Raw genomic sequence first — 53,561 nt, 5'->3', positions numbered from 1 at the left:
CACCTCAACCAGGCAGAAAAACACTTAAAAGCCAACAACAGCCGCGAGTTTTACGATGCCGTTTCCAAAGCCATTTTGGGGTATTTGGGGGATAAACTGAGCATACCCAAGGCGGATTGGTCTAAGGAAAAAATCACCGCAGCGCTGGCGCAACTGAATGTGCAACCTGATTTGGTAGAACGCCTGAAAAAGTTGCTCCAAAACTGCGAAATGGCGCTTTTTGCAGGACAAGCGAATGCCACCGCTATGCAGGAAACCTACACCAATGCGGTGGAGATTTTGACCACCGTAGAAGACAATAATTAGTATATTGGTGTATATTGCAGCGAATATTCGCTAAGTCATTTAATCAAAACTGCCATGACACTCGACGAAATAACCGAACAATTCAAAGCACTGGCCAGCAAAGCGCCTTCTATTGGCAAAACACTCAAATTCACTTTTGATGAAGGCCATGTTTTCCTGGACATGAGTGGCGAGACTCCGCAGGTAAGCAATGAAGACAAAGAGGCCGACTGCAACATCATCACCAGCCTGGAAACCCTGATGGATTTGCGCAACGGCAAACTGAATCCAATGATGGCCGTAATGGGTGGCAAAGTAAAAATCAAAGGAGATATGGGTGTTGCCATGAAGTTGCAATCCTTGTTTAGCTAAAAAGGGCTGTATTAAGTCTAATAAAAAGCCAGTGCCTGCCCTGTGTAAGCACTGGCTTTTTATTTTTTGAAAAAAATTTTCCTCCTGGTGCAGGTACTTTCAACGAAGTTCGTCTAACCAAACTCACCCGTTAAATCAGCATACCATGAACCAAATCCGTGTAAAATTCATTCTGTTTTTCATTTGTTTTTTGGCGCTTTCCAATCTGGGAATCAGCCAAAACATGGATCATCCCGGGCCACCCCCTCCCCCAAGTCCCCAACAAATGGAAAAGATGGTCAACGAACTGGCCAAGGCATTGTCGCTTTCTACCGAGCAAAAGGAGGCCATCCTCAGCATTCAGCTCGACCACCTGAAGGCCATGAAAGAAAAAATGGACAAACAAGCCAAGCAAGGCCTTCCAGATCAGGCCACCATGGAAGCTGCCCGCAAGGAGCTGGATCAAAAAATAATGGCCTTGCTTAGCGCAGAGCAAAAGGCCAAATACACCAAATTTATGGAAAGCCACAAGCCACCCAAAAGAGGTGGCCCAGGTGGGCCTGGTGGACCAGGCGGGCCGCCAAAGCACTAATTTTTTTAAAAGGAGTCTTTCGCAGAAAAATTACTTGCCGCTCAAAAAATCGGAAAGTAATTTTTTGCGTCATACTTTGCCGCATTTTATCCTTATTTTGCATAGTTGTCGTTGCTTTGTAAGCATCCTAAAACCACACCTATGAAAAATCTGATCGCATCGCTCCTTTTGCTCTTTTCTGCTCTTGCCGTTGCACAAACGCCTACCGAAAACTACCCCGCTGATCCCGCTTCAGTTGAAAAAGCTGGTGTGCCCAAGGGTGAGATTTTCAGCTTCACCTTTGACAATTCCAAAATCTTTCCGGGCACTACCCGCGAAGTGTCGGTGTACGTTCCCGCCCAATACCGTGCCGACAAGCCCGCCTGCGTGTACGTCAACCAGGATGGCATCCAGTGGAAAGCACCCACGGTGTTCGATAACCTGATCCACCAAAAAGAAATGCCCATCACCATTGGGATTTTCATCACTCCCGGCAAAGTAAAAGCAGCCAATCCCGATGCAGCGCTTGATCGGTTCAACCGTAGTTTTGAATACGACGGCCTGGGCGACAATTACGCCCGCCTGGTGCTAGAGGAAATTTTACCGGAGGTAGAAAAGAAAAAAACCAGCGATGGTCGAGCCATCAAATTGTCGCAAAGCGGCAATGACCGCGCCATCGGAGGCTCCAGCAGTGGCGCAGTGTGCGCTTTTACGGCAGCCTGGGAACGTCCAGATGCTTTTTCGCGGGTATTCAGCGCCATTGGCACTTACGTCAATCTGCGCGGCGCGGATCGCTACCCTTCCTTGATTCGGAAGTACGAACCCAAGCCTATTCGCATCTTCTTGCAAGACGGTGCCAACGACCTCAACATCTACGCTGGAGATTGGTGGAAAGCCAACGAAACCATGGAACGCGCTCTAACTTTTGCAGGGTATGAAGTCAATCACGTTTGGGGCGAAGGTGCCCACAATGGGCAGCATGGCACGGCTGTTTTTCCACAAGCCATGCGCTGGTTGTGGAAAGATTACCCGAAACCTGTGGCCAAAGGCGTTTCCAAAAATGATTTCCTGAGCGCTATTTTGGTTGAAAATACCGAGTGGGAACTGGTTGGCGAAGGCTATACCTTCAACGAAGGCACCGCCACCAATGCTCAGGGAGAAGTCTTTTTTCAGGACATCCCCACTTCTAAAACCTACAAAGTAGACCTCACCGGAAAGCTTACCCAGTTGAATCTCGATGCCAAAAAATCCAGTGGAACCGCCTTTGGTGCGGATGGCAAGCGCTATACGGTAGCCGGTGGCACCAAACAAATCCTGAGTTATGATGCCAACGGAAAAGAGGCCATTGTGGCCGACAGCATCAGCGGAAACGACATCACCGTGGCCAAAAATGGCAATATTTACATCACTTCGCCGGATGGTCGGGAAAAGCCCAGCAAACTGTACCTGATTCGACCTACTGGCGAAAAGGTAGTGGTAGACGAAGGCTTGAAGTTTGCGAATGGACTTTGCCTATCTCCTGATCAGACCCAATTGTACGTTACCGAATCGGCTTCGCATTGGGTGTGGGTATACCAAATTCAGGCCGATGGCAAGTTGGCTTATAAGCAACGTTTCGGTTGGTTGCACGTACGCGACATCGACGAAAACGCCTGGTCGGATGGCCTGAAATGCGACCGCGATGGGCGCATTTATGTCAGTTCCCTCATGGGCATTCAGGTACTGGATCAATTGGGCCGCGTCAACGCCATATTGCCTGTACCCAAAACCAAAGGCCAGGTCTCCAACATGTGCTTTGGTGGCAAGGATTTTGACACCATGTACATCACTTGCCACGATAAGGTATACAAGCGGAAATTCAAAGTGCCGGGCGTAAATGCGTTTGAAGCACCGATTAAGCCGAAGGCGCCAAGGTTGTAAAAGGGGGCCTGCCAAAACAGATGTTAACTTACGTTGTGATTTATTAACTTTAGGAGATAAGGCTTGTAAATCCATATTTGAAGGTAAGCTTAACGTAAAATTTTGGCTGCGCCAAAACATAAATTCACCACGACGACACGACGAACACGACGTTAGCTCCGCACAACCCGACGCAAGCGTCGGGCAATTGGGGTGCAAAGCACGCCAATCGTCGTGTTCGTCGTGCCGTCGTGGTAAATTAAAATGCAGCGAAGCTGCGAGATTGACTAAACTTAGATCAAGGAATAGATCACAACTTGAGTTAGAAAAACGATAAAATGCCCGGAGAAAAAGACCTCAGCACCCTACTCAAAACCATGCGCCCAATCCTCAACAATGGGGATTACGTTTTTTGTGTCCTTCCCAAGCTAGGTACCATCCCTTTGGAAGCCGCACTAATGTTATTCAAAGAAGCAGAAGGCTACACCATTATTTTGACCCGAGAAAGTGCGGATCACTACCAGATGGCGTATTCCTTTGTTGCCTCCTGGATCACGCTGAGTGTCCACTCTGACCTGGAAGCCGTTGGCCTAACCGCAGCTTTTGCCAATGCCCTGGCCGACGGGGCCGTCAGTTGCAATGTAGTGGCCGCTTTTTACCACGACCATATTTTTGTGGACAAAAAAGACGCCGGGAAAGCAATGGAAATTCTCCAGCACTTGTCGCTGCAAGCGGGCTAATGGATTGATAGTGCATAACTTTGTAATTTGCATAAAAAAACATGAAAACTGTTTTGCTTATTTACCTCGCGCTAGTGATTTGTCAATTCATTTTGGCATTCATTTGCGGGCCATATTCCTGTGAGTGGGGCAATACGGTTTATGTTTGGTATGGTTTGATTGCCTTACTGCTGATTTTCTGTTTTCCCTATTTCAGATCAGAGCTCCCCATTTACCAACGCGTTGCCTACTCAATAGGCTTATCTGCATTGTGGGGAGTGTTTTGGGCTGCTGGTTTTATCGCCGGCGGTTTAAGAATCATATGCAAATTATTTTAGCTCGTGAGTTTGTAATGCTAAAAATTCGCCAATGAAAACCATCGGATTCATTCTCTTTCCAAAACTGACCCAACTCGATTTGACGGGGCCATATGAAGTATTTGCCCGCTTGCCGGACACCCAGGTATTGCTGTTGTCCAAAACCCTCGACCCGGTGGTTACGGAGAAAGGCATGGCCATTTTACCCAATTGCAGTTTTGCCGAAGCACCACAACTGGACGTAATCTGCGTCCCCGGAGGCCCGGGTATCAACGAGTGTTTGACAGATGAAGTCCTGCTCGATTTTTTGCGCCAGCAAAGTGAACAATCCGCTTATGTGACCTCGGTTTGCACCGGAGCCCTGATTTTGGCAGCAGCAGGGTTGCTCAAAGGCTACCGGGCCACCACGCATTGGCTGTCGCTGGATTTGTTGCGCCAATTTGAGGATATAGAAGTGCTGCCCGATCGGGTGGTTCAAGACCGCAACCGCATCACTGGCGGTGGGGTATCGGCAGGAATCGATTTTGGATTGACCCTGGCGGCAACCCTGTTTGATCAGGCTACCGCCGAAGCCATCCAGTTGATGATGGAATACCTTCCGCAGCCCCCTTTTGATAGCGGTCATCCAACGACGGCACCAGACGCGATTGTGGCGCAGGTAAAATTGACAGCGGCGCCGTATCAGGAGCAGCGCCGCAAAATTGTTGCAGCCATTACTAGTGCCCTGGCCACTCGTCCTTAATCATTCCTTCAAAAGTCGTTTCACTGGGCATCATCCAAGCGTCATCGATGTCGGTGCTTTTGGCCAAAAGTACGACCACTGAGCGAGAGGCGACCTGATACACCTCTGAAGACAGTGGCTCAGAAGGCATGGTACTGCTGATGTCATCTGGACTGGGCAGGGCAGTATCTACCAGCCGGTACCAGCCCTTGCCGTCTGGTCTGCTTGGAGCGGGGAGATTGAACTTGAGGCTGTCCCAATAGGCATTCATGACCACGTAAATTTCTTCGTTGTATTCTGGATTGTGCAGCGAAAAGGCCAGACTGTGGGAATCGTCGCTCCAGTCGGGTTCACCGGGTTTGATGCCGTGCCAGTGTACCGTAGTACTTTGGCTGTTGAGAAAATAAGATTCCTGAAAATGGGGCAAGGTCATATTGAGTTTGATCATCTCCTTCACAAAGTGGAGCAAGTCTTTTTCTTTGTCTACCTGTGTCCAATCGAACCAACTGAGCAAATTGTCTTGGCAATAGGCGTTGTTGTTGCCCTTTTGGGTACGGCGTACTTCGTCGCCCATCAGGATCATCGGGGTTCCCTGAGCGAGAAGTAGGATGGCGAAACAGTTTTTGATTTGCCGGAGGCGCAAGGAGTTGATTTCCGGATTTTTAGTTTCGCCTTCTTCCCCACAATTCCAACTTCGGTTGTCGTTGTGGCCGTCCCGGTTGCCTTCACCGTTGGCCAGGTTGTGTTTGTCGTTGTAGCTGACCAGGTCGTTCAGGGTAAACCCATCGTGACAAGTGGCAAAGTTGATGCTGCGATGGGGGTTGCGTTCAGCAGTACGGAAGAGGTCGGGACTGGCCAAGAGGCACTGCATCATTTTTTCCGCGTAGCCACTATCGCCCTTGACAAATGCCCGCATGCGGTCGCGGAATTTTCCGTTCCACTCCGCCCAGCGATCCCCCACAAAATTGCCCACCTGGTACATCTCTACGTCCCAGGCTTCTGCAATGAGTTTGCTGGATGCCAGTACCGGATCTGACTCAATTTCCCAAAGCAATGGCGGATTGGCCATGGGTCGGCCATCACTGTCACGGCTCAATACCGAAGCCAAATCGAAGCGAAAACCGTCCACGCGCATCACCCCGGCCCAATACCGCAAGCAGTGTCGCACCATACGGCGCACCACCGAGTGATTGGCATTCAGGGTATTGCCCGTGCCGCTGTAGTTTTTATAATGGCGTTTGTTTTCGGTGAGGATGTAGTAAGTTCGATTGGCCAAGCCTTTCCAGGAAAACGTTGGCCCGTTTTCGTCTCCTTCCGCAGTGTGGTTGAAGACCACGTCCAAAATCACTTCTATGCCCGCTTTATGCAGGGCTTTGACCATGTCCCGAAATTCGTCCAGGGCACCGAGTGAATCCTGGTTGATAGCGTATCCGTTATGGGGCGCGAAGAAAGAAATGGGGCTGTACCCCCAGTAATTGAGTCTTCCGGTGGGTGCATCAAAGGGATCAAACTGCTGGATGGGCAAAAGCTCCACAGCGGTGATGCCCAAAGATTTCAGGTAGGGTATTTTTTCGATCAAACCCCGATAAGTTCCGCGCATTTCTTGCGACAGCCCAGAAGAAGGATCTTTGGTAAACCCGCCTACGTGCAACTCGTAAATGACCGTACGCTCGAATGAATGATTGGGCGGGGTATCGTCTTCCCAATCGTACAGGTAAGGATCCACCACAATGCCTTTGAGGGCAGTAGCGCAATTGTCTCCGGGATGCCCTGCCTTGTTGCGATCCCAAGTGTCGCTTACTACAGCCAATGCATACGGATCGAGCAATACTTTTTGGGCATCAAAGCGCATGCCCGAATCGGGGTTGTAAGGCCCATGCACGCGGTAGCCATAAACCTGACCATGCTCCATGTCGGGAATGAAACAGTGCCAGTAATAAAAGGTCTGGTGGTGCTGAGGAGTGAGCTGGATGACATGGGTAGGCCGGTGGTGATCGTGCTGATCAAAAAGCAACAATTCCACCGCAGTAGCATTCTGGGCGTACAAGCTAAAGTTCACGCCTTCTGGGGTTACGGTAGCACCCAAGGGGTAACTTTTGCCAGGTAAAACTTGCATAATGGTTGTATTTGCTGGAGTAAATGTAAAGGGTTTTGATGGTTTGCCCCCTGATCGGTAGATTATTTTTGTGCCAACTGAAGATTAAGAACGTGTTTTCTCCTTAGTCTGAGCCTTGCCAAACCAACTAATAATTTTGCGCTACTGCTGGTGTAATGTCTCATCTGGGCAGGGTTGATTTATTTCCAAATAAAACTTAGATTTGTAAAAACAATTCAATGGTGATAGAATCAAAAAAGCTTAGCAATCTTCAACTTGAACTTTTAAAGGTTTTTTCTTACGAGTTAAGCGAAGAACAGCTTTCTGAAATTAGGAATTTATTGGCGAACTATTTTGCAGAAAAAGCTTCCGACCAAATGGATTTGCTTTGGGAACAAAACAATTGGTCTGAAGAAACGATGAACGAATGGGGTAAGGAGCACATGAGAGTAAGGCAAAATGGATAAAACCCTTCGCATTGTTTTGGACACCAATGCGTTGCTGATGAGTTTGCCCCGCAAATCTCCCTATCGGCCAATATTTGACGCATTCCTTTCTGGCAAAATACTATTGCTGATTGACAATGGAATTTTATCTGAATATTTAGAAATTCTTGAAGAACGTACTGACTCAATAGTTGCTCAAAACATTGCTGAGTTATTGATCAATTCCACCAACGTCATTCGTGTAAATGTTAACATTAAATGGTTACTCATCAACAATGATCCAGATGATGACAAATTTGTAGATTGTGCTGTAGCAGGTAGTGCCGATTATCTTGTTACGAACGACAAACATTTCAACGTGTTAAAAGCGCTCGATTTCCCTCCTGTACCTCTAATTTCAGTAGATGCTTTTTTGAAAGTTGTAACTTCGCTAGTCTAAGTCTTCCCAAACCAATCAAAAACATTGTACTATATCGTTGGAATAATTTCAGGCATTTTACCAACAGTCCCCTGCTGTGGAAGACTTACCCCAGCGGTAGGTAAATCTGCGTTTATGCTGCTTTAGCACTAATTTGCCCCAACAAATCTGTAGCCATTCCTGGAAGCCTTAAGAAGCAACGGGTAAATTCAGCTTTTAATAATTGCATTTCAGCAAAATGCAAGGTGTTGGCATCTCTCCAAAATCGATCATTGAGTACTTGACGCTCTTCAACCGTTTCTGCCATGAGATAGAGCGTAAAAAAAGTACGAAAGGTTTTGTTGTCCGTTAAACGGACTACTACGTCTTGTACATGCACATATTTTTTCATCTCTTGGGGTTTTTTATTTGTCGTATTCCCTTTTTTAATCTCCACTTTTGGATGCTACTGCAATTTCTTTGAACGGGCATAAAATTCCCATTGCAAATGTTTCTGGTTTAAACCCATGTTTAAGATAGAAAGCTCTAGCAGCCTCATCTTCTGCTATCAAAACTTGATTATGGAAGTCTTTGAAATGATCAAGCAAAGTATTCATTATTTTGCTTCCTAGTCCTTTGTTCTGCCATTCAGGTTTTACGAGTAGGTCAGGAAAATAAACCGTAAATACGCCATCGCTAATGGCTCGCCCTAAAGCGATGAGTTCTTTCTCTGCATAGGCACAAATTAAGAAGCTTGAGTTTTCAATTGCTCTTATCAGCATATTCGGATAGTCACTATGCCCCCAGCCAACTGAATTGTATAAGTTTACTAGTTGTTCCTTCGATGGAATTTCGTTTAAAACAAAACTTACAGTAAGCATTTGTTTGAGTTTTGCGGATAAATAATGTTAATTCTCGCTAGCCAAAGTCCTCCCAAAATAACCAAAAATATTGCACTACCGCTGGAATAAGTCTTCACCCTTTGAACCAGCAGTCCTCTGCAGCGCAAGACTTGCGCCAGCAGGGTACAGTGAAAATTAAGCCCGTGTTTCTCCCCGTTCCTAAAACCTAACCCCGCTTTCAACTGTTGGCTAAAAAACGAAAAACTACATGCCCGAGCTACCCGAAGTCAATACTTTTCAGCGCTATTTTGATGCCAGTGCCTTGCAGCAACGCATTGCCCGCGTAGACGTGCACGACGACAAAATCATCCGCAATATGGATGGCGCAAGTTTTGCAGACCGCTTGCAAGGCCTCAGCTTTACAGGCTCCTACCGCCGGGGAAAATACCTTTTTGCACACCTGGACAATGGGCATCATGTGCTTTTGCATTTTGGGATGACGGGCGACATTAAGTACTACGAAGACGCCCTGGATCGCCCCAGACACGAGCGGTTTGCTTTTGTGTTCGAAAATGGATTTCAATTGGGATTCGATGATCCGCGCAAATTTGCCCGCATCTTGTACCTGGAAGATTTGCAGGCGTACATCGATTCACTGCCTTTGGGTGAAGACGCGTTGCGCATCAGTGAGGCCGATTTTCTGGCCTTGTTGCAAACCAAAAAAGGCCAACTCAAAGCATTTTTGCTCAACCAGCAGCACCTGGCCGGAGTGGGCAATTTGTACGCCGATGAGATTTGCTACCAAACCAGGATTCACCCGGCTGCGCGGATCGAGGCGCTTTCTCTGGGTGAGCAAAAGTTGATTTTTGCCAGTATGCAGCAAATCCTCAATTACGCGGTAGAGAAAAGGGCGTATTATAAGGATTATCCCGAAGACTGGCTGTGGCAGTGGCGCGTGGAAGGGTTTGTACCCGCAGATGGCCGTGGCATAGTAAAAAAAGCAACCATTGCAGGTCGCACCACCTATTTTTTAGACGGTCTTTAGTTTTTCCCGCAGGGCAAACAGTTCATCGCGCAGTTGCGCGGCGGTCATGAAATCCAGCTCTTTGGCTGCCGCTTTCATTTTGCGCTCGGTTTCGGTTGCCATTTTTTCCAACTGGTCGCGGGTAAGGTAACCCACCAATGGATCGGCGGCAATCGTCGCCATTTCGGGTTCGATGTACGCCTGGGTATTTCTGCCCCTTACGTCCAGGATGGAACGCTGGTTCATGATTTCTTCCTTGGATTTGAAAACCGTTTTTGGCGTAATCCCCCTTTCCTCGTTGTAAGCCATCTGGATAACCCTGCGCCGAACCGTCTCATCGATGGTGCGCTGCATAGAGTCGGTGATCTTGTCGGCATAAAAAATAACCAGGCCATTGGAGTTACGGGCGGCGCGGCCAGCAGTTTGGGTCAGCGAGCGGTCGTTGCGCAGAAAGCCTTCCTTGTCGGCATCCAAAATGGCCACCAAAGATACTTCGGGCAAATCCAATCCTTCCCTCAACAAGTTGACCCCCACCAATACATCAAATCCGCCCAAGCGCAGGTCGCGTAGGATTTCTACCCGTTCCATGGTATCTACTTCCGAGTGGATGTACCTGATTTTGATGTCTAGCTTGGCGAGGTATTTGGTCAGCTCTTCAGCCATTCGCTTGGTAAGAGTGGTGACAAGTACCCGTTCTTCCCGCTGGATGCGCATTTGAATTTCTTCGAGCAAGTCGTCGATTTGATTGAGGCTGGGGCGCACTTCGATCGGTGGATCCAGCAGGCCGGTTGGACGAATCAACTGCTCCACTACTACTCCGCCGGTTTGTTCAAACTCGTAATCGCTGGGAGTCGCGCTCACAAAAATCACTTGATTGACCAGTCCTTCAAACTCCGTGAAGTTGAGCGGGCGGTTGTCCATGGCGGAGGGCAAACGAAATCCGTGCTCCACCAAACTGAGCTTGCGGGCGCGGTCGCCACCGTACATGCCCCGAATTTGGGGAATGGTGACGTGGCTTTCGTCTACGACCAATAAATAGTCATCTGGAAAATAATCCAGCAAGCAGAAAGGTCGGGTTCCAACAGAGCGGCCATCAAAAAAGCGCGAATAGTTTTCCACCCCGCTGCAATAGCCCAATTCTTTCATCATTTCCAGGTCAAAAAGGGTGCGCTCGTGGATGCGTTTGGCCTCCAGCAAACGGCTATCCCGTTCAAAGAATTTTTCCTGGTCATGCAATTCATCCTCGATTTGTCGGAGGATCAAATTGAGGCGATCCCTGGGGGCGATGTAGAGGTTGGCGGGAAAAATGGCTGCATTGCTCATGCGGTCGATGCGCTTGCCCGTTTCGATTTCGATCATTTCGATTTCATCGATTTCATCCCCAAAAAACTTGACGCGGTAGCCGTAATCTACGTAAGGCAAATTGATGTCGACGGTATCGCCGCGCACGCGGAAGGTGGCGCGTTTGAACTCAATTTCGGTGCGCGAGTAAAGACTCTCCACCAATTTATACAAAAATGCATTGCGCGAAACGACCTGCCCCTTTTGAATGCGGATGATCCCCGATTTGTAATCTTCGGGGTTGCCCATACCGTAAATGCAGGAAACGGAAGCCACGATGATGATGTCGCGCCGCCCGGAGAGCAAGTTGGAGGTAGCCCGCAAGCGCAGTTTATCCACCTGCTCGTTGATTTGCAAATCCTTTTCGATGTAGGTATCGCTGACCGAGAGGTAAGCTTCGGGCTGGTAATAGTCGTAGTAAGACACAAAGTACTCCACTGCATTGTCGGGAAAAAATTCCTGCAACTCCCCGTACAGCTGGGCGGTCAGGGTTTTGTTGTGGGTAAGCACCAGGGTAGGCCGATCTACATTGGCGATGACGTTGGCAATGGTAAAGGTTTTTCCCGATCCGGTTACCCCCAATAGCAATTGGGTACGCTCACCCGAGCGCAAGCCATTGGTCAGTTTTTCAATGGCGGTAGGCTGGTCTCCGGTGGGAGAATATTTTGAAACGAGTTGGAATGACGACATGCTGTACGTGTAAGATTGGTAGTCCAAATACACGCTAAAACTACAAAAAGTTTAGCAATGTTCAGAAAAAATGTACTCGGCTTGTACACTGCTGCTGATTTACATCAAGCCATTTCGACCTCACTCGATTTTTTATTCACAAAATACATGTCCACTTCGCCTTTGTTCTTGGCGGGCATTTTACCCCGGTAATCGCAATCGAAGCGGTAGCGGATGAGGTTGTAAGTATCCTGCGAAATGTTGACCTGTCCCGCTTCGCTGTTGGACTCGATGCGGGAAGCCAGGTTGACGGTATCGCCCCAGATGTCGTAAGCAAATTTGATGTCGCCTACTACCCCTGCTACTACCGGTCCGGTGTGCAAGCCAATCCTGGCTTCAAAAAATGGCTTGCCTTGCTTGATGCGGAGGTCTTTGTATTCCTTGAGGTAGGATTGCATGTCGAGCGCTGCCTGAATTAGGTTGTTCGGTAATCCTTTGCGTTCGGATAAACCAGACGCGCACATATAGGCATCGCCGATGGTTTTAATTTTTTCGATGTCGGAGTACTGCTTGATGATGTGGTCAAATGCTTTGAAGCATTTGTCCAGTTCTTCTACGAGTTCTTCCGGTGTCAGTTGCTCGGCGATTCTAGTGAAATTCACAAAATCAGAAAAAAGGACGGTTACCTGATCAAAGCGGCGGGCTTTGGCTTTGCCGTAGGTTTTGAGTTCTTCGACGATGCTTTTGGGCAGGATATTGAGCAAGAGCACTTCATTGCGCAAGCGCTCTTCTTCGATGGTTTTGTTTTTGCCGGCCAGGGTTTTTTCGCTGCGTTTTTTGGCTTGAAATCTGCCAAACATCAAGATGGAAAGCAAGAGGAAGAAAAGGGCAACCACGCCGCTCAGTTGAAGAAACTTGTTGCGGGCTTGTACCTCGTTCTTTTGTTTTTCTGCCTCGAGTTTGGCTTCGGTCAATTGGGTTTGGTTTCTTTCCAATAAAATTTCTTGCTTCAATTTTTCTTTGGAGAGCAAATCAAGTTCGGCCTCGGTTTCCTTTTTGGCCGCCTCGGCCTGTTCTTTTTCTTTGGAAATGCTGGTTACTTCTTTTTTTTGGAGGGTAATGATTTCTTCGTTGATGACGTTTTTTTCCTCCAGCTTTTGGGTAGTTTCTACCAGTTGGGTTTTTTCGGTACTCAATTGGTTTTTTTCTGCCGAAACATCAGCCAGACGCCCCTGCATCTGGCCGATTTGGGCTTCCAGATTGCGTTTTTCGCGATCGAGCGACATGCGTTGGGCGTTGTATTTGTTTTCCAGGTCACTCATGTTGTACCCTTTGGAATTCACAAAAGCGAAGGCATCCTTGGTGATGCGGAAGGCATCGTCGTATTCCCTTAGTTTGGCATAATAGGAACTCAGCCTATCCGAGCTGCGCACAAGCATGTCCAAATCATTGGCTTCTTTGGCATAATTGATGGCACTTTTCATGTACAAAATAAAATTCCCTTTGTCTTTTTTTCGATCGGCAATGGTAGCGATGAGGTAGCTGCTGGCAGCGGCTTGCACTTTGTTGCCACTGGCAATTGATTCCCGACTTGCCGCTTTGGCGAAATTCAGGGCCTTCTCAATATCTGAAGTTAAATATGCATTGGCCAACTGCTGATTCAGGGTGATTTTTTCTTGCGGATTGGTCGATTGTTGGAGCTGCTTTTCCAGTTCCTGAGCCGATTGAGCCTGGCCAAGATTCATGGATAAAAAGAAGAGCAGACCGATAGCGATATATTTCATGGTCAAGTGACTAGTTTTTTTAGGATTACAAAATAACTCTAAAATACACGATTTAGTATTTTTTTTATGCGTTTTTCGTCAGGGCGACGAAAAGTTGATTTGCGGAGCTATCAAATCAGTATTGCTAACAAAACCAAAAATAATCCATCCCTGCATGGAGTCCTAGTTCGTCCAGCAAAGTTTTGATCCCAACTTGATCCACGGGTGAAGCTACCGAAATGATGATCTGCATTGGTCCGAAATCCTTTAATCTGGACTCCTCCTCCATGATTACCCCATAAATTTGTTGTCCCCACTTGCGGGGATTGTCACATACCCAGCGAAACTTGACCTTGGCTTCGTTGAGCATGGTCGCAAAAGTTTTGCCTCTTGGCCCAGCGCCCCAGAGTACCAATTGTCGGGTGGGGTCGTGATCGAGGGCCAGAAACCAGGGTAATTTCATGCGGAAGTATTTCTGGATGTCGTATGCCTCATTCATGCGGGTAGTGCGGTCTGCGTGGTCGCGCCAGTAGAGCAGTACTTCGGGAACGGTGAGTGGTTGGAGACCAATTTGGCGGAAACGAAAAATCAAGTCGTAATCTTCGGGTTTGATGTTGGGTTCAAAAGCACCAGCACGCAGCAAGTCCTCGCGGTAAACCAACCAACATGGGGCTGGGATAGGGCAATCCCGGTAGATTTCTTCCCATTGCCGGCCTTCCAGGTTGACTTTGTTGATCCATGCGCCATAGCGGGCATAGCCTTGTCCCAATTCAGCATCAGCAAAATATTCCACCAGTCCAACACTCAAATGACCGGGGCCATGGGCAAGCAAAAGGGAGTGCATCCGCTCCAACTTTTGGGGTGCCATGATGTCATCGGCATCCATGCGGGTGATGAAATTCCCGCTGCTGTGCTGCAAAGCAAAGCGCAATGCAGGAATCACCCCTTTTTCCGGATTGCGGATAGGCCGAATCCGGGCATCGCGCTGCTGGTACTCCGCCAGGATCTGCGGAGTCGAATCGGTGGATTGATCATCGATGGCCAACAGTTCCCAATCGGAATAGGACTGGGCCAAAACGCTGTCGAGGCATTCGGCCAGGTAACGCTCTTCATTGAAAATGGGCAAAAGGATGCTGATGCGCATAAAAATGGTTTAATACCCGCAAAAGTAGGCAACACTTCTGAGAGTCTGTTTGGGTAAAAATTATATTCTGTATGGAGGTCAATTCTAAAATATATTCTTCGTCATTTTTGCTGACGCAAAAAAAAGATTGGAGCGGAGGCTGTTTGACCATTTGTGCAGGATTTAAATTGTATAACTATTAATTTTTCTTTTGATTCTCAGTTCTAAAGCCTAACTTTGCCGCGATTTTGAAGCATCTTAATCAATTAATCTTCAAACTGTTGATATAGTTATGGCAAATATCGGTCACGTCAAGCAGATCATTGGACCCGTAGTAGACGTATCCTTTGCCAATGAGACTCTTCCAGAGATCTTCAACGCATTGGAAATCAAACGCACAAATGGTGATGTACTCGTATTGGAAGTACAGCAGCACTTGGGCGAAGACAGTGTTCGCGCAATTGCAATGGATTCCACGGATGGTCTTACCCGTGGCACGCAGGTAGTAGACACTGGTCGCGCTATCTCGATGCCCGTAGGCGAAGGTATCCGCGGTCGGTTGTTCAACGTAGTAGGTCAAGCAATTGATGGCATTCCACAACCTGACTCTAGCCAGGTTTATCCCATCCACCGCAAACCACCACTATACGAAGAACTTTCCACTTCCAAAGAAATCCTGTATACGGGGATTAAAGTGATTGACCTGATCGAGCCATACATGAAAGGTGGTAAAATTGGTCTCTTTGGGGGTGCGGGTGTAGGCAAAACCGTATTGATCCAGGAACTGATCAACAATATCGCCAAGGGATACGATGGTATCTCGGTATTTGCTGGTGTGGGTGAACGTACCCGTGAAGGCAACGACTTGATGCGTGAAATGCTGGAAGCCGGTATCATCAAGTACGGCGAAAAGTTCATGCATTCTATGGAAGAAGGCGGCTGGGATCTCAGCGGTGTAAGCACTGAAGACCTGAAAGAATCCAAAGCAACCTTCGTATTTGGCCAGATGAATGAGCCTCCGGGTGCACGTGCTCGCGTGGCGCTTTCAGGTTTGACCATTGCCGAATACTACCGCGACGGTGATTTGAGCGACCCAAGTGGTGGACGCGATATCCTTTTCTTTATCGACAACATCTTCCGTTTTACTCAGGCTGGTTCTGAAGTATCTGCCCTTTTGGGTCGGATGCCTTCAGCGGTAGGTTACCAACCAACCCTGGCTACGGAAATGGGTTTGATGCAAGAACGCATTACCTCCACTCGCCGTGGTTCGATTACTTCGGTACAAGCGGTATATGTACCTGCGGATGACTTGACTGACCCCGCTCCGGCAACAACTTTTGCCCACTTGGACGCAACTACGGTATTGAGCCGTAAAATTGCTTCCCTGGGTATCTATCCAGCCGTAGACCCACTCGATTCTACTTCTCGTATCCTCGATCCTCGGATCATTGGAGACGTGCACTACAATACTGCACAGCGGGTGAAAAACCTGCTGCAGCGTTACAACGAATTGCAAGACATCATCGCCATCCTGGGTATGGAAGAATTGTCTGACGAAGATAAGCTGGTTGTATCGCGTGCCCGTAAGGTACAACGTTTCTTGTCTCAACCTTTCCACGTTGCGGAGCAATTCACCGGTTTGAAAGGTGTATTGGTTCCTATCGAAGAAACCATCCGTGGCTTCAACATGATCATGGACGGCGAGGTTGACCAGTATCCTGAAGCAGCTTTCAACCTCAAAGGTAGCATCGATGATGCTATTGAAACAGGTAAGAAGATGTTGGCAGAAGCCGCATAGTTTAGTTGAAAAGTTAACACTGGTCGCTTCGGCCACTCCCGGTCGCTGAGCGAAGTCGAAGCGCCGGGAGTGGCCGAAGCGACCAGTGTTAACTTTTCAACCCTTCAACTTTTCAACTTTTCAACTATGAATATTACCGTACTTACTCCTGATCGCGAAATTTTCGCGGGATCGATCAAATCGGTTAAAGTACCGGGTGTGAATGGGGAATTTCAGATCCTGCAAAACCACGCTCCGATTGTATCTGCTTTGTCTGCGGGCAAGGTAACCATCGTTACGGCAGCTGGCGATTACCATTTCTTCGATCTGGTCAAAAAAGAACAGGTAGAAGGGACGCAAGCGGATCAAAAAATTGTATTCCAGGCAGATTCTGGTTTTGTAGAAGTTTTGAACAATGACGTTTCTTTGCTCCTTACCGGAGTGAAAGCATAGTTAAGTGCTACATCTATTAGGGGAGGGTAGTTCTAGGATGGAGCTACCCTCTTTTGGTTTCGGACATATGAAGCAGTGATTATAGATGAAAATAATGCCCGAGTACGCAGATCAAAATAACGCACTCTTCTTTTGATAAATTCGTTTATTCCTATCGATTTTAACAATTGTGTATGTTTCTATAAACTAAGGCTTGGCATTTCTCGAACTAAATTGTAGTTTAGCCAGAAAAGTTTGTCGCTATGGGAATGGTTTATGCCTTTTTTTTATGTTTCTCCAGCCTTTTTTCAGCAAATGAAAAGCCCAATTTTGAAAAAGAACCTCGGTATTATGAGTTGCAAATTCATTATGCGGAACCAGGGCGGCTCAAGTATTTGCAAAACCGCTACCGTCGTATTGCAATGCCCTTGTACCGCAAGCACAACATCCAGGTAGAAGGATGTTGGTCGCCTACCGACCCCAAAGATGAACGGATCTTCAGCGTACTGTCTTATTACAACCAAGCGGCATGGTTGCGAGCCACCAAAGATTTTTTGCGCGATCCACGTTGGAAAAAAGGCATCATCGAGTCTGAAACCGTGGGCAAACTGGAAACCAGAACTGAAAAGCTTTTTCTCAGTTGTACAGATTTTTCAGGGCTAAAATTTCCCAAATTTGGTACCAAAGGCCGTGTTTTTGAATTGCGTACCTATACACCGACCCCTGGAAAACTGCCCAATCTCCTGGAGCGTTTTCGCAACCATACTGTCAAACTTTTTGAAAAATACGGCATGACCAATCTGTGGTACTGGACTGTAGTGGATGCTTACCCACCACAGGAAACCCTGGTGTACCTGCTGTCTCATCCCAGTCAGGAAGCTGGCCTCAAGGCATTTACCGATTTCCGCAACGACCCAGAATGGATCAAAGTGCGCAAAGACTCTGAAGACAAAGCGGGGGGGACACTGACGGTAAAGGTGGAATCTTTGTACATGAAACCACTGGATTTTTCTCCGATGAAATAAACCGTACGGGCATCCCTTCGTGGATGCCCTTGGACAACCACGAAGGGGTGTCCCTACGATAGATACTTTCCGACAATTGGCATCCGCCGGCCCATCCCAAATGCCTTGGCCGATACCCGCAATACTGGTGCGGTTTGGTGGCGTTTGAATTCATTGACGTTGACCATGCGCAGCACCCGTTTAACCAGGGCGTCATCAAATCCCATTTCGATCAATTCCTTTGGCCCTTGATGGCGCTCGATGTAGTTGTACAATACGGCATCCAGTATGTCGTAATCGGGTAGGCTGTCGCTGTCTTTTTGGTCGGGGCGCAATTCGGCAGAAGGTGGCTTGGAGATGGAGTTTTCGGGGATCACTTCACCATCCTTGTTGATATAGCCCGCCAGTTCGTATACTTCGGTTTTGTACACATCGCCGAGTACCGAAAGGCCGCCACACATATCCCCATAGAGGGTTCCATAACCAACTGCCATTTCACTTTTGTTGCTGGTATTCAAAAGGATATGACCAAATTTATTGGAAAAAGCCATCAACAACATGCCTCTTATCCGGGCTTGCAGGTTTTCTTCCGTGATGTTGAAGGGAAAACCCCAAAAGTGTGGCTTGAGCGTTTCCATGTAGGCTTGGTACATGGGTTCTACCGGAAGCAAATCGTATTGTACGCCCAGGTTTTGCGCCAGTTGTCGGGCATCATTGACGGAGTGATCAGAAGAATATTGAGAGGGCATCAGAAGTACCCGAACGTTGTCTGCGCCCAGGGCACGAGCCGCCAAAACAACGGTTACCGCTGAATCGATTCCTCCAGACAAGCCCAAAATCGCTTTTTTGAGTCCCAGTTTGCCAAAGTAATCTCGAATCCCCATCAGCAGTGCATCGTGCATGAGGTCGATCTTTTCCCGGGGTTGTTCCATTTGTTTTTGCCCGGCCATCACTTCATCCAGTTCGTACACCCGGATGCATTCCTCAAAGAAAGGCATCTCATCGTGTACGTTGCCATTGGGCGACATCACTACTGAGCCGCCGTCGAACAGCAGTTCGGTTTGACCGCCAACGTGGTTGACGTAAAAAATCGGCACATTGTAGCGCTCAACATTGGCGCGGATGACGTGGATGCGTTCAGGGGCATGATTGTGCGAAAACGGAGAGGCCGATACGTTGATCATCAATTCTGGCTGAAAAGGCATCATTTCGTCCATAGGGCAAATGGTATAAAGCGGGTTTTCGTTGCCCACATTCCAGATGTCTTCGCATACGGTAAGGGCGATGCGTTTGCCCATGTATTCCAGAATCTTGAATTCGGAAGCAGGCTGAAAATAGCGGTATTCATCAAAAACATCGTAGGTGGGCAACAAGGCTTTGTGCTGTACAAATTCAACCCGGCCGTAGGCCAGAAAGTATACAGAATTGTACAAATCTTTGCCCTCCGGGTTGGGATTGCGGGTGGGAGATCCTACTACGATGGCAATGCCACGAGCAGCTTGAGCCAGGGTTTGGATACTGGCATCGGCTTGACGGATAAAATCATCGAATTCTAAAAAATCGCGGGCGGGATAACCGCAAGTAGCCAATTCAGGAAAACAGATGATGTCAGCTCCTTCCTGTCTGGCAGATTCCGTCATTCGCAACATTTTGGCCAAATTGCCTTCAAAATTGCCAATGTGGGCGTTGAATTGGGCGATAGCAATACGCATGGTTATCTATTGATTTCGTTTTTACATTTGAAGATCAACCTCTGGTCGCTCTTGGCAATTGCGCGAGGAGCTTTTGATCGAGTTGTTCGATATAACTGTATCCAAAAGGGCCATTTTCCAATTGTACAAACATCCATTTCGGCAGATCCTGTTCAATTTCGGAACACACGCTTCCCAAAGCCATGACCAATGAAGCGACCGTATCGGTATCTCCCCCTAAATTTACCGCGTCGATCAGCATCTTGCTCATGCTTTCTCCTTGGGTCACCAGACTCAACACCGCTTCTACTGTTTCTTTGCCCTTCATGGGTACTTCACCTTGCCAATTGCTTGCCCATTGCAGGTGCTGCCAATCGGCCAAGTACTGAATCAGTTGCGCCTTGCGGCCTTTTTCGTACATAAAAAAATGGGCAATCAAGGCAACTGCTTGGGCGGAACGAATCCCCCAATCCGTATCATGGGTGATGGCTGCCTGCATGGTCGCTTTTTCGAGTACAGCCTTTTCTGTACTCAACACCCCGATGGGGTAAGCGCGCATGGCCGAACCATTGTGCTCGCTTTTGGATTTAATTTTGTCCAATAGCTCTTGTCCAGAGTTTACTTCTTTGAGCAATCCAAAAAAACGGAAGGCATATCCTTGGCGTACATCGCGTTTAAACACTTCTACAAATTTATTGGCTATGTTGAGGCGGGTCAATTCCAAGCCTTCCACAATCAGCTCAGCCAATGCCAAGGCCATTTGGGTGTCATCCGTGTAATGACCACAGATGGTTCGATAAAATGGATGGCGTTTGTATCTTTTCAATTTGTTGCGCCGCCGAATAATCAGGCGGTATACAAACTCAAAACCTGCTCCATATGCGTCTCCGATAGCACCCTCCAATAGCATAAGCCTGGTTTTATGGTTCAAAAATACGATAACTTAGTTTAAAAGTCAAACTAAGTGGCGAAGAATTTTTTTGTCCCTCCTCCCTTTAACAGTTCTAATTTTGTAAATTTGCAAACTGTGCTGGCTTACCAATGTTTCAGCACCTCAAAATCGGTTCAATGAGTAATTTTGTCGTTTCGGCTCGCAAATACCGCCCAATCACTTTCGAAGATGTGGTTGGTCAAGAACACGTGACCAACACCCTCAAAAATGCGTTGCGCAGCGATCATTTGGCGCATGCTTTTTTGTTTTGCGGACCACGTGGTGTTGGCAAAACGACCTGTGCCCGTATCTTGGCCAAGGTAATCAACTGTCAAAATCCTGGCACTGACCTGGAGCCTTGCAATACCTGCTCGTCTTGTACTTCCTTCAACGACAATGCTTCTTTCAACATTACCGAGCTGGATGCGGCTTCCAACAACAGTGTAGAACACATCCGCGCCCTGATCGAACAAGTACGCTTTCAACCCCAGCAAGGTAAATATAAGGTGTTTATCATTGATGAGGTACACATGCTTTCTCAACAGGCATTTAATGCTTTTTTGAAAACCCTGGAAGAACCGCCCAGCTACGCCATATTTATCTTGGCCACTACCGAAAAGCACAAGATCATTCCCACTATTCTGTCGCGGTGTCAGATTTTTGATTTCAAACGCATTCAGGCGCCATCGATGGTGCGGCATTTGCAGGGCATCAGTGCAAAAGAAAACATTGTAGCGGATGAAGAGGCATTGCACGTCATTGCGCAGAAGGCCGATGGAGCCCTTCGGGATGCCTTGTCAATTTTTGACCGGATCGTAGCGTATTCCGGTCAGCATGTCAAATATGAAGATGTAATCCTCAACCTCAATGTCTTGGATTACGATTTTTACTTCAAAATTGTTGACGCGTTGCTAGTGGAAGACATGTCGCAAGTGATGCTGATTTTTGATGAAATCCTCAACAAGGGTTTTGAATCGGATATTTTCATCAATGGTCTGGCCGAGCACCTGCGCAATTTGCTGATGTGCAAAGACGCCCAAACCATCAACTTACTGGAGCTCACGGATAGCCTCAAAGAGCGCTACCGCACCCAGGCACACATTTCCCCCAGTTCATTTTTGCTCACGGCCATGAACCTGTGCAACGATTGCGACATCAATTTTCGGATGGCCCGCAACAAGCGCTTGCATGTAGAAATGGCACTCATCAAAATGACCTACATCAACCGGGCGGTTGAGATTGCTGCACATGCGGCTGAAAAAAAAAATCCTGAACCTGACGTAAAAATTGCTCAGTCGGTCAACATTCCGGTTTCCAGTGAAAAAAACAATGGGAGCAGTGCACCTTCTGAAAGCAATGGAATACAGCCAGAGCAAGGTGCTGGTGCGGTACCAACCAAATCTATCGGAAATAATGCTCCTGCTCACTTGGTTTCCACCCCACGTATTGGAAGACTGGACGACTTGATGGCCGAAGTACACGCAGAGTCGGCACAATCCGCATCCAAGCCAGTACGCAACATCGATCAGGAAAACGTACAACAAGCCTGGATTGAATACATATCCAGCGTTGAGCAGGAAACTACCCGCAATATTTTACGCGATATTCCGCTTATCTGGAAAGACCCTGTACTGACCGCTAAGGTAACTTCCAATCTGGTAGAGAGTACCTTGCGTCAGGAACGCAACTTGATGGAGCACCTTCGGCAAGTATTTGGTCGAACTGATTTGATCTTACAAATTGATCTGGAAAAAACCCCTTCTTCCGATAAACCCAAACCCATCCGACCACTCAACAACAAAGAAAGACTATTGGCCATGTATGAAAAAAATCCCCAGGTGAAAGAATTGGCAGAAAAACTTGGCCTGCGTTTCGATGGGGATTAAAATTTAACAGACCCTTAGTAACGCAGAAAAATTAACTTCCCGAAATGATTAGCCCAGCATGAAAAAGTTTTACCTTCTCCTGACTCTGTCCTGTTTTATTGCAACCCTGGCCCTTCCCCAAGTCGTAGAACTTCAATTTCGAGAAGCCTTACCAATTGGAGGCAGTAAAGTGGTGTTGATTCGCCAGAACGACCTGAAATTTCCAGGGATCATCGACCTGCAAGTTTTGGGCAAAGGCGGAAAAGAACTGGCTCACGCAGATCTGAACCTTCAAATTGAAGGTGCCCGAACTAAAGTTGAATCCGTGTTTAAATGGGGCAATCGCATCAATCTGTTGCTGGCCCATTACTACCCCACCCAGCGCAGTACCGCTTATGAATTGGTACAATTGACCTGTGACAGCCTCAAAAAAGTGCTGACCAAGTCTTTTGGTAAAGTGCGTACCCCTCCGATTACTGTTTATGCTTTTTGTGGTTTTAGCATTTCTCCCGACAGCACCAAAATGATGTTTTACAGCTGGCCCATTGGCCCGCCGCAGGATTCTGTAAACTTATTGGTACAGGTTTTTGACCAAAAAATGGAATCTCTGTGGAACAGAAAATACGTTATAGGCTACACCAATAGCAATTTCTTGGTCAATGGTTGTTTGATGCGCAACGATGGCAGCGCTTTCATTTTTGGAGAAAATTATTCTGCAAAATTTACTGCAAGTACCCTGGTACAAGAAAAAAACATCGAGCGCATCATTTTGCTCATGTCTGGAAAAACCGCCAAAGTTGACCTGATTCGACTGGAATTGGGCGATTACAGCCTGGCCAATTTGACTTATTCCATGAACCGTGCTGGTGATATGGTAGCCAGTGGTTTTTTCCGTAAGTCGGAAACTTCGGAATACAAGGGACTTTTCACCATCAAGATTACTGCTGCCGCCAACCAAACCATTCAGCGCTTGAACATCATCGACAAGAAACTATTTGCTTCAGCGTTGAACATTGCTGCCGAAGACCGATTTTTGAGTCGGGGGCAAATGGACCGCACCTTATTTGGATATGACCTGGGCAAGCTCCACGCTGACGAGGATGGCAGCTATGCCCTAGTGGCCTCCCGCCGCGACAATACCCTGGTGGTTGACATCCGACCCGATATGGTATTGCAACGCATCCGGGTAGTGCCCACACCTTTTTCTTTTGCAACGCCCCGTCCTGGTGATTTTGCGCAGGGTTACTTGTCTGGGTTTTACTTTCGGCAGGTCGACAAGTATTACTTCATTTTCGTGGATCCCAATAATGGAGCGACCGACGACCGTGGAAAAAAATTGCGCACCGACACTCCGGCCCGCGCTTTTTTGGTGGAGATGAAAGAAATTGGCCGTCTGGAAACGCGCCCTTTTCAATCTAAGTTTGCACTACGCCCCAATGCCGTTCTTGCACCCCAACACTGCCGTCAAATCAACGATGAATACGTTTTTTTGATGGGTACAGAACAAGGGAAGAATGGCGATTTGTCGTTGGTGTACGTCATCGAGCAGATTGCGGAAGTAGTAAAATAAGAATTTGAAAAAAACTTCCCCAAACAAGGAACATTACCTTCCATCCAAGACACCTCCTTTTGCAACCAGGTATTCTTGGTTCACTATTGGATGAAGTAAGATGAGGTAAAACGGCTTAGTAGCCCGCCAGAAGAATTGTTCTGGCGGGCCTTTTTTTTTGCAATCCCTACCTTCCTTTCAAGAAATTATTGAACTTTACATTAAGTACAGAAATCTGTTTTCCATTTTCAAAAGCCAAGTATTATGCCCAAAATGCCCTCCTTCCAGTACCTCTGGATTAGCCTGAGTATGTTGTTGAGTAGCCAACTGTTTGCTCAACCCGTTTCGAACCACGGCAATAAGTTTGAGCAAATTACCGATCTCTTACCCGATCCCAACAATTACCGCAATATAGATGGTGCTCCGGGGCCTCAATATTGGCAGCAGCGCTGCGATTATGACATCGATTGCACCCTGGATGTAAACAACCAGCAATTGAGCGGCAGCGAATTGGTCACTTACTACAACCAGTCTCCTCAAACGCTGCGCTACCTTTGGTTGCAGCTCGATGAAAACCAGCACGCCGCCAACAATCCCAATCAGGTTTTTGACCCCACCAAAATCCGGGCCAACATGAGCGAATCCCAGATGCAAGGACTGGATCCGGCCAATGGCAAAGACAAATTTGGTTGCAAAATCCAGGAAGTGGCCGACGCCAATGGCAAAACCCTCCAATACACCATCAACCAAACCATGATGCGCATCGAATTGCCCGAGCCCCTCAAGCCAGGCAGCTCCTTTTCTTTTCGCATCAAGTGGAGCTATTTCCTTGTTGACCGGATTAAAATATCCGATATTGCCAGCAACAGCGCTACCAACCTGGCCCGTGGCGGCTACGAATACTTCCCTGAAGACGACAATTACCTGTTTACCATCACCCAATGGTATCCTCGCCTGTGTGCGTACAGCGATTTTGCGGGTTGGCAAAACAAGCAATTCACCGGTCGTGCCGAATTTGCACTCACTTTTGGCAATTTCCTGGTCAAAATGAATCTTCCTACTGATTATGTGGTAGCGTCTACCGGCCAATGCCTCAATTACGCCACTTTGCTCACTCCTGCCCAGTATGCCCGCTGGCAACAAGCCCAGCAATCCAAAGAACCCATCGAAATCGTGACCCTGGAAGAGGCCAGGAAGAATGAAAAAGCAAAACGAGCTACCGATCTCAAGACCTGGATTTACAAAGCCGAAAACGTACGCGATTTCGCGTGGGGCGCCAGCCGTAAATTTGTTTGGGATGCCCTGGCCAATACAACCGAAGAAGGCAAAAAAGTAATGTGCATGAGTTATTATGGCAAGGAGGCTTACCCCATTTATCGGCGGTTTTCCACCAAAGCCATTCAACACACCATCAATACCTACTCCAAATACACCATCCCATTTCCGTATCCGACCGCCATTTCGGTAGAAGCGGCCAATGGCATGGAATACCCCATGATTTGCTTTAATCCCGGACGTGCCGAAGCAGATGGTACCTATGATGAAGAGACCAAAATCGACGCTGTTTCCACCATCATCCACGAAGTAGGACACAATTATTTCCCAATGATCATCAACAGCGATGAGCGGCAGTGGAGCTGGTTTGATGAGGGTTTCAACAGCTTTGTGCAGTTTGTGGCCGAAAGGGAAATGGACAACAACTATCAGCCCTGGTTTGGGCCTGCCCATCAGATCGTGGACTACATGAAGTTGCCCAAGGATCAGTTGGAGCCCATCATGACCAACAGCGACAACATCGTCGATTTTTTTGCCAATGCTTACCGCAAACCCGCTACCGCACTCAATATCTTGCGAGAAACGGTGATGGGCCGCGAGCTGTTCGATTACGCGTTTAAGGAGTATTGCCGCCGCTGGGCATTCAAGCACCCTACCCCCGGCGATTTTTTCCGCACCATGGAAGATGCCAGCGGCGTAGACCTGGATTGGTTTTGGCGGGGCTGGTTTTACACCACCGATGCTGTAGACATTTCGCTGGACAGCATCAACTATTACCGAGTGGATTTGGACAACAACCCCCAACGACAGGAGATTTCGGAATCCATCAAAGCAGAAAAACCTTTTATCGACATCAACAAAATACACAACAAACAGGCCGGCAAAGTGCCTTTGATCGAACGCGATACCACCCTGAAGGATTTCTATACCACTTATCGCCCCTGGGAAACCGCAGACTCGGTACAGGAAATCAAAACTTACCTGTATGATCAAACCTACAGCAAAGAAGAAAAGGCCAATCGTTTTGGCAACAAACATTACTATGAGCTCCAGTTTAGCAACAAAGGAGGACTGGTGATGCCCATTATCTTGGAATGGACTTTTGCAGATGGCACAACCCAGGTTGACCGCATCCCTGCGGAAATTTGGCGCAAAAATGAAAACCAGTTCAAGAAGGTATTTGTGAAAGACAAGATGGTCAAAGCCGTACGCCTAGATCCTTACCGCGAAACCGCCGACATCGACGAAAGCAACAACAATTGGCCAGTGAAACAGGTGCCCACCCGTTTTCAGGTGTTTAAAGCCAATAGGGTGGAGGTAGGGCTCAATCCAATGCAGAAGTCGAAGAAAAAGGTAAGACCTTAATGGGCAAAAAAAAGGAGGCAGCGCTACCACAGCACTACCTCAGCCCTAACCAAATAAAACCAAATTATATTCTTTGAAAACTTCTTCAAATCGTGAAAAACAAAGGAAGTTATTGTAAAAAGTACAATTACAAATTTTTCAATAACTTGTTGTTCTTTTTAATTGATAGCGCTAAAATATGCGCATTTTTTGAAAAAATCAAATCTTTTTAGAAAAAAGGCACTTTGTTTCATTTACAAACAAAGTTCTTTTTGAGCAAATAAATTTTATGCTAAGTAAGCAGCCCTTTTTGGCAATGATTATTTGCTTTTTCGCCGAAATAGAAAATTTATTTCCAAAATGGAGATACCAACTTTTTTTGGCCAATTTTGAACTTTTTTTCAATTTACGTAACATACCGCTAATACGTTCACTTATGAAGCTGACATGGATTGCTTTAATTTTGGTTTTTGGATACCAATTGAATGATTTAAGCGCCCAATCAACCAACAAAACGGATGCAGATGCCTTTTTTGTCCGTGAAATTTACAATGTAGCCCTGACCAAAGGCAAATCTTATCCTTGGCTAGAATACCTCTGCAACCGCATTGGTGCCCGCTTGAGTGGCACGCCTCAAGCCGCCGCCGCAGTAGAATATACCCGTCAAATGCTGGACACGATGGGACTGGACTCTGTATGGATGCAGCCATGTATGGTGCCGCACTGGTCGCGGGGCGAAAAAGAAGTTGTACGAATTGTGCATTCCAAAATGGGCAGTTTCGACCTCAAAGCCCTCTCCCTGGGCAATACCGAAGGTACGGGGCCCAATGGCATGGCTGCAGAGGTCATTGAAGTGAAACGCCTGGATGACCTGGAAAGCCTGGGTCGGGAAAAATTGGCCGGTAAAATTGTCTTTTTCAACCGTGCCATGGATCCAACTCAACTCAATACGTTTGCGGCTTACGGCGGAGCGGTAGATCAGCGTGGTTTAGGCGCTTCCCGGGCTTCCAAATATGGCGCACTTGCCGTATTGGTGCGTTCGATGACCACCCGGCTCGATGATGTGCCGCATACTGGCAGTTCTTCATACGAACCTGGCGTAACGCCTATCCCCGCTTTGGGCATCAGTACCAATGACGCCGAGTTGCTGAGTCGTTTGCTCAAAGACGAACCCGTTCGGGTGTTTATCCGCAATACCAGTCACATGATCGGCATGAAGCCATCGCACAACGTAATTGGCGAAATCCGGGGCAGCGAAAAGCCCAACGAAATCATCCTGATTGGAGGCCACCTCGATTCCTGGGATGTGGGTACGGGAGCACATGATGATGGCGCAGGCTGTGTACAGGCTATGGATGTGTTGCAATTGCTGAAGCGGCTCAATTATCGCCCCAAACGCACCATCCGCTGTGTATTGTTTATGAATGAAGAAAACGGACTCAAGGGCGGACAGGCTTATGCCGAAATTTCCAACCGCAAAAAAGAGTTTCACTTGGCGGCCATCGAATCCGACCGGGGAGGGTTTACCCCACGGGGCTTCACTTGTGAATCGGAGAGCAAAGCTTTTGACAAAAAGTACAAGCAGGTTATGGCATGGTCTAGCCTGCTGGAGCCTTATGGCCTCAACTTCAAGAGGGGTGGCTCCGGCGCTGACATTGGCCCATTGCGTTCCCAACAAGGACTCTTGTTTGGCTTTGAGCCCGACTCACAGCGCTACTTTGATTACCACCACACCGCCATCGATACGTTTGATGCGGTCAACAAACGGGAGCTTGAACTGGGCACAGCGGCCATGACTGCATTGGTGTTTCTGCTCGACAAGTTTGGCATTGAATAACCTCTGTTAGCATACCGTTAACAGCGCAATCTTTGCGCTTGCGCTACCTTTGTAAAAATCTAATAACCTCCGCAGGCATGCGGAAAAAATCAATTGTCATGAAATATCTTATTGTTGCGTTGTTGTTTCTGGGTGGATTAGGCACCCTTTCTGCACAAACCACTACAGCAGAAACTGCCATCAAAAAAAATGAGCCTTCTGCTAAAAAGAGCAAAAAAGGTCTAAGCATCATTTGGGATAAAATTGAGCATGATTTTGGCGCTATTCCTCAGGGAAAACCGGTCACTGCCGTTTTTAAGATCAAAAACAAGAGCAAAACGCCATTGGTATTTACTTCTGTTAACGCATCTTGCGGCTGTACAACGCCAACCTACACCAAAGAACCCATCCTGCCTGGCAAATCCGGCGAAATCACTGCTACTTATAATGCTATGGCACCTGGTGATTTCAACAAACAAGTGACGGTGATCACCAATTTGAGCGATGAGCAAGTCGTACTTCGTCTGAAAGGGAAGGTGGAACAACCTGCCAATTAAGTCGATTTGTACTTCATTTTCATCCGGAATGAGTCAAAAGAGTGATTTTTTTTGACTCATTCCGTTTTATATACACATCATTCACAAATGCTTACTACCTTTGCAGCCGAAAAAAGGTTGGAAACTTGAAGCAGGTCATTGTATTTTCATTTTTTTATTTTACGGTTTTCCTATTTGTGCAGAATAATCTTTGGGCACAAAGCAGCAATAACCCATTTGAGCTTTTGCATCGCATGGGCATCAAGCCCAGTGTACAACCTGTAGATCCTGCCGTTTTGAATAATCCATTTGATTTGTTGGCTCGTCCTTCCGCTTCAGCCATACTCGCACCTACAGCGCAACCCCAATCTGTCAAAAAAAAGCGAGAATGGAAAATGCCTAAAATAGAATTCCAGCTCAGCTCAAATCCTTCAGCCGTTTTGCAACGGGTAGATTTTGGGGTTACCACCTTTGTTTTGCTTTGTTTTGCTTTCTTCATGACCCTTTTGCAGGGGCCAATTGCCAAGATCTTCCAGGCTTTTGCCAATGAGAATGCGTTCAATCAAATTTACCGCGAGCGAGAAGGCCGCGGATTTGGGGTATACAATATTCTCTACTTTGCGTTTCTCGTCAATCTTGGTGTTTTCTTGTTTTATCTCTTGTATCATTTTCAGATCAAATTTGGTTCTGATCTGGTGGTGCAATTGGGCATATGCGTGGCCGGAGTTCTTGTTGCTTTCAGCCTCAAACATCTGGTGTTGTGGCTCATTGGACTCATTTTTCCAGTGCGTCGCGAAATATCCCGCTACAATTTCATCATGCTCATCTTTGGTTCCAGTTTGGGACTATTGCTTGGCCCAATAAACATTTTACTTGCCTACGGGCCCCAAAATTTACACGAAGTGTTAATTTGGGGAACTATAAGTACAATAGGATTGGTTTATGCATTCAGATCCGTCCGCAGCCTTTGGCTGGCTGGGCGCATTTTTGCATCACACCAATTTCACTTTTTGTTGTATATTTGCACTGTCGAAATCGCTCCTGTACTTACTGTTGTAAAATTAATTTTGAACCAGCAGTAACCTGGAAAACGAAAGTAGGTTACCAAAAAAAACGTGAATGGCAGCAAATGGACAAGCCAAGGAGGAAACTTTCAAAAAAGTAAAGACCATCCTTGTTTCGCAGCCCAAACCTGAACGCTCTCCTTACTACGAATTGGAGAAAAGGTACAACCTACAAATTGACTGGAGACCTTTTAGCCATGTAGAAGGACTGGAAGCAAAGGATTTTCGAAAGCAGCGCATTCGCCCCGATGAATTCACTGCCGTCATCCTTTCCAGCAAAAATTCAGTAGACCATTTCTTTCGCCTTTGTGAAGAAATGCGGGTCAAGATGTCACCAGAAACCAAATATTTCTGCCTGACGGAAAACATTGCGAATTACCTGCAAAAATTTATCCTTTACCGCAAGCGTAAGGTATTTGTAGGCACCCGATCTATCGAAGATTTGGGATCGTACTTGAAAAAACACAAAACAGAAAAGTTTCTGCTTCCTTGCTCCAATCTTGGCGCAAAGGAAATTACGAAGTATCTGGACGAAATGAACCTCGATTGGAAAGACGCGATCATGTACCACACCGTAAGCTCAGACTTGTCTGATCTTAGCGACGTAACATACGATGTATTGGTTTTCTTCAGCCCGCTGTGTATTCAATCTTTATACGACAACTTTCCGGATTTTGAGCAAAATGATACCCGGATCGCCGTATTTGGCAACCAAACGCGCAGCGCTGTCGAAAGTCGTGGATTGGACGTGAACATCAACGCTCCAGCTCCCGAAGTACCTTCGATGACCAAAGCTTTGGAGAATTACTTGCAGAAGTCCAATAAGGATCTGTAGGGAATTTCAAAGAATGAAATACGAATGACGAAGTACGAATTCAGCCAGGGTTTGGCGGTTTGTGCTTCGTCATTTTTTTTGGGATGAATTTAATCCTTATTTTGAGTTCAAACCGGACGAAAGTACGGAAAAAGCTGGCACAAATCCGCAAGAAAGAATATTACCAAGCATTTTGGAATAAAGAAAAGCCCGTGATTGGAATTGGCGTGAATTTTTTGAGCAAGACGCGGAATATTCAGGAGTGGAAAGAGGAGACGTTTTGAGGATGAGACTTGGAATTTACGGTGGATTGGGAGAAGTGGAAGAAATTGCCGAAAAATTGAATTCATCCATTTGCCTGGCCCTGACGGCTTTTCAATTGTTTAAGTTGTTCGATCAACCAGAAACTTTCGGAGGTAGGCGTATTTTGTATTTCTGCTACGAGCTTATCGATGCGTTTGTCATTGCGTTTGAGATCGGGATTGGTCATTTTGCGCAGTACGAGTGCAAAATTATGAAATCCATTGCGGCGAATTTCAGGCAAACCAACGGTGTTGCGAACCAGTTTACGGAACGATTCGATTTTGTACTCCAAGAGTGATGATTGTTTTTGATACAGCACCATGAGTTCTAGGCATCGTGCATCCACCTTGTAGATGGAGTCTTCAAAATCCAGTGGCAAGTTGTACTCTGCCTCATCCAATGACCCTTTGGACAGCAGAAAATAAGCATAATACAAACGGTATAAATCTTCGGGGTTACTGATGCCACTTAGTTGGTCTGCTCGGTAAGCTTTCAAAAACTGTTCTACCCAGTCTAGTTCCCCGCACCTACATCCGTAGCGAACAATGTTGGAAAAAGAAGTGGAAGATAATTTTCCATCGATTTGGATTAAGCCTTTTTCAATATGACGTTTGTACAAAATGAAAACTTTTTCAAGCAAATGCGTTTCCCCGTCCCGAAACTTGGTCAATAGTATTTGCCGCTCTAGGCTACTGAGCGAATAATAATCATATTCACTCAATGAGCCCTGATGCTTTTCCAGTAAACGTTGGAAGTGATCAAAATCAGCTCCTTCTCGGTTGAGCAACAGTTGTATTGCCTCATAATACAAACTGAGCAGTTCATCGATACTTGATTGATTGGATTGTAAAAAATATTGTATATAGTCTATAAAGGAAATATAATCAATGGATTGAAAGGAGTTGTTTTGGTTTTTCAAGATCAAATTGTAAACGATCTGAGCTTTTTGAAGTATATAGTGACAATCTAGATAATGCATGGTTTGCAAAAGGTTAACATCCATCGAGGGTTGATTTTCCTGCATCCATTCCGATTTTTTTGCATTCAGTAAAAACTGTTGGAACAAACTTTCTGTATTCGTTTTGTCCATAGCCGCATCAAGCTGACCCTGAACTTTGTCTACCAAGGATTTGAATTTAAGGGGCAGCTCTTTTTTGCGGTAAAACTGTAGTAGGCCCAACTGTTCATAAAACTCATGTGATAATTCCGTTTGGTAAGTCCATCCTAAAAAACGCCTAACAACTGCATGTAAACCAGAAGTAACTTTGGAAACGTACTGTTCAGACTGCCCGAGCGCTGCTGCAATTTGCTTTTTAGATAAAGCCTCCTTATGGTCAAAACCTGGTGCATACCGCTTAATTAACTCAAACAGTGCGATTACTCCCGAGGCGTTATCGGGATGTGCAAAGAACCGAGAATGTACAAAACGATCCAATTGTTGCCACTCTTTGTCTTCCAACAAACGCAGCGTCTCTAGCAATGGTGAATTAAACATATTTCTTAAGTAAGGGGCTAAACACCAATTTCTACTTGGGGCTCCTAAAAATAGTAAACTTGTAGTTGTACTCGGAATTTGGACACTTTTTTTTCCCAATTTTGTCGAGTTCTCGAATTTAACTTTGCTACATAATTCTAAACCAAAACAATGAAACCATGGACTTACAAATTAGAACCCTTTTATCTCATTTATTAGGTGCGATTTTCCTGCTCTTAGTTGGGACTACGCTCAGCGGGCAGAACAAATGCCAAGTGCGCATAGAAGACATTAATGGGATGGTTAAAGAATGGAAAGATTCTACCTATCAGATTGAGGAAGAATACTTTGAATTGACGATTTCCGCCACCAAGTCTTATTTTAAATTTGCAAAAGTTGAAATAAGAGAAGATCGTGGAGACCTGACTGATGAGTCGCCAATACTCCGAACTGTCAATGTAAAACTTATGGCCAATCGGGTGGTCACTACCGATCTTTATGTTGGCGATTTAGCTTTTGATAAATTGTATGAACTACGGGTGATTTACATGAAATCCAATGAACCAGTTATAACGCGAAGAAATAAGTTCATTCGAAGGGCGGTTAGGTAAACAGCTCATCTAAATCCGGCCATTCTGGGCTGCATCCTGGTGCAGCCCAGAAGCTTCATCGGATTACTGAAGTGATGAATCTACAAAGGAGATAAAAAGCGGTACAAAACTTTACACGGCGAAATCTAATTCCACGCCAACCATCCATATGATGTTGGCCTGGATGTGGTATGCCTCTAGCTCAGCTTCTCCTGGAACGCTGCTCAAAAAATCAGGACGCGGATGCCGAAAAGCGAATAGAGTAGGCAAAATTAATTTTTTACTAAGCCTCTTTATGAGAACGAACAATCTTTTTTCTTTCCGACATTTGCTACTGACCCTTTTGGTGGTGGCGCAGTACGGACTTCAAGCCCAAGCGGTTATCTCCTGTATTGGTGGTACCGGCAATGTCAGTACCGGCATCAGCAACAGCCCCGGCAACCCCTATCTGGGCATTAGTACCCCCGATCCAAACTGGAAGATTACCAGCAGCCCTTCCGGTGCCCTTCCGGCCATCGTTTGTCCCAGCTTTTTACCATTTTGGTGTCCTACGCCGATCGCGCTCACCAATGCAGGCTGGATCAACGCTACCAGCAGCTTCAGTGGGCACAGGCCGGGCAATTACGTGTTTGAGCGCCAATTTATTGTCCCGACTGGCACCGGCATCTTAGATCTCAACTTCGGAATTGCCTTTGATGATACTTTGGTATCGCTTTCGCTTGTTCCGCCCACCGGCTCGCCCATTCCGCTAACCGTGGTGAGCAACCCTCCGCCAAACAACTACTGCATCGGCTCATTCCCCACCCCGCGCAACATCCAGTGCCCGGTTGCCGGAACCTGGAAAATAAGGGCTGAAATAACCTACATCGATAACGTAGGCGGCTTTATGCTTTCCGGCAACATTAGGTGTCAGGATGCCGCGTGCCCCCCTGTACCCTGCAAAGCCGAAATAACCAATATCGTATGCGGACCAATCGTCAATGGGCAACAAACGTATCTCGTCAGTGGCACCATCAATAACAGCAGCACCTCGGCGGCTACACTCGGTATTACGGTCGCTCCTGGTGGTGGGACGGTCAGCAGTATTTCGCCAGCAACCATACCTGCCACCCCGACAGGCAATTCGTTCACTTTCACGTACACCCCTCCATTTGGGCCCCCCGTTAGCCCTTGTTTCAACATAACGCTTTCGAGCGGAGTGTCGCCAAAAGTAGTAGTGTTGTGTGAATCCAGGATTTGCCGGGAGTTGCCCATTTGCTGCAAAGCCGAAATAACCAAAGTCGAATGCGGACCACTCGTCAATGGGCAACAAACGTATATCGTCAGTGGCACCATCAATAATAGCAGCACCTCAGCGGCTACGCTCGACATTACGGTAGGTGGCGGGTCGGTCAGCAGTATTTCGCCTGCGACCGTACCTGCCAGCTCGACAGGCAATTCGTTCTCTTTTACGTACACCGCTCCATCTGGGCCCCCCGTTAGCCCTTGTTTCAACATAACGCTTTCGAGCGGAGTGCGGCCAAGAATAGTGTTGTGTGAATCCAGGATTTGCCGGGATTTGCCCATTTGCTGCAAAGCCGAAATAACCAAAGTCGAATGCGGCCCGCTGCTCCCCACCGGGCAACAAACGTATCTCATCAGTGGCACCATCACTAATGGCAGCACCTCAGCGGCTACGCTCGGCATTACGGTCGCTTCTGGTGGTGGGGTGGTCAGCAGTGTTTCGCCAGCAACCATACCTGCCAGCTCGACAGCCACGTTCTCTTTTACGTACACTGCGGGTACCCTAGCCCCTTGTTTCGATATTACCCTGTCTGGCGGAACACCGTCAAGAATTTTGTGCCAATCCAGGATTTGTCGGGAGTTACCCATTTGCCCCTGCAAAGCCGAAATAACCAAAGTCGAATGCGGCCCGCTGCTCCCCACCGGGCAACAAACGTATCTCATCAGTGGCACCATCACTAATGGCAGCACCTCAGCGGCTACGCTCGGCATTACGGTCGCTTCTGGTGGTGGGGTGGTCAGCAGTGTTTCGCCAGCAACCATACCTGCCAGCTCGACAGCCACGTTCTCTTTTACGTACACTGCGGGTACCCTAGCCCCTTGTTTCGATATTACCCTGTCTGGCGGAACACCGTCAAGAATTTTGTGCCAATCCAGGATTTGTCGGGAGTTGCCCATTTGCCCCGACAACTGTTGCCCGGTAGTCAAAGTTGTCTACTCCACCTGCCATCCGCTGCCCATCAAGCACGGCACCTTCACAGTATCGGGGCCTAAATGCCTGTCCAGCATGACCATCACTTGGACGGCTCCCGCCCTGAGTCCTACTGGAGTCATTACGTACAACGATCCTACGCTCGTCAGTGCCCCCTGGAGTGGTCCCGGCACGTTTACGTACAGTAGTTTTGGCAGTACAAATGTCACCAACCTGCAATTTGGATTGTCATCAGCATTGGCTGCCACGGGTACTGTGACGGTCAGTTTTGTACTGTGCGACGGTACCAAATGTACCCAGACTTTCCCATGGACTAGTAAATCCACTGGAAACCCTATTGAATTGGCGCAAACTAAAGCCGAGACGGGCAAAATTTTCTTAGCGAGTTTCAACCTCAAAAGCGGGGCTGTAGATGGCAAAAGGCCAAAATTCGTAGCGTTTGGTTTTAGCAATCGCGATGAAATTGCGACTTTCAAACCGGTTATTCTGGCCGTCACCGGAGCCAGGCACCCTGCTGATCCGTACGACCAAAAGATCATGTCGCTCGAAAAAGCCTCCAACAGTGCCCTCAATGCGGTGTTTGAGTTGGATGAAACCACGCCGTACACCGACCGCCTGCTGAATGTGGTGTACCGGGCCGACAAACCCGATCTGCAGCTGGCTTACGTGATTTATGATGCCGAGGGCAATCCACTTGGGACCAGCGGTATCAAATTGGCCGCCGCATTGGTGACTACGGACACTAAAGAGGTGCGCGTCGCGCCAAACGAACAGATGATGCTATTCCCCAATCCGGCCGACCACTACCTTCAGGTGAACTATATCACCGATGCATCACATCCGGTGTTACTCGAAGTTTTTGACCTGTTGGGACGCTCTGCTGGTATCGTTCAGCGCAGCCAGGCTGGCAAAGGTGAGAACCAATACACGTTGGACACCGCCAATCTTCCCGGTGGCTCGTACGTGCTAAAGATCAGTAGCAACAACGGTGTACTGACCCAAGCGTTTCAGATAGTGCGCTAAAAGCAGCGCTTAGACCTGTAGCCTACCGCCCCTGCTGCCATACTGATGTGCAGCAGGGGTTTTTTCCGTGTTTTGTCGTGTTTCGAAAAATGACTTATTTTGTGCAGGGCAAACGGAATTTTTCATCCAGCGCCTCACTATGACCTGCTGGCGTAAGTCTTTCACCGCAACGTACTGATGGTTCAATTTCTCCAACTTGAACCCACTATTTCCGTGCCTTTGACACACAAGGATGCATGGTTTAAAATCAAGGCTTGTTTCAAATACTTGATCAGAAAATGCCGAAAATGCCCGGTTGAAAGATTCATCTTTTGATTCGCCTTCAGGCAGCGGACTGCTGGTTCAAATTCTCATCGATAGGAAATGGTTAATCGTTTCCGGACAACCCCGCAAAGCCAACGCTCGCCGCAACGTAGCCCATGCCTACGTTTCAACGAAATTCAAATCCCAACACAAAAAATTTCCACTTTCATTCCCTTTAGACTTTGGACACAAGCATCGCTCGGCCACACCTCATCACGAGTAAAAAAGTGGAGAAAAGCGGGATGGCCGACCTATTCGTCACTCGCCATTCGAAAAATTCGTCATTCAACTTATCCGTTATTCTCCAAAAAACAAAAAAGCGGGAACAACCTTTCAGTCGTTCCCGCTTCCCATTTCATGCAAAATTAATGCTTATGGATTCGGCACTATGTCTCCGTGGTCACCAATTGGTGCAGTAGGTTCGGCAGTGTGACCGTTCATCTTGATTCTTTCTTCATTCGCATAAGGGCGTGGACCAATCAAGCGTTCAACGTCTGATTTGTGCAGCACTTCTTTTTCAAGCAAGGCTTTCGCGATGATTTCTAGTTCATTATGGCGCTCGCGCAATAATTCTTTGGCCCTTTCGTATTGAGAATTCACCATGCGGCGTACTTCTTCATCGATCAACATCGCGGTATGGTCTGAATAAGGTTTTTGGTATGACTCATTGGACATGCCGTAGAAAGAAACCTGACCTACTTTATCGTTCATCCCAAAAATGCTGATCATGCTATAAGCCATTTTGGTGACTTGATCCAGGTCATTTTGGGCGCCGGTAGAAATTTTGGCAAAGACGTTGTTTTCAGCAGCGCGTCCGCCGAAGGTCATACACATGCGATCCAGCAATTGCTCGGTGCGGGTGATGTTTTCTTCTTTTGGCAAATACTGTGCATAACCCAGGGTGCCAATACCGCGTGGTACGATCGTCACTTTGACCAGAGGAGAAGCATGCTCCAGGTACCAGCCGCACACTGCGTGACCGGCTTCGTGGTAAGCGATGATGTTCTTTTCTTCGGGTGAAATGAGTTTGTTTTTCTTTTCAAGACCACCAATTACGCGATCCAGTGCGTAGTTGAAGTCGTCCATGTCTACCCACTTCTTGTTGCGGCGGGCAGCAATCAGGGCAGCTTCATTGCAAATGTTGGCAATATCGGCGCCAGCAAAACCAGGTGTCATCTCGGAAAGTGCCCAGGCACTGATGTCGTCGTTGGTTTTGATGGTTTTGAGGTGCACCTTGAAGATGGCTTCCCGGCCTTTCAGATCCGGGCGATCAATGCTGATCTGGCGGTCAAAACGACCTGGGCGCATCAAGGCAGAATCCAAAATATCCGGGCGGTTGGTGGCGCCCATCAAGATTACGCCTTTATCGGTACTGAAACCATCCATTTCTACCAGCAACTGGTTGAGGGTATTTTCGCGTTCGTCGTTGCCACCCTGGAAATTGTTGCGACCACGGGCGCGGCCAATGGCATCAATCTCGTCGATGAAGACGATACAAGGCGCTTTTTCGCGGGCTTGTTTGAAGAGGTCGCGCACCCGAGAGGCACCAACACCTACAAACATCTCCACGAAATCAGAGCCAGAGATAGAGAAGAAAGGTACGCCCGCTTCTCCAGCTACCGCTTTAGCCAACAAGGTTTTACCCGTTCCCGGAGGGCCTACCAGCAAAACACCTTTGGGGATTTTGCCGCCCAGCGCGGTATACTTCTTAGGATTCTTCAGAAAGTCAACGACTTCTACAACTTCTTCTTTGGCTTCGTCCAGACCAGCAACGTCGGCAAAAGTGATGTTCACCTTACTGTTTTGATCAAACAGTGCTGCTTTGGATTTGCCAATGTTGAAAATCTGCCCACCAGGGCCACCAGCACCACCGCCAACGCGGCGCATGATGAAAACCCAAACCAGAATAATGAGCAAGAAAGGCAACAGCCATCCCAATGCCTGCAACAAGTAATTGTTCTTGGTGAGGTAAATCAGGTAACCCATCCCTTTGTCGTTTTCTTTGGATTTCTCTTGCAGAAACTTCTCAAAGGTTTCGACGCTGCCGATCTCAGTGTGGTAATGGTAGCGGTCTCCACCAAAAGTTGTTTTGGCAGCATCTTTATATTGAGGATTAGTGAGTGCCTCCTTTTTAAGGTAGATATGCGCCACTTCTTTGTTGATCACCTCGATTTTTTCAATGTCTCCATTCTGGAGCATTTGACCAAGGCGATTGCGGGAAAGGGGATCTTGCGTGCCTTCCATTGCCACTAGGTTCAAACCCAGAAAGATCACAGCAATAATGCCATAGATCCAGAAGGAGCTGAACCTGGAGCCTCCACCGTTATCCCGCTTATTGTTATTTTCGTTATTCTCCATAAAACTTTGTCCTTACGGTTTGAGCGAATTTTAGCAAGATCAAGAACTTGCCATACAAATGAATACTAAACGCGACAGTTTAAGAAATCGTTGCTTTTGTTCGACCAAATGCAACTACTATTCTATAAACTACCGTACTCAGTTATGGTTGCGTCTCCCCACAAATCCTCCAATTCGTAAAATTGGCGAGTTTCGGGATAAAAAACATGTACTACAGCATTGAAATAATCCAGACAAATCCAAAGCGCGCTGCGTTCACCTTCCACATGACTGGCGAACAGCCCGGTTTCTTTTAAACGTCGCTGAATGTTGTCAGAAATACCCTTGACCTGAGTTGTAGAGGTACCCTCGCAAACAATAAAAAAATCGGTAGGTGCATCTTCCAAAAGGCGGAGATCAAGTTTTACAATGTTTTTGCCTTTAATTTCCTGGATGCTGTCAATAATCAGATCCGTAAGCTCTTCGGCAACGAGCCTTTTCTTTCTTTTGACTTTTACTTGCGTACTCAAATCCAGATTTTATTAGTTTTGCAAATATAAAAAACGCTTGGATGCAGCAATGAATGCCTTGTTGGCACACGATTGATGAATCTAGCATTAAGTTACAAAAAATACCACGATTGCAACAGCGAAACACGCTTTTTATCGGAAAAGTTCAGCTTCACCATGAAGAATTGCCATCGACCAATACTTATGCTCAAGAATTACTAGCAAAAAGCAAGCCAATTGAAGGAACTGTCATTTCGACCTTTCGCCAACCGCAAGGACGAGGTCAGGTTGGCAGTAAATGGGAAAGTGAGCCCGATAAAAATCTTACGCTTAGCGTAATCCTATATCCCGACTTTTTACCTCCCCGCCAAAATTTTGCCCTGAACAAAGCGATCGCTTTAGCTGTTCGCCATTTCATCGCCGCTTTAATCCCCGATCAACCCGTTTGGGTAAAATGGCCCAACGACATTTACGTTGGAACACGGAAAATCTGCGGTATTTTGATTCAAAACAGCCTGAGTCGCAACACCATCACCTCTTCAATAATCGGCGTTGGTATCAATGTCAATCAGACAATTTTTTCCAAAGATATTCCTAATCCCAGCTCTTTGCAACTGGAAAATGGAAAAGAATATGATTTATCTTCACTTATTCCTTTGCTTTGTCAACACTTAGAGGCAATGTACCTTCGCCTCAAGGCAGGGCAGTTTGCCAATCTGGATGCTGAATACCTGCATTATTTATACCGTTTCCAGGAATCAACGCTGTTTCAACGCAGAAATGGAGACGTATTTTGGGGCAAAATTAGCGGCGTTTCAGCGTCAGGACAACTGCTCATCAGGCATGAAGAAGGCGGAGAAGAGGCATTTGATTTGAAAGAAGTGAGTATAGTAGGGTTTTAGGGTTTTAAAACCCTAAAACTTTTAAAAAAAACCACCATGAAAATTTCCATTTTAACCGTCGGTGACGAAATCCTGATCGGTCAAATTGTAGATACCAACTCGGCCTGGATGGGCCAACAACTCAATCTTGCTGGCGCCCGAGTGGAAACGGTCATCTCGGTAGGAGATACCATGGCCGCCATTCATACGGGTTTGCGCGAAGCGATGGAACAGGCCGATGTAATTTTGATGACCGGAGGTTTGGGACCCACCAAAGACGACATCACCAAAAAAGCCCTGGCAGAATACATGGGCGTGGACATGGTTTTTCACGACCCTACTTTCGAGCGCATCAAAAAAATGTTCGAAGTATGGGCTCGCCCCATGAATGAAGCCCATAGACTGCAATGCTACATGCCCGCCAATGCCGAGATTTTGACCAACAAAATGGGAACTGCTCCGGGAATGTGGATGGAATACGAAGGCAAAGTTATCGTCTCCATGCCCGGCGTACCCTACGAGATGCAGTACCTGATGGAACATGAAGTACTGCCCAAATTGAAACAACGCTTCCCTGGACAACCCATTGCGCACCGCACCATTCTGACCGTAGGAGAAGGCGAAAGCCATATTGCCGAAAAATTGGAAGATTTTGAAGAGGGCTTGCCAGAAGGGTTCAAACTGGCTTATTTGCCTCACATTGCTCAGGTTCGCCTGCGCATTACCGGCACCGGGATGGATGAAGCAGCCTTGCACCAGATCCTGGATGAAAAAGCAGAAATCCTCAAAGAGCGCTTTGCCGACATCATTTATGGATACGACAAAGATACCCTGGAAGGTGCGATCGGTAATATGCTCAAAGAGCGCGGCTTGACGCTGGCGACTGCCGAAAGTTGTACGGGTGGCTATTTGGCACACCGCATAACCTCGGTTGCTGGCGCTTCGGAATACTTTTTGGGCAGTGTGATTTCTTATTCCAACGCGGTTAAGATGAACGTATTGGGTGTAAAACCAGAAACCCTGGATACTCACGGCGCAGTAAGCAAGCAAACGGTAATTGAAATGGCCGAAGGGGCATTAAAAGTGCTATCTGCCGATGTAGCCATTGCCATTTCTGGCATTGCTGGCCCAGGCGGCGGTTCCGATACCAAGCCCGTAGGGTTGGCCTGGATGGCGGTGAGCAATGGTACAAATACCCGAACTTTCAGCATCCGGGCAGGCAAAGATCGGGAGAAAAACATCCAGTATTTCACGATCCATGCTTTGAATCAGATCCGCCAATTCTTAAAGCTGCTTTAAATAAGCGCTTATTGGATAAATATGGATAAATTTGTGGCACCAAATAATCCAAATTAAACGCAATCGTTGCCACTATGCAGTTGTACTGGCTTCATCAGCTTGTTATTGACTGGTGGTAAAAGAAACAGAAAGACATGGCGCAGTTCGAATTGATCATGCCCAAGATGGGGGAAAGCATCATGGAAGCCACCATCCTGAAGTGGGTGAAAAATGTAGGCGACCAGATAGAATTGGACGAAACCATCGTGGAGATCGCTACGGACAAAGTGGACTCTGAAGTGCCCTCACCCGTAGCTGGTAAAGTGGTGCAAGTACTGTATGCCGAAAACGACACCGTTCCAATTGGCAAAGTCATCGCTTTGATTGAAACCGAAAGTAGCGCCGCAGAACCGAAAGCTTCTCCTGCCCTGGCCGAACCTGCTCCGCAGGCCAATGGTCAAATACCCACCGCAGCAATTGGCAAAGAGGCAGTAATTGTAGAAAGCCCTAGTCTCCAACCAATTGGAAAAGGAGAAGGCAGCCGTTTTTACTCTCCACTGGTGCGCAACATCGCCCAACAGGAAAACATTACCCTAACCGAATTGGAAAACATTGCCGGTTCAGGTATGCAAGGCCGCGTAACCAAAAAGGACATTCTGTCATATTTGGAAGACCGCAAAGAAAGCCTGGAAACCAGCCCTGCGGCAAAACCAGTCAAAAGCACTCCAACCTATACTGCACCTGCCGTGAGCCTGGACGGCAATGTGGAGATCATCGAAATGGATCGCATGCGCAAGCTCATCGCCGAGCACATGGTGATGTCAAAGCAGGTTTCGCCACACGTGACCTCTTTTGTGGAAGTGGACGTGACCAACATCGTGAAGTGGCGCGAAAAGGTCAAGGATGTTTTTCAGAAAAAATACAACGAAAAAATAACCTATACGCCTGTTTTTATTGAGGCAGTAGCCCGCGCCATTCGTGACTTTCCAATGGTCAATATCTCGGTGGATGGCACCAGTATCGTGGTGCGCAAGGATGTCAACATCGGCATGGCCGCAGCGTTGCCCAGCGGCAACCTGATTGTTCCGGTAATCAAAGGAGCAGACCAACTCAATTTGGCTGGACTCACCAAGTCGGTCAACGACCTGGCCAATCGCGCGCGAGCCAACCAACTCAAACCCGAAGAAATTCAGGGTGGCACTTTCACCATCACCAACGTGGGTACATTTGGCAACGTAATGGGCACCCCCATTATCAATCAGCCACAAGTAGCCATTTTGGCAGTTGGAGCCATTCGCAAAAAACCAGCGGTGCTGGAAACGGAGTATGGTGACATCATCGCCGTACGCCACATGATGTTTCTTTCCATGTCTTATGACCACCGGGTAGTAGATGGCTTCCTCGGGGGGTCATTCCTGAAGCGGGTGGCGGATTATCTGGAAGGATTTGAACCCGATCGGGCAGTATAACTTTGTTAAAGTAAAAGTGGCCATCAAGCTGATCTTGAAGGCCACTTTGCTTTTTCAACCAAAGTTATAAATAAAAAAAAGTATATAACTATTGTTACTCTTGTCACAAGTCTGTAAATTTGGCTTACCAACCACATAGTCACATCCAGAATCATTTCCGCTTCATTGTTTTTCTGTTTTCTAATCGATTCAATCAATGCATTTCAACCCGCAATTGATGGCGATTGTTATCCAAAAGTCCTAAGCGTCCCATATTGAAATAAAGCTTATCCATTAACGTTTTAAAGTCAAAACCGATTGACCATGCAGCACCGCTACCTCGCATGTACCCTTTTGTTCTTTTTTTGCACGCTGGGACTCTTCGCACAAGAAACGCTCGCTGACAAAAAAAAGAAGGCTACCGATTTTTATTACCTCAACAAATACCAGGCAGCGCAAAGTGTTTTGATCAGCATCAAGAAAAACCGCCAGGAAGACAAAGAGACCAAACTCTTGCTGGCGTTGTGCAGCTATCAACTCAACCAGCTCAAGGAAGCAGAGACCATGCTGCGAACTATTCTGGAATCAGAAAAATCGCCTTTCCCTGAAACCTGGCTTTACCTCGGCAAAGTGTACCATGATCAGCATGAATTTACCCGCGCCATCGATCATTACAAATTGTACTTGAAAGCCATTCCGGCCAATCACCCCAACCGGACTACGATTCGTGAAGACATTCAGCGTTGCGCCAGGGGGCTTGCCTTGCAATTCAAAGCCCCTCGTGCCATAGTCGAAAACCTGGGCAATACCGTCAATACCCCTTATGATGAGTTTGCCCCCATCATGAGTCCCAATTTTACTAACCGCATCTATTTTTCTTCCGTACGCCCGGGTAATGTAGGGGGCTCGCGCAACAATTTTGGGCAGCCCGACGAAGTAATGGGCCGTTTCTACAGCGACATTTTTACTTCTCAGGTCAACAATGGCATCTGGACCTCCCCTCAGGCCATGCACTACTTACTCAATAGCCCCAAACATGAAGTACTACTCGACTTCAATGCCAATGGCAAGTCACTGTTTTATTTCAAGGGCAATTCGTACACCCAGGGCGAAATCCTGATCGATACCTTTCGGGTGGGCAGTCGTACGCTTTCTTCCGATCCCTTCATTGGGCCTGTAGAGGCTACTGCCGGGTTGAGTTCGGCTCAATTCATTGGCGATACAATGGTTATTTTTGCCAGCCAAAGGCCTGGTGGCTATGGCGGTCTGGACTTATATAAAACCGTGTCGGTACGTGGCCGTTGGAGCGCTCCAATCAACCTGGGTCCCGACATCAATTCTGCTTTTGATGAAACCACTCCTTTCTTGGCTCGGACGGGGAATATTTTGTATTTTAGTTCCAATCGACCTGATCAAAGTATTGGCGGTTTTGATGTTTTTCGCACCTTGCTGATTCCCCAAATCAATCGCTGGACCAACCCCGACAACCTCGGGCTACCCATCAATTCCGCAGCCGACGATACCCACTTCAGACTTTCTCGCGACGGTTACACGGCTTATTTTGCTTCCTCCCGCAAAGATGGGTATGGCGAACGCGACATTTACACTGCCTACTTTTTTGACTACCTTCGCGAGATGTCGGCACCTGTTGTGCCGCCACCACCTGTAAGCACTCAAACGGTCCAGCCTCGGCGCAGCAATCCAGATGGGAGTCCAGTGGTTCCTGAAAGAGTAGAGATCGCTTCGCGAGGCACTACAATTGACCTAAAACCTTTTTACTTCAACCAAGACGGCCAGTGGGGCCAGGGTGTAGAACTAAAGCAGTTGGAAGATTTAATTGAGGTGCTGAAAAAAAATCCTCAATTGACCTTGATCATCACTGCTGCCTCACGTCAGGAATTGGCGGTAAGTTCCCGTTTGTATGGGGGAATGAAAAGCGCTGAAAATCTTGCAAACTATTTGATCGGAAACGGGGTATCTCCTGTCGCATTGCAATTGCGCAGCATCCCTCCACCAGCAGATTTTACCACTACGTTCAAAACGGTCAGTTTTCAGTTGAGTAGCCTGGGTGAGATCCCTGTCAAAAGCGCCGTGTCACCTTGGCTGATGGGATACACCGAAGAGAAAGGGCTGGTTTTCCGCATTCAGATTGGCAAGAGCAACAGTGTTTTACAAAGCCCTCTGTTGAGTCAGGACAAAAATACTTTATCTGAAAAATCGCTGTCGAACAACACCTATTTGTATACCATTGGCCGATATAATAGTTACGCTGAGGCAAAAACTGCCCTGGGAAGACTAAGCAACCAAATGGGTTTTGCTACCTTTGAGCTTGTACCTTACCTCAATGGCATCCGGCTCAGCCGCGAAACCGCCGGAGGACTAAGTCAAAACTATCCAGATGTAATGAGCTGGCTGGAAGTAAGGTGATTTTTTGCGTCATATTTAGCGAAAAGGGAACAACAACCATGGAAAACAATCAAAACAACACCGCCAAACGGTCTTTGATCATTTTGGCTATCCTCCTCGGTTTGGGCACAATTGGTGTAGGCATTTGGGGCTTTTCACAAAAAAAGGCAGCCACCGAGTTGCAATCCACAAACCAGGCCATGAAAGCAGAGCTAGGCGGACTCGCTGACCTCAAAACCGAACTTGCTCGTCAAGTAGACAGCCTGGAAAATGACTATCAAACGCTTGCTGGAGAAAACCAAAACCTGCAAGGATCTTTGGCTGATGCACAAAGCGCCTTGTCGCGCAAAGACGCAGAAATCAAAGCCACCAAAACCAACCGCCTCAGTGAAGTCAATGGCTTGAAAGGTGAAATCCAGCAATTACTGGCTGAAAAAGCGAACCTGGAAACCGTCATCAATGACTTGCAGGAAGAAAACCAGGTCTTGAAAGAACGTACCGGCCAGTTGGAGCGCGACCTGACGGTGGTGCGCACCGAAAATACCTCCTTGGGCAACCTCAACAAAACCATGCAAAGCGAACTGAAGCGGCTGACTTTGGCCAACTTCAAAGCTTCTGGTTTTCAGGTAGAAGTAGAAGCCCGCAAACCAAAAGCAACTGCATCTTCGGGCAAAGCCAGAAGGGTGAAAGTATCCTTTGATTTGATCGAAGTACCTCAGGAATACCAGGGCCTGCGCCCACTTTACCTGGTCATCACCAACGACAAAGGGGTGCCGATTCAGGGTTCTGGCATCCAGGCCAAAGCAGTAGTGAACGGCTCGACCATGGACTTGCTGGCCGTAAAAGCCAAAGATGTCAACATTACGGCAACCCAACGCTTGAGCTTCAGCCACGAACTCGAAGAAAAGCTGCGCGATGGCGTTTATCTGGTATCTGTATTTACGGATATCGGGATGCTTGGCGCTTCCAGTTTCCGCTTACAATAGACCCTGTTGAATGAGGACACTTCGGCTACGCTCAGCGCCCGGTCACTTCGGCTACGCTCAGTGACCGGGCGCTGAGCGTAGCCGAAGTGTCCTCATTCCTTCAACTACTCAAGTCAATGCAATACATTTACTTCTGCTCGGCGCTCTTGATGCTGGGCTTCCTTTCCAGTTGTGGCGTCTCCAATAAAAAAGTGTTGGCTATGCAGCAATCTTTCAAAACGGAGATTGGCACGCTGAATGAGCAATTGCACAACAGTCGGGATGAAATCACCCGCATGCAATTGCAAATTGCGGAACGCAAAGGCGAAAACAATGCCTTGCTGGCCACCCAGGACAAGTATCTCCAGCGCCTGGATGAATTGGAAGAAGAACTGGATAAGGCACAAAACCAGGCGCTCAGCAACCAGACTTCTTTGGGCGATGCCTTGAAATCCAAAAATGACCAGATCAGTACCCTGGAAAATCAACTGGCAGCCATCCGGGACGCGATGAAGCAACAGCAGGAAGAAATTCAGCAAATTGCCAAAGTATTTCAAGATTCTTTGGCCAAATTTCCGGTTGCTCAATATTCCGTAGAGGTTAAAAATGGCCAAATTGTAGTAGCCTTGGTTGAATCCCTATTGTTCAAATCAGGCGTCGTGAATCGGATTGAACCTACCGGACAGGCGGTATTGAAAATTATTGGCGGCTTGTTGAATGTACAACCGCGTTTATTGGTTCAAGTACTGGGGCATACCGACAACCAGGCTGTTTCGCGCAAAAACCAGGACAGTTGGGATTTTACTTCCCTTAGAGCGGCAACAGTTGTGCGTACCCTGGTGGATGCCCACGAGCTGAGTCCCAATCGAGTACTGGCCGCTGGAAGAGGCGAGTTTGATCCAGCGTCGTCCAATGAAACTTCAGTAGGGCAATCGCGCAACCGCCGGGTGGAATTGATCTTGTTTTTTCCTCCGGAAGTTTTGCAGCGCAAAATTGCCCAATTGGCTGAGCGAAAGTAATCTAAATCATGCGACATTAATTTTGATTACCGCTGAGATGTGTTTATCTTTGATTTTTAATTCATTTTTACAAGTGAATTGAACGTTCTACATTCTAGAGCCCTATCTATCAAACCATTCCATCATCAGTTTCTTGACAACTCAATGAATAAAGTCACTTTTCGCCCTACGGCAAAGTTCTATACTATACTCCGCGAAGAAGTCCAGCAATACTTTAACGATCATAAAATCAGTCCGAAAGGAGATTTTCGTTTGTATTCAAAAACGATTATTCTTTTTGCTTCCTGGGTTTATCTTTATGTTCAACTGGTATTTTTTACGCCCCAATCCATCGTTTTGGGTGTCGTGCTATCGCTGCTGTTTGGATTCAATTGGGCCTTACTCGGGTTCAACGTGTGCCACGATGCCTGCCACAGCAGTTATTCCAACAACAAGACCATCAACAGCATCCTGGGTTATACTTTTAATTTTCTGGGGGCGAATGCTTTTTTCTGGAAAACGAAGCACAACGTTGTACACCATACTTTTACCAACATTGATGGGGTCGATGCGGACATTCTGCAAACCAAATTATTGCGTTTGGCGCCTACTCAGCAAAAGATGGGCATTCATCGATTTCAACACCTGTATTGCATGGCCTTGTACGCCATTTCTTACCTGGGTTGGGTATTTATGAATGATTTTGAGAAATACTTTAGCAAGGAAGTCAAAGGTACCTCCATCCATGATTTCAATTTCAAGGAGCACTTCGTGTTTTGGTTGTCCAAAGCCATGTATGTGTTGATTTACCTGGTTATCCCCATTCTGTTTGTGCCCAAGTTTATCGTTTTTCTGGCTGGTTATTTGTTGGCCTCGATGGCCTGTGGATTGGTACTGGCGATGGTATTCCAGTTGGCACACATCGTAGAAGTAACTGAATTTGAGGATGCTACCGAACGTGATTTAAGTGTAGAAAACGAATGGGCCATTCACCAGCTTTGCACTACGGCCAATTTTGCGCCCAAAAATAAAATTGTAAGCTGGATCTGTGGTGGCTTGAATTTCCAGGTAGAACACCACCTGTTTCCCAACATCAGCCACGTGCATTACCCCAAGTTGCACCTTATCGTAGAGAAAATTTGCGCCCAACACGGAATCGATTACAAGTGTTACGACTCCATGACTGAGGCATTGGGTTCTCATTTTCGGAGAATGAAATATTTGGGCGCGGTTTAGCATAAGACCAAGAATCATTTCGTATTTTAAAAATACGAAATGATTCTTGTTAAGCCTACTTCTTCACCAATGCCTTGATTTTCTCTTCCAAATCCAATTCATCCCCTGGATTGTACCCCGTGTGTTCGTACACAATGTTTCCCTTTTGATCGATCAGGTAAGTTTGGGGAATGGTTTGAAAATTCAGGGAATTTTTCAACTGGTTGGCAGCATCGCTCAAGATGGTGTATTCCCAACCTTTGGTGGCCACCATTGGCTTTACTTTGGCGAGATCCCGTTGGGTATCGATGGTTACTGCCAGAAGCTGTACATTGTAATTGTCTTTCCAATCGCCATAAACTTCCGCAATGGCATCCATTTCGCGTTTGCAAGGAGCGCACCAGGTGGCCCAAAAACTCAGGACAGTGATTTTCCCTTTCCCCACATAACTTTTGATCTGCACGCTCTTCCCATCTAGGGTTTTGACAGTGGCGTCGGGCAAGGTTTTGCCACTTTGTGCTGCAAGCACAATCGTCAAAAGCGTCGCGGCGGCGAACATCCCGAATTTCATTATTTTCATAGCGCGTGTTTTTATTAAGTTTGATGCGTAAAATTAGCGGCTTTTTGACAACGCCGCTAAGCCATACCCTAATTAAGTCATTCTCAAGACAATTCCAAATGAACCGATTAAGCATTCCATTCGGGATAATATTAGCATTGCTGCTGCCCTTACTGACCAATGCGCAGACGGATACGCCCCCTTCGGGAGGGCAGCTTTCGGGCAACCTGCAAACCAACGCCAATTTCTTTATCCGGGATTCGTTGATCGGGGCGGCCAATACGCCCCAATACGACCGGCAAAAATATGGAGCCGAAGCCTGGCTCAATCTCAACTACAGCAATTGGGGCTTCGATTTTGGACTGCGTTTTGATGCCTTTAACAACTCCAATCTGCTCAATCCAACCGATTCGTATTCCGATCAGGGCATCGGCATGTGGTACATCAAAAAGCAGGTGGACAAACTGGGCATTACTGCCGGCTACATTTATGACCAGATCGGGAGTGGCATCATATTCAGGGCATTTGAAGAAAGGCCCTTGCTGATCGACAATGCCTTGATTGGCTTGCGACTGGATTACAGCCTGGGCACCAACTGGAAAGTAAAGGCCTTCACTGGCAAGCAACGGCAGCAATTCAGCAGTTACCGCTCCATCATCAAGGGCATCAACATTGAGGGATTCATCAGTTCTGAAGAGGAAGGCGCCTGGTCCCTTGCTCCCGGAATGGGCATTGTAAACCGGACGCTAGACGATCAGGCCATGAACTCCCTGGTCTCTTCATTGAATACTTACCGCAAGGAGGATATTTTTATCCCCAAGTACAATGCCTATGCATTTACAGCGTACAATACCTTGAGCAATGGCCCTTGGTCCTGGTATCTTGAGGGCGCTTACAAAACTCCAGATGCGCAAAATGATCCCTTTGCCCAAACCATCATCAATCAGGATACCATCACTGGCGATCGGTTCATTCAAAAAGCGGGTTCGGTATGGTACACCAATTTGAGCTACGCTGGCGAACACTTTGGAGTCAGCCTGGAAGGCAAGCGCACCCAGAATTTTTCTTGGCGTACCCGCCCACAGGAACAAGCCAACCGGGGAACCCTGAATTTTATTCCCCCGATGGCGCGTTCCAATACCTACCGCCTTACTTCCCGGTACAATTCCGCCACTCAGTTTTTGGGAGAATTGTCGTTTCAGGCCGATATCCGCTATGCACCCAGCAAAAAACTGAACTTCAATGTCAATGTATCGAATATCCAAAACCTGGACAATGTGCTGCTTTACCGCGAGCTGTATGCGGAAATGACCTTGAAAATCAAGCGAAATACCACCATTATCGCAGGGGTACAGCGGCAAGAATACAACCAGGAAGTTTTTGAAGTAAAGCCAAATGTGCCTTTGGTGCGCACCATTACCCCATTTTTTGAATACCAATACAAATTCACCCCACGCAAATTACTGCGCATCGAAATGCAGTACCTGTACATGCAGCAGGATGCCAAAGCGAAATTGGGTGCTGATTTTGGATCTTGGGCCTGGATTCAATCCGAATATACCCTGGCGCCGCACTGGACTTTTGCGGCAGCTTGTATGTTCAATGCCGTACCTGGTGTAGCCAGTCCGGTTGAAAATGGGCAACGCAAAGCCTTGTATTACCCGCGTTTGGACGTGTTTTACACCATCAAATCGAACCGTTTTTCACTGAGTTACGTCAAGCAAGTGGAAGGAGTGGTGTGTACCGGAGGGATATGCAGGCTGGAGCCAGCCTTTAGTGGATTCCGCTTTGCGGTGACAAGTACTTTTTAATAGAAAAGTTTAGGGTTGAAATGTTGAAAAGATACCCACGCGGTGGCTTCACTTCAGGGAGTTGCCAGGACATCTTTTCAACACTTCAACTGTAAACTTTTAACACCCTTAAGGGCGTGGACCTTCGATAGTGGAAGTAGGAGTCTGCTGTGCTTTATTCTCAGCATCGCGTATTCCTTCTTTCAGCTCAGTTTCGATGGTTGATTTGGCTGCATTAAACTCACGGATACCTTTGCCAATACCTCGCATCAGTTCTGGAATTTTTCTGCCACCAAATAAAAGCAGGATCGCAAAGAAAATCAGTAGGACTTCCGATCCGCCAAGTGCACCTAAAAACAACATCATTGTTTTCATGACGATCTTTTTTTATTGAATGATCATTCTTTCTTTTGACAGCCCGAAAGGTACAAAAAAATAAGCAGTAAGATCAGAAAAAATCCGTTCAAACAGGCACAACGTTACCTTGGAACGGGCATTTTTTGTACTGCATTATTTTTTCAACCCAATTTCGCGCAAGCGTTCGTCCAGGTATTCTCCTGCGGTAATTGGCGCGTAATGCAATGGGTTATCGTTGGTTACGCAGGAAGGCAAACAACTCAAATCCATCTCACTAACCGGATGCAGGAAGAAGGGAATCGACAAGCGGGGCAAGTGCCACTCCGTTTTGGGCGGGTTGACCACGCGGTGAGTGGTTGATCTCAAATAGTTGTTGGTCAGCCGTTGGAGCATGTCTCCCACGTTGATCACGATTTCATCTTCTTCCGGTACAATCGCCATCCATTCGTCTTCCATGTTCAGCAATTCCAGTCCACCTGCCGATGCCCCTACCAACAAGGTGATCAGGTTGATGTCTTCGTGCTGCTCTGCCCGGATCGCTGATGCTGGTTCCTGTGTAATCGGCGGATAAAAAATAGACCGCAAAATGCTATTGCCGTAAGAGATTCGCGGCTCAAAATAAGCCTCACCCAAATCGAGGTGAATGGCAATGGCTTTCAACAATTGCGATCCCGTATTTTCAAAAGCGCGGTAAAGCTGGCTGCCCAAATCGGCAAAATCTGGCGCTTCCATGACTTGTACATTGTCAGGATAGCGCGATTTGGCGGGATGCCCGATGGGTACCTCCTGCCCGATTTGAAAAAACTCTTTCAAATCAGCAACTTGTGATTGTTTGGCGTGTTCTTTGCCAAAGGAGGTATATCCGCGTTGCCCAGCCATACCGGGGATTTCGTATTTTTTCTTGGTCTCCTCGGGCAAGGCAAAAAAGCCCTTGGATGCTGCGTAAAAGTCATCGATCAAGGCTTTGGAAATGCCGTGATTGACCACTCCCACAAAGCCGATATTGTGGAAAGCATCACCGAGTTCTTTTACAAAAGCGCTACGTTCGGCAGCACTGCCCTTGATGAATTGAGAAAGATCAACTAATGGAATGGCGCGTTTCATGTTGCTATTGATTGTGGTTGCTGGAATACTTTGGTTCCTAAAGTTTGGGTTTGTACCTGGCTTGTCGTAAAATGACCTGACTATCTTTCAGTTTGAGCAAGTCTTTCATCTGGGTAGTCGGGTTTTGCTCCATGTAGGCTTTAATAATTTGCCAACCCAACCAATCGCCGCTGCGACCAGGGGCTTCGGCAGGCATACCGGGTGAATTGGGGCTGTACTCTACAAATTTCCGAATCTTTTGCCAATCGGTGTTGTAAAGTAGGTTTTGTTGTAAAAAAAACGCCCAAATGCTGCTTTCATTTTCATTCAGCCACTTCCATTGCAGCGCAGAAACCTCCATCTTTGCAGTATCCGCAGCGTAAGGCAACAAATGATCCAGTAGGTACATTTTTTTGCCGTTGTGGATCATGTAATCCAGCAGGTTTTCTCCCGGAGGGGCTTCCCCCACGAGATCATTGACAAGGGGCAACAAGGTTTTAACCGAAAGGTGTTCTTTGTTGAAACTGCGCGTCAGGTATTGCGAAAAGTTTGGATTATCGGGATTGAAATTCAGGTAAGGGTATTTTTCACCCAGAAAAAAATCCAATCCAATTGCCAGGTCGTTGTTGCCATATACAAAATTGCCAACGGTGTATTCAGAGACAAAAGTAGTAATGCTTGGTATTTTTCGCTCAGGGAAGTAATACTTGTAGTAACGCATGGCTTCTTCCAATTGGTTCAGCGTAGCCTTGGGCAATTCGGGATAAAGCACAGCACAAGTATCGTAAAGTTTGCGCAACGCCGGATGGGCGATAAAGCCTTTGACAAATGCAGCCTCTCCTTCTGGTGCGACCTCTTTCGAGGAAGCATTCAGGATTTGGTCAAAAAAAATCCGGGCAAATTCACCATATTTTGCCTTAAGTTGGGGTAAAGCAGTCGCGATTTGGTTGGTATCCAACTGGAACAAATCTTGCTCGAAGCTTCGGATTTTCAATTTGATGGGTGAAATGCCCGACACATCTGGCAAATCGTCTCGTTTATCAGACTTACAGCTTGCAAAAAACGTTAAAAGCGATAGCAAAATAAAAACGTTCTTCCAACTCATATTGGATTGGGCTTTTTTTATTTGTGAGGAGTTAAATTTGTGCTGAGGTTGAAAGCACCAC

Annotated in this window: 44 protein-coding genes and 1 pseudogene; 29 read left to right on the top strand and 16 right to left on the bottom strand. The window is 47.1% G+C overall.

Going from position 1 to position 53,561, the window contains the following annotated elements; translation table 11 throughout:
- The 6 genes and pseudogenes from ABW391_RS10065 to ABW391_RS10040 all read left to right on the top strand — a co-directional run.
- Positions 1-306 (top strand): annotated as a pseudogene (locus tag ABW391_RS10065) (BatD family protein); the annotation flags it as partial.
- A 54-nt stretch (positions 307-360) separates the two neighbouring features.
- Positions 361-657: an SCP2 sterol-binding domain-containing protein gene (locus ABW391_RS10060; protein ID WP_353481727.1), complete on the top strand. Its 297-nt coding sequence runs from the start codon at positions 361-363 to the stop codon at positions 655-657.
- 145 nt (positions 658-802) lie between these two features.
- Positions 803-1,228: a DUF4890 domain-containing protein gene (locus tag ABW391_RS10055; RefSeq protein WP_353481726.1), complete on the top strand. Its 426-nt coding sequence runs from the start codon at positions 803-805 to the stop codon at positions 1,226-1,228.
- 141 nt (positions 1,229-1,369) lie between these two features.
- Positions 1,370-3,127: an SMP-30/gluconolactonase/LRE family protein gene (locus ABW391_RS10050; protein ID WP_353481725.1), complete on the top strand. Its 1,758-nt coding sequence runs from the start codon at positions 1,370-1,372 to the stop codon at positions 3,125-3,127.
- Positions 3,128-3,444: 317 nt separating this feature from the next.
- Positions 3,445-3,846 (top strand): ACT domain-containing protein, encoded by a 402-nt coding sequence (locus ABW391_RS10045; RefSeq protein WP_353481724.1) that lies wholly within the window; start codon positions 3,445-3,447, stop codon positions 3,844-3,846.
- 348 nt (positions 3,847-4,194) lie between these two features.
- Entirely contained in the window at positions 4,195-4,884 is a 690-nt protein-coding gene (locus ABW391_RS10040; protein WP_353481723.1) for a DJ-1/PfpI family protein, read from the top strand.
- Here ABW391_RS10040 and glgX read toward each other — a convergent pair.
- The gene (gene glgX, locus ABW391_RS10035; RefSeq protein WP_353481722.1) at positions 4,859-6,979 is read right to left on the bottom strand and encodes a glycogen debranching protein GlgX; all 2,121 of its coding nucleotides are present in this window, start codon (positions 6,977-6,979) and stop codon (positions 4,859-4,861) included. The genes ABW391_RS10040 and glgX overlap by 26 nt on opposite strands.
- Before the next feature lie 218 nt (positions 6,980-7,197).
- Here glgX and ABW391_RS10030 point away from each other — a divergent pair, with 218 nt between their 5' ends.
- Positions 7,198-7,425: a DUF8507 family protein gene (locus ABW391_RS10030; RefSeq protein WP_353481721.1), complete on the top strand. Its 228-nt coding sequence runs from the start codon at positions 7,198-7,200 to the stop codon at positions 7,423-7,425.
- Complete coding sequence (locus ABW391_RS10025) at positions 7,418-7,843, top strand: putative toxin-antitoxin system toxin component, PIN family (RefSeq protein ID WP_353481720.1); 426 nt, start codon at positions 7,418-7,420, stop codon at positions 7,841-7,843. Before ABW391_RS10030 ends, ABW391_RS10025 begins: the two co-directional genes overlap by 8 nt.
- Before the next feature lie 112 nt (positions 7,844-7,955).
- Here the strand turns inward: ABW391_RS10025 and ABW391_RS10020 are convergent, their stop codons facing one another.
- Both ABW391_RS10020 and ABW391_RS10015 read right to left on the bottom strand, forming a co-directional pair.
- The gene (locus ABW391_RS10020; protein ID WP_353481719.1) at positions 7,956-8,213 is read right to left on the bottom strand and encodes a hypothetical protein; all 258 of its coding nucleotides are present in this window, start codon (positions 8,211-8,213) and stop codon (positions 7,956-7,958) included.
- Between the two features lie 34 nt (positions 8,214-8,247).
- Complete coding sequence (locus ABW391_RS10015) at positions 8,248-8,682, bottom strand: GNAT family N-acetyltransferase (protein WP_353481718.1); 435 nt, start codon at positions 8,680-8,682, stop codon at positions 8,248-8,250.
- 229 nt (positions 8,683-8,911) lie between these two features.
- Between ABW391_RS10015 and ABW391_RS10010 the strand changes: the two genes are divergently transcribed.
- On the top strand, positions 8,912-9,688 hold the full coding sequence (locus ABW391_RS10010) for an Fpg/Nei family DNA glycosylase (protein WP_353481717.1): 777 nt from the start codon (positions 8,912-8,914) through the stop codon (positions 9,686-9,688).
- Here ABW391_RS10010 and uvrB read toward each other — a convergent pair.
- From uvrB to ABW391_RS09995, 3 genes are all read right to left on the bottom strand, one after another.
- On the bottom strand, positions 9,674-11,698 hold the full coding sequence (gene uvrB / locus ABW391_RS10005; protein ID WP_353481716.1) for an excinuclease ABC subunit UvrB: 2,025 nt from the start codon (positions 11,696-11,698) through the stop codon (positions 9,674-9,676). The two genes, ABW391_RS10010 and uvrB, sit on opposite strands and share 15 nt — an antisense overlap.
- Positions 11,699-11,802: 104 nt before the next feature.
- Entirely contained in the window at positions 11,803-13,461 is a 1,659-nt protein-coding gene (locus ABW391_RS10000; RefSeq protein ID WP_353481715.1) for an adenylate/guanylate cyclase domain-containing protein, read from the bottom strand.
- A 124-nt stretch (positions 13,462-13,585) separates the two neighbouring features.
- On the bottom strand, positions 13,586-14,584 hold the full coding sequence (locus tag ABW391_RS09995) for a glycosyltransferase family 2 protein (protein WP_353481714.1): 999 nt from the start codon (positions 14,582-14,584) through the stop codon (positions 13,586-13,588).
- 271 nt (positions 14,585-14,855) lie between these two features.
- Between ABW391_RS09995 and atpD the strand changes: the two genes are divergently transcribed.
- From atpD to ABW391_RS09980, 3 genes are all read left to right on the top strand, one after another.
- Complete coding sequence (gene atpD / locus ABW391_RS09990) at positions 14,856-16,361, top strand: F0F1 ATP synthase subunit beta (RefSeq protein WP_353481713.1); 1,506 nt, start codon at positions 14,856-14,858, stop codon at positions 16,359-16,361.
- 126 nt (positions 16,362-16,487) lie between these two features.
- Complete coding sequence (locus ABW391_RS09985; RefSeq protein WP_353481712.1) at positions 16,488-16,793, top strand: FoF1 ATP synthase subunit delta/epsilon; 306 nt, start codon at positions 16,488-16,490, stop codon at positions 16,791-16,793.
- A gap of 242 nt (positions 16,794-17,035) precedes the next feature.
- A complete protein-coding gene (locus ABW391_RS09980; protein ID WP_353481711.1) occupies positions 17,036-17,797 on the top strand; it encodes an NIPSNAP family protein in 762 nt (253 codons plus the stop codon).
- Positions 17,798-17,850: 53 nt separating this feature from the next.
- Here the strand turns inward: ABW391_RS09980 and ABW391_RS09975 are convergent, their stop codons facing one another.
- Together ABW391_RS09975 and ABW391_RS09970 are read right to left on the bottom strand one after the other, a co-directional pair.
- Entirely contained in the window at positions 17,851-19,488 is a 1,638-nt protein-coding gene (locus ABW391_RS09975; RefSeq protein WP_353481710.1) for an NAD+ synthase, read from the bottom strand.
- Between the two features lie 34 nt (positions 19,489-19,522).
- Positions 19,523-20,377: an ADP-ribosylglycohydrolase family protein gene (locus tag ABW391_RS09970; RefSeq protein WP_353481709.1), complete on the bottom strand. Its 855-nt coding sequence runs from the start codon at positions 20,375-20,377 to the stop codon at positions 19,523-19,525.
- A gap of 158 nt (positions 20,378-20,535) precedes the next feature.
- Between ABW391_RS09970 and ABW391_RS09965 the strand changes: the two genes are divergently transcribed.
- From ABW391_RS09965 to ABW391_RS09935, 7 genes are all read left to right on the top strand, one after another.
- Positions 20,536-22,284: a DNA polymerase III subunit gamma/tau gene (locus tag ABW391_RS09965; RefSeq protein WP_353481708.1), complete on the top strand. Its 1,749-nt coding sequence runs from the start codon at positions 20,536-20,538 to the stop codon at positions 22,282-22,284.
- Between the two features lie 58 nt (positions 22,285-22,342).
- Positions 22,343-23,833 carry a hypothetical protein gene (locus ABW391_RS09960; protein ID WP_353481707.1) on the top strand — a complete coding sequence of 497 codons (1,491 nt, stop codon included), beginning with the start codon at positions 22,343-22,345 and terminating at the stop codon, positions 23,831-23,833.
- A gap of 243 nt (positions 23,834-24,076) precedes the next feature.
- Positions 24,077-26,452 (top strand): M1 family metallopeptidase, encoded by a 2,376-nt coding sequence (locus ABW391_RS09955; RefSeq protein WP_353481706.1) that lies wholly within the window; start codon positions 24,077-24,079, stop codon positions 26,450-26,452.
- Positions 26,453-26,867: 415 nt separating this feature from the next.
- A complete protein-coding gene (locus ABW391_RS09950; RefSeq protein ID WP_353481705.1) occupies positions 26,868-28,268 on the top strand; it encodes a M20/M25/M40 family metallo-hydrolase in 1,401 nt (466 codons plus the stop codon).
- 98 nt (positions 28,269-28,366) lie between these two features.
- Entirely contained in the window at positions 28,367-28,804 is a 438-nt protein-coding gene (locus ABW391_RS09945; RefSeq protein WP_353481704.1) for a DUF1573 domain-containing protein, read from the top strand.
- A gap of 125 nt (positions 28,805-28,929) precedes the next feature.
- Positions 28,930-29,865 carry a DUF4271 domain-containing protein gene (locus ABW391_RS09940; protein WP_353481703.1) on the top strand — a complete coding sequence of 312 codons (936 nt, stop codon included), beginning with the start codon at positions 28,930-28,932 and terminating at the stop codon, positions 29,863-29,865.
- A 37-nt stretch (positions 29,866-29,902) separates the two neighbouring features.
- Positions 29,903-30,682, top strand: a complete 780-nt coding sequence (locus tag ABW391_RS09935; RefSeq protein WP_353481702.1) for a uroporphyrinogen-III synthase — start codon at positions 29,903-29,905, stop codon at positions 30,680-30,682.
- A gap of 325 nt (positions 30,683-31,007) precedes the next feature.
- On the opposite strand, the gene ABW391_RS09925 is transcribed toward ABW391_RS09935, so the two are convergent.
- Positions 31,008-32,459, bottom strand: a complete 1,452-nt coding sequence (locus ABW391_RS09925; protein ID WP_353481700.1) for a hypothetical protein — start codon at positions 32,457-32,459, stop codon at positions 31,008-31,010.
- Between the two features lie 158 nt (positions 32,460-32,617).
- On the opposite strand from ABW391_RS09925, the gene ABW391_RS09920 reads away from it, so the two are divergent.
- Positions 32,618-33,049 carry a hypothetical protein gene (locus tag ABW391_RS09920; protein WP_353481699.1) on the top strand — a complete coding sequence of 144 codons (432 nt, stop codon included), beginning with the start codon at positions 32,618-32,620 and terminating at the stop codon, positions 33,047-33,049.
- A gap of 111 nt (positions 33,050-33,160) precedes the next feature.
- Here the strand turns inward: ABW391_RS09920 and ABW391_RS09915 are convergent, their stop codons facing one another.
- Complete coding sequence (locus ABW391_RS09915) at positions 33,161-33,298, bottom strand: hypothetical protein (protein ID WP_353481698.1); 138 nt, start codon at positions 33,296-33,298, stop codon at positions 33,161-33,163.
- A gap of 25 nt (positions 33,299-33,323) precedes the next feature.
- On the opposite strand from ABW391_RS09915, the gene ABW391_RS09910 reads away from it, so the two are divergent.
- Positions 33,324-36,266, top strand: coding sequence for a T9SS type A sorting domain-containing protein (locus tag ABW391_RS09910; protein ID WP_353481697.1), 2,943 nt, complete (start codon positions 33,324-33,326; stop codon positions 36,264-36,266).
- 675 nt (positions 36,267-36,941) lie between these two features.
- On the opposite strand, the gene ftsH is transcribed toward ABW391_RS09910, so the two are convergent.
- Complete coding sequence (gene ftsH / locus ABW391_RS09905; RefSeq protein WP_353481696.1) at positions 36,942-38,927, bottom strand: ATP-dependent zinc metalloprotease FtsH; 1,986 nt, start codon at positions 38,925-38,927, stop codon at positions 36,942-36,944.
- A gap of 122 nt (positions 38,928-39,049) precedes the next feature.
- A complete protein-coding gene (rsfS, locus tag ABW391_RS09900) occupies positions 39,050-39,436 on the bottom strand; it encodes a ribosome silencing factor (protein ID WP_353481695.1) in 387 nt (128 codons plus the stop codon).
- A gap of 110 nt (positions 39,437-39,546) precedes the next feature.
- Between rsfS and ABW391_RS09895 the strand changes: the two genes are divergently transcribed.
- From ABW391_RS09895 to ABW391_RS09865, 7 genes are all read left to right on the top strand, one after another.
- Positions 39,547-40,317 carry a biotin--[acetyl-CoA-carboxylase] ligase gene (locus tag ABW391_RS09895; protein WP_353481694.1) on the top strand — a complete coding sequence of 257 codons (771 nt, stop codon included), beginning with the start codon at positions 39,547-39,549 and terminating at the stop codon, positions 40,315-40,317.
- 36 nt (positions 40,318-40,353) lie between these two features.
- Positions 40,354-41,595 carry a competence/damage-inducible protein A gene (locus tag ABW391_RS09890; protein WP_353481693.1) on the top strand — a complete coding sequence of 414 codons (1,242 nt, stop codon included), beginning with the start codon at positions 40,354-40,356 and terminating at the stop codon, positions 41,593-41,595.
- Between the two features lie 134 nt (positions 41,596-41,729).
- A complete protein-coding gene (locus tag ABW391_RS09885; protein WP_353481692.1) occupies positions 41,730-43,043 on the top strand; it encodes a dihydrolipoamide acetyltransferase family protein in 1,314 nt (437 codons plus the stop codon).
- Positions 43,044-43,346: 303 nt separating this feature from the next.
- Positions 43,347-45,449, top strand: coding sequence for a hypothetical protein (locus tag ABW391_RS09880; RefSeq protein ID WP_353481691.1), 2,103 nt, complete (start codon positions 43,347-43,349; stop codon positions 45,447-45,449).
- A gap of 38 nt (positions 45,450-45,487) precedes the next feature.
- Entirely contained in the window at positions 45,488-46,414 is a 927-nt protein-coding gene (locus tag ABW391_RS09875) for a DUF8428 domain-containing protein (RefSeq protein WP_353481690.1), read from the top strand.
- A gap of 116 nt (positions 46,415-46,530) precedes the next feature.
- Positions 46,531-47,412 (top strand): OmpA family protein, encoded by an 882-nt coding sequence (locus ABW391_RS09870; protein WP_353481689.1) that lies wholly within the window; start codon positions 46,531-46,533, stop codon positions 47,410-47,412.
- A gap of 144 nt (positions 47,413-47,556) precedes the next feature.
- Entirely contained in the window at positions 47,557-48,627 is a 1,071-nt protein-coding gene (locus tag ABW391_RS09865; protein ID WP_353481688.1) for a fatty acid desaturase family protein, read from the top strand.
- Positions 48,628-48,682: 55 nt separating this feature from the next.
- Here the strand turns inward: ABW391_RS09865 and ABW391_RS09860 are convergent, their stop codons facing one another.
- Positions 48,683-49,186: a TlpA family protein disulfide reductase gene (locus tag ABW391_RS09860; RefSeq protein ID WP_353481687.1), complete on the bottom strand. Its 504-nt coding sequence runs from the start codon at positions 49,184-49,186 to the stop codon at positions 48,683-48,685.
- A gap of 98 nt (positions 49,187-49,284) precedes the next feature.
- On the opposite strand from ABW391_RS09860, the gene ABW391_RS09855 reads away from it, so the two are divergent.
- A complete protein-coding gene (locus ABW391_RS09855) occupies positions 49,285-50,976 on the top strand; it encodes a DUF6029 family protein (protein ID WP_353481686.1) in 1,692 nt (563 codons plus the stop codon).
- A gap of 108 nt (positions 50,977-51,084) precedes the next feature.
- Here the strand turns inward: ABW391_RS09855 and ABW391_RS09850 are convergent, their stop codons facing one another.
- The 3 genes from ABW391_RS09850 to gldB form a co-directional block, all read right to left on the bottom strand.
- Positions 51,085-51,330, bottom strand: coding sequence for a Sec-independent protein translocase subunit TatA/TatB (locus tag ABW391_RS09850; protein ID WP_353481685.1), 246 nt, complete (start codon positions 51,328-51,330; stop codon positions 51,085-51,087).
- 135 nt (positions 51,331-51,465) lie between these two features.
- On the bottom strand, positions 51,466-52,416 hold the full coding sequence (locus ABW391_RS09845; protein ID WP_353481684.1) for an isopenicillin N synthase family dioxygenase: 951 nt from the start codon (positions 52,414-52,416) through the stop codon (positions 51,466-51,468).
- A gap of 37 nt (positions 52,417-52,453) precedes the next feature.
- Positions 52,454-53,500, bottom strand: a complete 1,047-nt coding sequence (gene gldB / locus ABW391_RS09840) for a gliding motility lipoprotein GldB (protein ID WP_353481683.1) — start codon at positions 53,498-53,500, stop codon at positions 52,454-52,456.
- Positions 53,501-53,561 lie beyond the last annotated feature (61 nt).

The sequence above is a fragment of the Haliscomenobacter sp. genome, assembly GCF_040403615.1.
GTDB lineage: Bacteria > Bacteroidota > Bacteroidia > Chitinophagales > Saprospiraceae > Haliscomenobacter.
Note: the sequence above shows the minus strand (reverse complement) of the source record. Positions and strands in the feature narration are given on the sequence as shown.

Excerpts from the sequence above, each read along its gene's own strand:
- ABW391_RS10060 (WP_353481727.1), top strand. The coding sequence starts at position 361 with ATGACACTCGACGAAATAACCGAACAATTCAAAGCACTGGCCAGCAAA.
- ABW391_RS10055 (WP_353481726.1), top strand. The coding sequence starts at position 803 with ATGAACCAAATCCGTGTAAAATTCATTCTGTTTTTCATTTGTTTTTTG.
- ABW391_RS10050 (WP_353481725.1), top strand. The coding sequence starts at position 1,370 with ATGAAAAATCTGATCGCATCGCTCCTTTTGCTCTTTTCTGCTCTTGCC.
- ABW391_RS10045 (WP_353481724.1), top strand. The coding sequence starts at position 3,445 with ATGCCCGGAGAAAAAGACCTCAGCACCCTACTCAAAACCATGCGCCCA.
- ABW391_RS10040 (WP_353481723.1), top strand. The coding sequence starts at position 4,195 with ATGAAAACCATCGGATTCATTCTCTTTCCAAAACTGACCCAACTCGAT.
- glgX (WP_353481722.1), bottom strand. The coding sequence starts at position 6,979 with ATGCAAGTTTTACCTGGCAAAAGTTACCCCTTGGGTGCTACCGTAACC.
- ABW391_RS10030 (WP_353481721.1), top strand. The coding sequence starts at position 7,198 with ATGGTGATAGAATCAAAAAAGCTTAGCAATCTTCAACTTGAACTTTTA.
- ABW391_RS10025 (WP_353481720.1), top strand. The coding sequence starts at position 7,418 with ATGGATAAAACCCTTCGCATTGTTTTGGACACCAATGCGTTGCTGATG.
- ABW391_RS10020 (WP_353481719.1), bottom strand. The coding sequence starts at position 8,213 with ATGAAAAAATATGTGCATGTACAAGACGTAGTAGTCCGTTTAACGGAC.
- ABW391_RS10015 (WP_353481718.1), bottom strand. The coding sequence starts at position 8,682 with ATGCTTACTGTAAGTTTTGTTTTAAACGAAATTCCATCGAAGGAACAA.
- ABW391_RS10010 (WP_353481717.1), top strand. The coding sequence starts at position 8,912 with ATGCCCGAGCTACCCGAAGTCAATACTTTTCAGCGCTATTTTGATGCC.
- uvrB (WP_353481716.1), bottom strand. The coding sequence starts at position 11,698 with ATGTCGTCATTCCAACTCGTTTCAAAATATTCTCCCACCGGAGACCAG.
- ABW391_RS10000 (WP_353481715.1), bottom strand. The coding sequence starts at position 13,461 with ATGAAATATATCGCTATCGGTCTGCTCTTCTTTTTATCCATGAATCTT.
- ABW391_RS09995 (WP_353481714.1), bottom strand. The coding sequence starts at position 14,584 with ATGCGCATCAGCATCCTTTTGCCCATTTTCAATGAAGAGCGTTACCTG.
- atpD (WP_353481713.1), top strand. The coding sequence starts at position 14,856 with ATGGCAAATATCGGTCACGTCAAGCAGATCATTGGACCCGTAGTAGAC.
- ABW391_RS09985 (WP_353481712.1), top strand. The coding sequence starts at position 16,488 with ATGAATATTACCGTACTTACTCCTGATCGCGAAATTTTCGCGGGATCG.
- ABW391_RS09980 (WP_353481711.1), top strand. The coding sequence starts at position 17,036 with ATGGGAATGGTTTATGCCTTTTTTTTATGTTTCTCCAGCCTTTTTTCA.
- ABW391_RS09975 (WP_353481710.1), bottom strand. The coding sequence starts at position 19,488 with ATGCGTATTGCTATCGCCCAATTCAACGCCCACATTGGCAATTTTGAA.
- ABW391_RS09970 (WP_353481709.1), bottom strand. The coding sequence starts at position 20,377 with ATGCTATTGGAGGGTGCTATCGGAGACGCATATGGAGCAGGTTTTGAG.
- ABW391_RS09965 (WP_353481708.1), top strand. The coding sequence starts at position 20,536 with ATGAGTAATTTTGTCGTTTCGGCTCGCAAATACCGCCCAATCACTTTC.
- ABW391_RS09960 (WP_353481707.1), top strand. The coding sequence starts at position 22,343 with ATGAAAAAGTTTTACCTTCTCCTGACTCTGTCCTGTTTTATTGCAACC.
- ABW391_RS09955 (WP_353481706.1), top strand. The coding sequence starts at position 24,077 with ATGCCCAAAATGCCCTCCTTCCAGTACCTCTGGATTAGCCTGAGTATG.
- ABW391_RS09950 (WP_353481705.1), top strand. The coding sequence starts at position 26,868 with ATGAAGCTGACATGGATTGCTTTAATTTTGGTTTTTGGATACCAATTG.
- ABW391_RS09945 (WP_353481704.1), top strand. The coding sequence starts at position 28,367 with ATGAAATATCTTATTGTTGCGTTGTTGTTTCTGGGTGGATTAGGCACC.
- ABW391_RS09935 (WP_353481702.1), top strand. The coding sequence starts at position 29,903 with ATGGCAGCAAATGGACAAGCCAAGGAGGAAACTTTCAAAAAAGTAAAG.
- ABW391_RS09925 (WP_353481700.1), bottom strand. The coding sequence starts at position 32,459 with ATGTTTAATTCACCATTGCTAGAGACGCTGCGTTTGTTGGAAGACAAA.
- ABW391_RS09920 (WP_353481699.1), top strand. The coding sequence starts at position 32,618 with ATGGACTTACAAATTAGAACCCTTTTATCTCATTTATTAGGTGCGATT.
- ABW391_RS09910 (WP_353481697.1), top strand. The coding sequence starts at position 33,324 with ATGAGAACGAACAATCTTTTTTCTTTCCGACATTTGCTACTGACCCTT.
- ftsH (WP_353481696.1), bottom strand. The coding sequence starts at position 38,927 with ATGGAGAATAACGAAAATAACAATAAGCGGGATAACGGTGGAGGCTCC.
- ABW391_RS09890 (WP_353481693.1), top strand. The coding sequence starts at position 40,354 with ATGAAAATTTCCATTTTAACCGTCGGTGACGAAATCCTGATCGGTCAA.
- ABW391_RS09885 (WP_353481692.1), top strand. The coding sequence starts at position 41,730 with ATGGCGCAGTTCGAATTGATCATGCCCAAGATGGGGGAAAGCATCATG.
- ABW391_RS09880 (WP_353481691.1), top strand. The coding sequence starts at position 43,347 with ATGCAGCACCGCTACCTCGCATGTACCCTTTTGTTCTTTTTTTGCACG.
- ABW391_RS09875 (WP_353481690.1), top strand. The coding sequence starts at position 45,488 with ATGGAAAACAATCAAAACAACACCGCCAAACGGTCTTTGATCATTTTG.
- ABW391_RS09870 (WP_353481689.1), top strand. The coding sequence starts at position 46,531 with ATGCAATACATTTACTTCTGCTCGGCGCTCTTGATGCTGGGCTTCCTT.
- ABW391_RS09865 (WP_353481688.1), top strand. The coding sequence starts at position 47,557 with ATGAATAAAGTCACTTTTCGCCCTACGGCAAAGTTCTATACTATACTC.
- ABW391_RS09860 (WP_353481687.1), bottom strand. The coding sequence starts at position 49,186 with ATGAAAATAATGAAATTCGGGATGTTCGCCGCCGCGACGCTTTTGACG.
- ABW391_RS09855 (WP_353481686.1), top strand. The coding sequence starts at position 49,285 with ATGAACCGATTAAGCATTCCATTCGGGATAATATTAGCATTGCTGCTG.
- ABW391_RS09850 (WP_353481685.1), bottom strand. The coding sequence starts at position 51,330 with ATGAAAACAATGATGTTGTTTTTAGGTGCACTTGGCGGATCGGAAGTC.
- ABW391_RS09845 (WP_353481684.1), bottom strand. The coding sequence starts at position 52,416 with ATGAAACGCGCCATTCCATTAGTTGATCTTTCTCAATTCATCAAGGGC.
- gldB (WP_353481683.1), bottom strand. The coding sequence starts at position 53,500 with ATGAGTTGGAAGAACGTTTTTATTTTGCTATCGCTTTTAACGTTTTTT.